Below are 57,671 nucleotides of genomic sequence, written 5' to 3' on the forward strand. Positions count from 1 at the left end.
TCGTTATAGCCGAAGGTAACCTGCTTGAATTCCAGACCGAGAGCTCCATCTGGCAGCTGCGTCTTCGTTCCATCTTCAATCTCACTGCGAAGGGAGAGGAGTTCGCGAGCGCGAAGCATGCCAGATTTGGCCTTTTGGAATTCCTGAATTTGATCTCCCAACTGCTCAATAGGCGTATTTAACATTTGCGTGTATTGGAAAATGAGAAACAGCGTCCCGAGCGATATTTGACCGATCAAATAGTAATGGACGCCCAATAACAGTACAACCGTCACAGCGATCGAAAAGAGTACGACCGTGCTGTTCCATGGAATAACCCGCAGCATCCAAGCTTTGCGGCCGGATAAGAACACCTTCCGCATCGCACCATGGAATCGATTCATGACATAGGGCACAGCCCCATTCGCTTGCACATCCTCGATACCCGCGATTCGTTCCTCAATCAAGCCGAATAAGGCGGCGCTTGCAGAACGTTCGTCCTTGGAGCTATTCACGCCCATGTTGCGAATAAATACCATAGAGCCGATGGAGAGAAGTGTAAATATAGTCATGACAGCTGCAATCGGCCAATTAACGGTGAACATGTAGCCTAGAATACCGATGAGCAGGATGAAGCTGCCGATGACCTGCGCAATGAACATGGCAAAGAAGTTGGACATGCCGGTTACATCGCCGTCTATTCGCTCGATCATCTCGCCAGGCGTCTTGCGGTTATGGAAATGCATATCCAATTCGAGGCAATGCCGCAAGAGATCACCGCGTAATGTATTGGTTGCGCGCCATGAGATATCATTGCCAACATAGCTTATCGCAACCGTAATAAACTGGGCGAAAACAGCAATGAGCAGATAAATGCCTGCAAGTGTGAGAAGGGTGGATATTGCACCTTGAGCTGCGGCTGTATCGATGAATTGCTGCACAAGCTGAGGATTAATGAGCTGACATGCAGTGGACACGAGCAGCATAATCAGCAGCAGCAGCAGCCGGCCCCTTACCGGATATAGATACCGAAGCAGCCAAGTCATTGATATGGATGTGTTCTGGGACATAAGATGACCTCCAATCTGTGAACGACATGAGGCTTCTACGTCATGCGAAGGAAGAAGCGTCGAATGAAATAATTCCTATCATACACTAAATAATGGAAGCTGCAAGATAAAAAATGAATTAAGAAGTTTATTCTCTGACTATTCCGTAGGGGCGTCCGGGATTCGCATCGAGTAGAAGGTTTCAAATATAGGAAGACTACAAAAATGAACATGATTTTACCAGAAAAGGTAATGCGAAACCGCTTATGATGTAAGCGTTTTACCACTACAATGTGGAGGCAATCATTACTGTAACGAGAAGGTCAAAGGGGGGTGAACATACACACGTGAGTGCTATGCGTGTATCAGCGCATAAATCCTAAATTGTTCTCCTGAAAGGTGGTAATCGTAATGAGATACATCTTGCTGAGACCGTTGTCCATCTGGCTTGTTGCCGTTCTCCTTTTCTCCACGCTGCTGCAGGCCGTGCCTAATTATGCGCAGGCTGAGGCGGATCTGCCCCCAATCGAACAACTGCTTCTTCCATCGGGTGAGGCAGACCCTGTCACCGTCGTCTCGCAGGATGCAACGCAGTCGCTTGTAATTAGCGATATTAATTCCCCTGGGGATTCATTAGTGAACAAAACCGATTACTTGGCCTTATATACGAGTGGAGCCGGTGTGACGAATACGGTGTACGGCAATGAAGTGTTCGTCAAAAAATATGATGTGGCCCTCGTGGTCAATCGTCACAGTGTTGTAGAAGCTGTATATGGCCCTGATGCTGATCCTCCGGTGTCATGGGATGACGACATAAGTATTGCAATTCCAGAGGAGGGCTATATCGTGCTCTCTGGTAGAACCACTTGGGACTCTTCGATTCATCAAAAACTACTATTCCATCATTATGGCGTTGGAGATCACATTCGATTAATGAGAGGCGGCAAGGAAGTGACGGCAGCTGATTTCCGCAATCAGAAGCCTGAGCCTGAACTGAAGCCTGAACTGCATCTCATTACCCCTTCGGATTCAACGGTAACGGTACCCATGATTGCGGTCAAAGGCTATGTTGCGAATTATCGAGAGAACCAGAATATCCAGGTTGTCATCGGTGGGAAGCAGGCGAGTATTACCGCGAACGGCAGCTTTCTGCAGCAAGTGTATCTGACATTAGGTGCTAACCTTATCACGGTGCGCTTGTTGCAAGGCGATACAGAGCTGGCAGTGTCCAACATCACCGCAACCTATGAACGCTCCGGGCAGGGCTCAGACTATATCGAGGTTGAGGCTGCTCCAATCGATGTCACAATCGAAATTCAAGGGCCTCGGCATAAAATTGATGCTGTAGACGAAGACATCGCCGCACACGGAAATGTAGTTGCCTTATTTACACGTGATTATGGCTCCTCGATTGTCGTTCCTCAATACAATGTTGCTGTTCAAGTAGACGAACATAATCGTGTGCTTCGTGTCGTCAATCCTTCTATTAATGGCAAGCCTCCTGTCTGGACGGGGCCAACTACTCTGGAAATCCCAGATGGCGGTTATGTATTAATGGCACAGGACGACAGCTATACGACGAACTTCATCAAACGGTATCTAGCGGTTCATTTCAAGGCGGGGGATCAGATTAAGCTTCGCAAAAACGGAGAGGTAGTCTCTGTTAAGGATGTGAGAAGCGGCAATGGAGCGATTGCAAGACTGACGCTGGATAATGAGCTGATGTATACCGTAACAGACAACCAGACGGTGGTTACTGGGCGGATTGTGAATATCGATCATCCTGAGTCGACGGCATTATTGATCCATGGGAAGCAGGAGACTTTCGCTGCGGATGGTACCTTCTCAGTTCCCGTTACGCTGAGCAGGGGTACGAACTATGTGGATATTGTGGTTATGAAAAACGGAAAGGAACAGGATAAGCGAAATATGGTCGTGTTCAGCAGACCGGGATTTGCACCTGAGAAGGACATCATTCTATGGGTCGATCAGGCAGCGAATGCTCGGAAGTTCCAATCCAGCGAGCAAGTGCTGGCCTTCCTGAAGAAGGCAAAGGACTTAGGCGTGACGACGGTCGTCTTCGATGTGAAAGGGGTAGAGGGGTTCGTATCCTATAAGAAGAACGATCTGACCGGAAGACCGTACGTGAGTGAGATAAAAGCGCCGGAGAAGGCAGGCTCGAATCCGAATCTCGACCTGCTGCAGGAATTTATTTCGCATGGCCATGCGCTTGGCTTAAAGGTGCACGCATCTCTGAATGTATTTGCGGAAGGTTCGATCGCCCATAACGAGTACGCAGTGCTCGATCAGCACTTGAATTGGGAGGAGCGTATCTACGTTCCAGAAAACAACGGGGAGATCAAGCGTCTTCGGGAAAGCGCGAAAAAGGGGCTCGTTGCATTCGTTAATCCTTCAGACGATGAGGTGAGAGCATATCAATTAAAAACGTTCGAAGAAGTGATCAAAAACTACGATGTCGATGGAGTCGTCCACGATCGGGGGAGATATGATAACGAAACGGCTGATTTCAGTGACGTCACTCGGATCAAATTCGAGCAGTTCCTGCAAGCAAGGGGCAAGCAGTTGCAGAACTGGCCGGCCGATATTTACCGATATGAGCAGAACGTCCGGGTATACGGGCCATTGATTCAAGACTGGTGGGAATTCCGTTCCGGGGCGATCAAGAGCTTCTTTGCCGAAGTGAAGGCACTCGTTGATTCCTATGAAGTCTCAACGGGACGGACGATCCAAGTGTCCTCCTATGTAGGTTCTTGGTATGAGACGTATTATTTGAACGGTGTCAATTGGGGGAGCCGTAATTTCCGCTATGACACACGCTTAGGGATGCCTGATCAATCTGTCTATACGCCGGAATATTATGATACGGGCTACATTGAATACTTAGACTTCTTAATGATCGGCGCCTATCAGACGACCAGCAAGGAAGTGAAGAAATACATCACGCTTGGCAATATCGTGACCAATGGAGAGATTCCGCTATATGCGGGGATATCCCTTGTCAATGTACAGACTCCGTCAGTGCAGCGGGAGGTATTTCAGGCTGGATTGGCTACCACGAATGGTCTAATGTTGTTCGATGCCTCCCAGATCAACTGGCCTATAGCTTCGGCGGCCCTCCGGGATGAGGAATATGTGAAGGATTATCAGCTTGGCATCAGCTTGCCAGGCAGCCCGGATTCATTCATGGAAGGGAGCTATTATAATGTGAACCGAGTCGAGGGCAATGTGAATGTGCTGACCGACGCGTTCGGTTATTCAACGGGCACGAATCAATTCGGGGTCGAGGTTGTTGTAGATGCCGGCGGTAAAGTGACGAATGTGGTCAATCGTAAACAAGCGATCCAATGGAACTGGGCTGTACCGGAGCAGAATAACAGTGTCATTCCGCAGGGGGGATTCGTCATTACAACCGTCGATCCTTCTGGGACGCGAACGCTGCGCCAGCTTGTGGCGAACGCGTATGACGTGGGTAACTCGATACGGGCAGCTGTGCTTAGCGGATGGCAAGACGATGAAGGGCGGCAGACTTCGAACCGCGAGATAGTGGTGGAGGGTCAGGTTGAGGTGCTGGGCACAGGGAAGGCTGAGGTGTTTTTGAATGGTAAGCCCGCGATTATTGACGCAAACGGCGGCTTCAAATCCAACATCCCGCTATCAGTTGGCCGGAACAGCGTAACGATTACTGTGTTTGTAGATAAATATAAGACGAACAGTCGAACGATTGACATCATCCGCACCGATTCAGGCGGCACGGATCCGAATCCAGGAGGTTCGAATCCATCTAGCGGTTCGGGAGCTGTCTCGCAGCAGCCTGCGACACCGAATAAACTAGAGCGGCTGTCCATTGCTTATCGACAAGATCGGGATGGACGTCAAGTGACCGCAGCGAAGGTAAATCTTGCTCCGATGCAGGAAGAGATCGAACAGTTCAAGAAACAAGCTTCTTCATTGTCTGACCCTATTCTGAAATATTCGATTGCGAATGTGCAGGAAGTGCTGGAAGTTAGCATTCCGGTATTAGGCGCGGTGCAAGCTGCGAAGGAGCTTCCACAATCCAGCATTGTCATCGAATCGCCGCAAGGTGTCCTGAAGCTGCCGCTTCACGCGATGAACTCCGCCCTGAAAGACAGCAGTAATCAGAAGTCTAGGGAGCTTCAGATTCGTATCGGGACGTTGTTGCAAGAACAGGATAGAGCACTCCAGCAACGATTATTGCAGGATGGTTCCAAGAAGATAGGGCCCGCGATCGAAATTGGATTAGTCGTGAAGGAAGGGGAAGAAGTGCAGGCGATTGCGTTCAAGGGGGAACGGGCGGAATATCGATTCAAGCTCCCAGCGATTGCAGTTGATCGAAATCGAATGACGGCAATTGATTATGATGGGAAATCACGAAGTTACGCGTTCGTCCCTGCCTTATTTGAATCTCGTGAAGGGGATTTGGAAGTGCTGCTCAAGCTATCGGGGACGGGGATATACGGCACTGCAGAAGTGCAGCCGCCAATGTTCGCGGACATACCGGGACACTGGGCTGAGCAAGATATCTTATTGCTGGCATCCAAGCTGATAGTGAAGGGAACGAGTGACACCCGCTTCTCTCCGGGAGGGAAGCTGACGCGTGCCCAATTTACAGCGATGGTTGTGCGAGCGCTCGGCATGAAGGAGAAGGCAGGTGTGATGCCATTCGTCGATGTCCAGTCCCAAGATTGGTATGCAGGTGCAATAGGAGCAGCGGTAGAGCAGGGACTGATTCAAGGTACGGACAGCAACCACTTCAGCCCGAATGCACTGCTCACGCGTGAGCAGATGAGTCTGCTCATACTACGAGCTGCTGAGATTGCTGGGGTAAAGGATACCGATGTGAATACGGAGGCAATTCTCCAATCCTTTAAGGATCAGAATGAGATTGCCGCATGGTCTAAGGATGCTGTAGCTGCGGTCGTGAGCAAAGGACTTATGGAAGGGCGCAATACAAACTCTTTTGTTCCGAATGGAACTGCTACGCGCGCTGAAGGCGTCGTAGTGCTGAAGAGAATGCTGCAGCAATCTGCATATATCAATCGTTAGTAATAGGGAATGAGTTAGGATCGATTCCTTCCCGAACCGTTTCATGATGTGGAATTGAAAAGGAGCCCTTCACCCTAGGTTGCAAATTAGCTGGTGTGGAGGGCTTTCAATGGAGGGAATTCGAACCTCCAACAGGCGGCCTTTATAATCAATCTCGATTCGCAAGGAGGGCGGAATCGTAGTAGAATAACAGTATGCACAACTACCACTTTTGGGAAAAGGAGCGATGGACGAATGGCTACGCAAGCAACGCGTATGAAACGATCAGAAGTCCCTCTGGAAGCGACATGGAGATTGGAGGATTTATTCGAATCCGAAGCAAAATGGCTTGAGGAATTGCAAGCGATTACAGCTGATTTGAGTTCAGTCACCCGCTTCACAGGCAAATTGCATGAGGGTGCTGGTACATTGCTGGCTTGTCTGGAAGCAATGGATGTCATTTGGAGCCGTGCGCAGTTATGCGGCAGTTATGCACATTTGCGGTTGACGGAAGACAGCACGAATCCAGTGAATCAGGGAAATAACAGCCGTGCGCAGGATATGATGGCTGAAGTGTCCGTTGCTCTATCCTTCTTCGAGTCTGAATTTAGTGACATGAGCGACGATGCATTGCCCGCATATTATGAAGAAGAGCCTAAGCTTCTGGAGTTCAAGCCCTATTTGGATCAGATTGCAAGCAAGAAGCCATATCGGCTGAGCAGCGAGACGGAATTGACGCTCGCAGCACTTGACAACGTCTTAGGAGCTCCGTACAAAATTTATAATCAGATCAAGCTTTCGGACATGGCGTTTGAACCCGTTACCGATCAGGAGGGTAAGACCTATCCCCTGTCTTTTGCTCTATTTGAGAATCGATATGTGGAGTCTCCGAATACATACTTGCGAAGAGAAGCGTTCCGATCATTTTCCGAAACGCTGCATGCATATCGCAACGGGGTTGCGGCTTCATATGCAACAGAAGTGAAGAAGCAGGTCGTGCTTGCGAAGCTTCGCGGATATGATCATGTAACCGATATGCTGCTGCATAAACAGCAAGTGACACAGCAGATGTATCACGCAATCTTAGATACAATTCAAGCCGAGTTGGCTCCACACATGCGGAAATGGGCAAAGCTCAAAAAGCGTGTTCTCGGTCTTGATGAACTCCGCTTTAGCGATCTGAAGGCTCCATTCGACCCTGAATACGATCCGGAGGTCTCGTTCGAGACAGCAGCGCAGCAGGTAGTAGAGGCGCTGCAGGTCATGGGGCCGGAGTACACAGCAATTATGCAGGATGCCATCCAAAATCGATGGATTGACTATGCGGATAATGTAGGCAAATCAACAGGGGCATTCTGCTCATCAATTTATGATTCCCATTCCTACATATTGATGACATGGACAGGAAGCATGCGGGGAGCATTCACTCTGGCTCATGAGTTGGGCCATGCGGGGCACTTCATGCTGGCACATAAGCATCAGCGGATATCCAACACACGTCCATCGCTATATTTTATCGAGGCTCCGTCCACCATGAACGAGATGTTGCTGGCAGACCACTTGTTCCGTCAGTCGTCGAATGATCCTCGGATGAGACGCTGGATTATTACGCAGCTGCTGAATACGTATTATCATAATTTTGTAACGCATTTGCTCGAAGGTGAGATGCAGCGCAGGGTATATGAGCTTGCTTCACAGGGAGAGCCGCTTACCGCTGATCTGCTGTCGCAGCTGAAGAGGCAAGTCCAGAGCGATTTCTGGGGCGATGCCGTTGTGATGGATCCAGGTTCGGAACTGACTTGGATGCGTCAGCCGCATTATTACATGTCCTTATATCCATATACGTATTCAGCAGGTTTAACAGCATCGACGGCAGCAGCCAAGCGCATCCGCGAGGAAGGACAGCCGGCAGTAGAACGTTGGCTGACGGCGCTGAAGGCTGGAGGCTCCTTGCCTCCATTGGAGCTGATGAAGCTGGCTGGTGTGGATATGTCCGATACGAATACGATCCGAGAAGCTGTATCATATGTAGGCGAGCTTGTTGATGAATTGATAAGCTTGTACGAGTAATCGAGTTTTTGTTGTGGTAGAGAGTAAGGAATGGTAACAGTGATCTTCGCATGAGGTGTATGCTGCCTAATTAGGGACTGGGCATGGAGCGAGGAGCATGCTGCGTATAGATGTAAACAACAAAGAACAGTAGCACGAGGTTCATCCCGGCTACTGTTCTTGTCATTTCAGCAATTAGTCAGCGTCAGCTGCATTTGGATGTGGTTGTGTGGAGCATCCGGATGAGCAGGAGCGATTCAATGCGCATGAAGCACAAGCTCCTTGCTTCGACTTGCGCACGTGGCGTACAACCATCCACAGTGCATACGCAAATATGATCATCACAATTCCAATTTCCGGCCACGACATGCGATTCACCACCTGTTCTATGAAAATCCGAGAAGTCTACCGACTCCCGTAATGATGAGTGCGACAACATAGGCGATAAGTAGGGCATAGCCGATGGAGAACCATGTCCAGCGCCATGATGCGGTTTCTTTCTTAATAATGCCCACTGTTGCAAGACAAGGAACATACAGCAGCACGAAGGCACAAAAGGCATACGCGGACAACGGGGTGAATGCCCCTGCGATTTGGGATTCAAGCATAGCCGTGTCTGGTGCGTGATAAATGATATTCATCGTGGACACAACGACTTCCTTGGCAAGAAACCCGGTAATTAAAGAAGCCCCCGCTTGCCATGTGGCGAAGCCGAGCGGAGCGAGCAATGGTGCAAGCACGCCGCCAATCATCGCCAGGAAGGAGTCGTCCATCTCAACTCCGAATCCGCCTGGTCCTGCATATGTCATGAGCCAGATGAGCACGGAGCCTCCAAGAATGAAGGTTCCCGCTTTGCGTACGAATCCTTTCCCTTTCTCCCATGTGCTGCGGAACAAAGTCTGCCATTGTGGCAGACGGTAAGGTGGCAGCTCAATAACGAAAATGCTCTGCTCCTCCTTCATCATCCGCTTGGTGAACAGCTTGGCCAGCAGCAGGGAGAGTACAATTCCCATCACATAGAGGGACAGCACGACAAGTGCTTGATGACTCTTAAAAAAGACACCGGCAAACAAGGCATAAACGGACAAGCGGGCAGAGCAGGACATCAGTGGAACGAGCAAAGTAGTGACAAGCCGTTCGCGCGGCTGCTCAATCGTACGAGCGGCCATGATCCCAGGCACGTTGCACCCGAAGCCGATGACAAATGGAATGAATGCCTTGCCGTTCAGGCCAACGGCTTCCATAAGACGATCCATGACGATGGTCACACGAGCCATGTATCCCGAATCCTCAATAAAGGAAATGAATAAGAACAGGATGAAGATTTGCGGGACGAATACGAGTACGCCGCCAACACCCGCAATAATCCCTTCTTCGATCAGCGCATGGGTAAATGGTGACACGCCAATCGCATTCAATATGGATGCTGCGCTGTCCGTTACGGGGCCGGAGAAGAAGGCATCCAATGCATCCGACGTTGGCGTTCCAATCCATTCGAATGTAGCCTTGAACATGAGGAACATAATGCCGAGAAAGATCGGAATGCCTAGCCAGCGATTTGTAACAATGGCATCGATGCGCTCCGTCAAGGTTACGGATTTCTCCTTTGTACTGTCAATCGCTTCTGCACAGACCTCACGAATAAAGGCAGTACGCACCGCACGAATATGCTGTGCCATGTGCAGCGCGATGCCCTGCTGTTGTAGCTGCTGTTCTGCTGCATTGCATATATGCAGGAGCTGATCGTTCATCTCCTGATTTAATCCGCTGTGAACCCATTCACGGACGGTATTGTTCTGTTCCAGATACTGCAGCGCAATCCATCTTGAAGGTACCCCATCTTTAGGTGGTAAGTACTCCGACATACGCTGAATAGCGAGTTCCGTAATTTCCCCATAGTCGAGTTGGAACGGATCTCCTTTTTCCCTCGCTGCAACTTGGGCGGGGTGATTGATATGCTGCAAAATATCATGAATTCCTTGCTTGCGTCTAGCATTGACGGGAAGTAAGGGGGCATGAAGTGCCTTGGACAGCTTCTGCGTATGAATGTGAATGCCGCGGCCCTGTGCCACGTCGTTCATATTCAGCGCAATGTGCACGGGAAGTCCATATTCCAGTAATTGTATGGTTAAATATAAGTTGCGTTCGAGCTGTGAAGCATCGACAACATTTAAGATCGTATCTGGCCGTTCGTGGAGCAGGTAACTTACAGCGACGCTTTCATCTCGCGACATCGGCTGCAGCGAGTAGATGCCGGGAAGGTCGATGAGCGTGCCTGAATTGCGATGCAGGTGGCCGACCTTCTTCTCTACCGTTACGCCAGTCCAGTTGCCTACATATTCGTAGGAGCGGGTGAGCGCATTGAATAAGGAAGTCTTACCTGTATTCGGATTGCCTACGAGTGCGGTGGTACAAGTACTCATGCGCCATTCACCCCGATAGAGCGAGCCTCGTTTTGGCGAATGCCGAACAATTGGCCGTTAGCTTCTAGGGTAAGCGGACCGCCGAACAAGCTGGTACGCTTCAGCTCTACATGGGTTCCTTCTGTAATGCCCAGATCACGCAGGCGATGGCAGACCGATGCATGGACTTTGGACAAATCACAAATACATGCACGCTGCCCAGGCTTCAATTCACATAAGGAGGTATTCTGTCCGAGCATCTCACAATTAGTTGGGCGCATGTTAATCCTTCTTTCTTCAACATATCAATATCACTATCAATCTATGATTAACTCGTTATGTTCTTATTTATAATGATAATCGGTATCAATTGGATTTACATTGAATGTAGCACAATGGAAGAAAAATTACATGTGATTTTTTTCATAGAAAAAGGATTAAATTGTAGATAATTTATCGAAATCTATGAAAACGACACGAAAATGAAGCTTTTTTGCTTTGCTTTATGAGTTTGTTTCCATTAGAATGGAGAGAAAACATTTGGCAAAGGAGATAGCGGAATGAAAACGAATCACTGCAAAATTGTCGACTGCACAATTCGCGATGGTGGTCTAGTAAACAATTGGGACTTCAGCGTCGAGTTCGTGCAAAGCTTATACGCATCATTGAATGATGCTGGCGTCGACTATATGGAAATCGGCTACAAAAATTCGCCTAAACTGCTCAAAGGCGCTGACGAAGCAGGCCCTTGGCGATTTTTGAATGACGATTTTTTACGTACTGTCATTCCGCAGAAGGGTACTACGAAGCTATCCGCACTTGTAGATATCGGCCGTGTGGATGAGAACGACATTCTACCGCGCAACGAGAGTATGTTGGACTTAATCCGGGTTGCTTGCTACATCAAGGATGTGGACAAGGCGCTGGATTTGGTACGCACGTTCCATGATCGCGGATATGAAACAACGATCAATATTATGGCACTGTCAAATGTGATGGAGAATGACCTTATCGAAGCATTTGCGATGATCAAAGAGAGTGTCGTTGATGTGGTATACGTCGTAGATTCCTACGGCAGCCTTGATCATAATGATATTCATTTCCTCGTGAATAAATTTAAAGAGCATTTGCCGAACAAGCGAATCGGTGTTCATACGCATAATAATATGCAGCTTGCTTTCTCGAATACGCTTGTTGCTGCAGAGCTTGGGGTTGAAATGCTGGATGCTTCCATATACGGGATGGGGCGTGGAGCGGGCAACTGTCCGACAGAAGCTCTATTGACTCATTTGAAGAACAGCAAATACCAGCTTCGATCCGTACTTGGCTTCCTTGAGAAATACATGATTCCGATGCGTGAAAAGTGGGAATGGGGCTACCTGATTCCATACTTGATTACAGGTACACTTGATGAACATCCGCGTTCCGCCATGGCGCTGCTTGCTTCTGATGATCGGGACAAATACTTGGACTTCTATGATCAAATGACGACACCTGAGGTATCTATTCATAAGAAAAATTCGTAAAGGAATGTGAAAGCTCCTTCACGATAAGAACATACAAAGACCGCTCCAGCTATGGCTGAGCGGTCTTTCTTATGTTGAAATGAATGAGGAACAGGCTACGATTGCATGCGAACGTACTTGCGTTCGCCTGTCTTCGGATTATAGTACACTTGATATTTTAAACCATCTCTCGGATCGATAAAGATCTCTTTCGTTGGCATAAAGTCGCCTGAGACACCGATGGCATCCAACGGATTATCGTATTGCTTATAGCGCTTATCGAAATACTTCTTGCCGATCACAATCAGGATGACAAGGCCGATCAGGGGCAGGCCGTACACCACAAGAGCGATTTGGAAGAAATGTGCGACCCCATCCATTAGGAATGCACCGCTCTCAACTTAACAACCGTTCCGTAAGCTACAATCTCACTCATGTTCTGGCCGACATCGCCACTATCGAAGCGCATCATGATGATTCCGTCTCCACCCATTGCGTGCGCATTCTCGATCATACGATCCATTGCTTGTCGGCGAGCATCCTCGATCATTTGTGTGTACTGCTTGACTTCACCGCCCACGAGACCTTTCAAAGATGCCATAATGTCCCCGCCGATACCTCGTGCTCGAACAACTACGCCAAATGCCGTTCCCAATACTTCGGATACCTCATAATTTGCAATGCGTTCGGTCGTTACTACGATCATGAATGCCAGCTCCTTTTGAACACTTATCTAGAGTTGAAGGGGATTATCAATCCCTTTTAGTATTATTCATACGGGGATTATCTTTATTCGTTTCATAAAGAAGTTCAATCCGTAAGAAGAAGGGCCGTCCATAGCTAAAGATTTACTAAAAAAGGCGTAAAATGGCGGATATTACGGTAGTTTTAATGGAATAACGCTTTAAAGTTAGTTATGATGGGTACATAGAGATTTGTGCCTTTCCATATCTAATGATCGATCATGAGGGGAGAAGGATATGAAGGTCAGTATATTTGATGTGGCTAAGAAATCAGGTTTATCTGTGGTGACGGTATCCCGTGTCCTAAATAACGCGAAGACAGTACGAGAGAAGAATCGGGTCAAGGTTCTTCAGGCGATGAAGGATCTGGATTACCACCCGAACGCAGCAGCTCGAAGCCTTGCGAAGGGGAAAACAGGTGTCATAGGGATGATTGTCACTACCTTGCAGGATTCATTTCTGGATAGTATCGTGCAATCGGTGTACTCACTGCTAAAGGATCATGGTTATTACTTAGCACTATCGGTTGCATCAGAGCCGATGGAACAAGGGGTGGGTACGGACTTAATCCAAGAGGATCGCGTGGATGGAATGCTGATTCTATCTGCGGTACATGAGGAACCTTACGTGGTAGAACTAAAAAAACGGAAAATCCCGTTCGTACTCATCGACAATCAGACAATCCAGCCTTCTGTGACCAACGTGAATGTGGATAATTATAAAGGTGGATATGATGCAACGAAGCATCTCATTGATTTGGGCCATCGATCGATCGCTCATATTCGTGGGCCACGGTTCTTCTTAAGTGCACTTGAACGTGAAAGGGGTTTCAGGGATGCAATGAGTGACGCAGGTCTCGAACCTTTTGCAATTGAGGATGGAAAGTTCTGCATTCAATCCGGCTATGATGCTGTACAGCGATGGCTGCATGCAGGTTGTTTGCCGACGGCGTTGTTCGCTGCCGATGATTTCACCGCGATTGGTGTCATCAATGCATTGTGGCAGGCTGGTTACAAGGTGCCGGATGATATGTCTGTAATCGGCTATGATGATCAAGTCATCGCTTCCCAACTGCGTCCGCTGCTGACAACGATGCGACAGCCTGCCCACGATATCGGTAGAGTGGCTGTTGATTTGCTCATGAAGCAGATTAATGGAACGAATAAGCGCAGTATCTGCGCTCGTTTAGAGTCGGAGATCGTGATTCGAGAATCGACGAGCGCACCGAAGTTATTGCAATCGTAGTATGATGAATAGGTAAGACAGATAGGCGTGCGGTTATGAACTGGTGACTGCATGCTTTTTTCATTACAATAGGAATAGATGTGAATGGATGATACCGAGCATAGAATGGAGCGAAAATTACCTTGAAGGATCGTACGATTAAACATCTGATTCTATGGATTCCTACGATTACAATTGGACTATGGGAATATATGCGCCACTCTTTCCTGCTCCCTTACGTTTCCATGGAGGTTGGGAACTGGCTCGCCCCTGCCATTGTTTTTATCGTGTCAGCCACGCTGTTGACTCGCTTATTCAAGCTGCTGGATGATACGCAAAAGAAGCTGCAGCGAGAGCAGCAGACGAAGGCGGCCTTGGAGGAGCGGAGCAAATTGGCGCAAGAGCTGCATGATGGAATTTCACAATCATTGTTCATGCTATCGGTAAAGATTGATCGGCTGGAGACAGCTTCGACTGAACAGCAGCCAGAGCAGCTGGACAAGCTCCGACAGACGGTTCGTCATGTATATGATGATGTGCGCCTGTCCATCGCTAATTTGCAAACTGTCCCTGAAGAGATGAATGTATGCTGGTCGGATCAACTCGTTACGATGATCGAGGATATTCGAAAGGATACGGATTGGACACTGGACGTGAAGTGGGAGCTGCCTGAAGATCAATTGTCATTGAAAGAGAAAATCGCGCTGTTGTCGGCTGTACGCGAGGCGCTGCTGAATGTGCGCAAGCATGCAGAGGCGAAACGGGTATGGATCATAGCGCAGCCTGTGGCTGAAGGATTTGTTTGCGATATTCGGGACGATGGGATCGGATTTGCAGGAGAGCCTTTTTCACAGAAGGGAAAGTATGGATTGAAGATGGTACGCGACCGCACGACCAATATGGGATGGAGCTTGTCTTTGGAACGAGATGGCGACGTGACGGTAGTGCGTATTGCAAGTTAATGAAGTTGGCGGAAGGAGAGGAAACTAGCGTGAATGCGGAACAGGGGATGGAGAAGCAGCATTGTTTTCGGGTGTTAATCGCCGACGATAATGCCCATGCGCGTGAGGGGATGCGGGATATTTTAGCGATTGATCCTGCATTCGTCGTTGTAGGTGAGGCTGTGAATGGAGAAGATGCACTTCGTATGACGGATCAAGTCATGCCGGATTTGATATTGATGGATATTTCCATGCCTATTATGGACGGATTGGAAGCTACCAAGCGGATCAAAGAGCAGTTCCCCTATGTGAAAATCGTAATGGTGACGGTGTCGGATGATATTACTCACTTGTTTGAGGCATTAAAAAAAGGGGCGCAGGGCTATTTGCTCAAAAATTTACAGCCTTCTGCATGGCATGAGTATTTACGTGCGATTGCCATTGATGAGGCGCCGATGTCGAAGGAACTGGCGTTTCGCTTATTGCAGGAGTTTTCCGTGAAGGGCGAGAGCAAGATTCCAACGTCAACTCCGTTGACGACTCGTGAGCGTGAAATTTTGGAGCGTGTAGCGAAGGGGGAATCGAACCGGGTCATTGCGGGACAGTTGTCCCTATCTGAGCATACCGTGAAGAATCATCTAAAAAACATTATGCAGAAGCTGCATTTGGAGAATCGTGTGCAGCTTACGCGATATGCATTGAAGCACGGCATTGTAGATAATTAGAACCCTATGATGATGGATCATTGATCGAAAATAATTATGATTCCGAAGGTGAAAAACGTATTGCGCAACAGAATGGGCTGTGCTATATTAATTCTTGTCACTTGATGTGACGTGCAATATATGTCGGGACGTAGCTCAGCTTGGTAGAGCACCTGGTTTGGGACCAGGGGGTCGCATGTTCAAATCGTGTCGTCCCGACCATCTTATTACACTCCTATCAGGTATTCTGGAACGAGTGTTTTTTCGTATATGCGGGTGTAGTTCAATGGTAGAACAGCGGCTTCCCAAGCCGCCGGCGTGGGTTCGATTCCCATCACCCGCTCCAAATGAAAAAAGTGCGCCGCAAGGCGCTTTTTTTATTTGGAGCGTAGAAAGGATGGGAAGAGAACCCCAGGGTTCGACCGTTCGTGAAGACATCGAGGGAAGTGAAAGAGTAGGACGAGCGTCAACATGAACAATAAACCACTGGAGCCGGAAGGCTCCATTTTTAAATCAGACATGTTGAGTACCGCGCTGCAATGCTTCTAAGAAATACGAATCAGCGCGAGCGTCCGGCATAACGAGAGCCACCACGAAAGTGTGGGAGAAGCAGCCGGAGTATTCCCATCACCCGCTCCATAACAAATGAAATGCGCCGAAAGGCGCTTTTTTTGTTATGGGGCGTAGAAAGGACGGGAAGCGAACCCCAGGGTTCGACCGTCCGTGAAGACATCGGGGAAATACAAGAGTAGGACGAGGGTCAACATGAACAATAAACCATTATTTTTACCCTGCGAATACGGAGGATTATCTGAACCAATTCGTAGACAAAGAAACGATTTCGAATTGGGCCAATCCAGCGATGTCTTTGGCTGTGAAGCAGCGATAGATCGATGTTCCCGCAGATAAGAGGATTAAATCTCGCGAGGCTGTCAAGCATAGAGAAGCTGCACGAATGGTGTCTCGGCTTTATTTGCAGCTTTGACCATACAGGCCGGATAAACAGCTTGCAGTGATCGCTTCCCGGTAGCTACTGGGGGAGGATCGCCAAGTTCATCCGTAAGCGGATGATTCCGCTCAACCTTGTTGAGTGTGCTCTGCAATGTTTTTAATAGTTTACGAAAGTGAGAAAAATAGGATATACTCGCCATACAATAGAATGGCTTTATGGGCGGTCGGCTAATCTCCCTGAAGGGAGGTGAAGCCTGTGAGTGTATATGAAGCACTATCCGTTATGTTTCAGTTCGGACTGTGGATATTGGCGTTGCTAACATTGATTGTAACGCTGCTAATATACTTGCACCAAAAGAAATAGACCGCCCTCAGCAAAAGGTATGCGGTCTATTTTAACGTAAACCTATAGCCACCGCCTTTGAAGCGGCTATTGTACAGAGTCGTGTTCCAGCACGACTCTTATTATTTATATGATATCATAGCGTTTTTTAAACGTCTATTTTAAGTTTAAAGGCGTTTATTCTTCAGCTTCTTCTTCGAATTGCAATATTAGGGATATATCTTTAATGTTCAAAGCATAAGCGATCTTTTCTAACATCTCCAGATTTACCTCTTGTCTTTTTGTACTACATAGCTTTGAAATTCTAGCTTGCGCAACACCTGATAGCTGAGCTAGTTCTGTCTGCGTGATTCCTTTTTCTTTCATAACTTCTTTAAGTTTGATTTTAATACGTAACATTGTCTAGATCCCCCTTGACAAATTATGACCATAAGCGTATATTTAATATGACTACAAGAGTATGTTTTGCTAAAGGCATATTGTTCGAATTCCCAAAAATAGAACTTTTTGCTAGCTTCTCATTGACAAAAAGGGGCGGATTATATATGCATGGCGCAATGACAGGTCAATTAACTTAATAGTCAAAATGAAACGAAACAGCAACCTTACTAGGTTTACAATCAATATAATTGGCTAAGTGACCTATCTATAGCAAAATTTAAGTGATGACACTCGTACTCAATCGTCAATAGATACCGTGAATCAACGATACCAAACAAGCACGTGAATTAGCAACCGTATAAGTAGTCTGAATGTAAGAATGGCCATTGCTGATGTTGTAGGCAAAATCTCTAAGAATAATGGAATTTCTGAACGAGATTTTCATAAGTAAACACCAATCGTAAATGCGGAAACTCGCAAGCTCTGATTCTAGCATGAACACCATGTATGGTGTCACACATTGCGCTGTAACGTTGGGAAACATCATGCCAAAGACAATATTGACTTATTAGGTTTCGAAGTTATTACGGTTACACACTAGCAAATGGTGCTCAGATTCATGATAGAGAAGGTGAGTGTGGCGTGGAACAGGCATGTTATCGAACTCGTACTCGATCTCGGATACGAAATCGTTTATCGGAATGGATATCTTATCGCGGAAGATTATCTAGTTATTATCGAGCACGGTATTATGTGGCTATACCATGTAAGCCAGAAGGACGACAGAGGATTTTACGTAAGCAATAAGGCTGGAATTTGGCTCGGGCAGTTAAAGGAAAAGAAGCAGCCGATGAGCCAGAACTCATAACGCGGGTCATTGACTTCATGCGAGATATGTCCTTTTACGACTTTTTGATTAAGCATCACGATTGGACAATGGACTATGATTTTCATTTCGTCGAAGCCGTGAGTTAATCTTATAAAAGAATTGTGACAAAAGGCACTTTATTTGCTCTGGAGTGAAAGGAGCATCATAAGAGCGCTTGAGGAATAAATTGTAATATGCTAATATAACAGGGGATCGTGCTGGAACACGATCCCCGTGACAACTACCGCTATAAGAGCGGGGGCGTTTAGGTAGGAAGTAACCTGCGGCTTGGAAAGAGGCGGACGGGTTACTTCTTTTTATGGAAGGACAGCATCAGGATAACAAATGTTCCGAATGACAGCATTAATGTCAATGCTTCATACATTGTCACGGCGCTCACCTCCTTGGAAGGAAATGATGGACCTTCTTTATGCGAGGATGGCGCCTCCTGCCCTTAAACCGTTTTCGTTGTCCTAGTGATTATACCATATTTTACTATATGAAAAGAGTCTGTTAGAGGCTCTTTTTCTTTTTTTACTAATTGTAATTGCTACCCAAAAGCGGCGATCTCGGCAAAAAAGAGGATCGCCGCAATTTCAACGCTCTATGTACGTATTTCTTGCATTTATACTTCTTTGAAATGAAGGACAAATCCGGGTCTTCCGGCATTCTCAACGTGGCATTTATAGACGACACCATCAATGGAAACAACGGCAGGTCGATCATATTCAATAAACTTGTAGTTGACTTTCTCTTGTACGCAATAACGCTCAATTTCATCTAAAAACTGCTGCTTGTTTTGTGGAAGTTGATCGAGCTCAACCGAAAAGCCTTTCTTCATTAGCTTCTTCCAAACATTCTTCATGATGCTTGTCCTCCTCTGCATAAATAGATGATTCCTTTCCTTATCCTCTATTCTACCATATTCATCCGTTCCATATGGATCGAAGAGAAAGAATATGCGACCGACCTCAGTGGACGGATGAAGCGGTCGCATCGGCTTATGGCGGGGGCTTGCAACTAGTCTATATGCGCTCGCGCCAGTAGTTCAGCAAGTCTTCGAGGGTATGATCGAGAGGAATTTCTGGCTTCCAGCCTGTATGTTCTGTAAATTTCGAATGATCGCCAAGCAGAATTTCGACGTCGGATGGACGCATGCGGCTCGGATCTGGCACAATGTCGATCGTAATATTGGATTTAGCCAGCAGCATATCGAGCATTTCTCGAATCGTGACGCAAGAGCCGGATGCAATATTATAGCAGTCTCCAGCTTCTGCACGCTCCAGCGCGAGCCAATAAGCACGGACAATATCGCGTACGTCGGTAAAATCGCGCTTCGCTTCCAAATTGCCCACATGGACAGTAGGTGGACGAACACCCTTTTCAATTTCGGCAATCTGCTTCGCGAAGTTGGACGTAACGAATTGTTCACCGCGGCGAGGCCCCGTATGGTTGAAGGTTCTCGTCCGGATGACATGGAGACCGTAGCTCTTATGATATTGATAGCCAAGGTAGTCTTGAGCTGCTTTGCTCACTGCATATGGACTTAACGGACGGAGGGGGTTTTCTTCACGTATCGGAGTTTCGTACGGCTCTACATGACCGTATTCCTCACTGGAGCAGGCAATTTGAATTTTACAATCCAGATCAATGCGTCTTACCGCTTCGAAGATATTCAATTGACCCGCAACGTTGTTGTAGATTGTATCTGCTGGCGAGTTCCAGGAAGTAGGGACGAAGCTCTGAGCAGCCAGATGAAAAATAAGATCCGGCTTCTCATTTGTAATGAGCGTTTCTACAGAGAATGCATCGCGGAGCTCACATTCTGCCAGATGAATATCGGGCAGAATGTGGCGAATGTGTTCTAGGCGGCTGCGATTGCGAATCGTGCCGATTACCTCTACATTTTTGTCCAGCAAAAATTCCGCCATATGACTTCCTACGAATCCGGAGATCCCGGTGACAAGTGCCTTCATGTAACTGATCTCACCTCTCAGGTTGATAACATACACCCATAGTTCGGCATTACCCTATACTATGTGGAGTAGGCTGAAATTGGTGACGGCATTCGTACCGATTTATTCTTGCTCCGAATCTGTAGGAAGGAACCTAGCTAGTTCAGCTGGAATATCATTGCGCGCACAGTACATTTCCCGGGTTTCCCCAAGTAAGCACTCTTGATCATGCAGCAGCAGAAGCAGAGCGAACTGATTGGCTTGGCGCTCGAACTTGCCAACATGGAACAACGTATGCTGTTCGGTAAAAAAATGCCCGATGCCTTTATGTAGTCTGTCATGGGCGAGCTCGTGAGCGCACACGAATCGCTGCCATTCGAACGGCAATTCCGAATTAATAACAATATAGCGTCGTCGGAGCTTATGGAAATAGAGGCCGCGCGTTGATTTCCCAAGATCAGCTGTTCTAACTTGAATGTTCAAATATTGCGCAAGCTGAAAAGGACAGTTCGTTTTATATTTTCGAATTAATGATCGTACAATCTTCTCTACATCCATGAGATGCACCTCGCGGATAGGTTAGTCATTGAGCTATGTTCAGCTCCGGGGCTTGCGCTTATTGCGCTTCTTCGCATCCCAGAACAAGGCCTCTAACACTTGAAGCACCCGTTCACGGTCTTCCTCCTCGATGGGAACGCCATCGAACATAATTTCTGAATCTTCCTCCAGCAACTGGCGAAAATCCTTCTTATCTCTCCATGTGGCCCACTCAGGAATAGAATCAGATGAAGTTAAGGCCAGCGGCATCGAATTATCGATACGGCCCAGCAAGTAATCGCTCGATGTATGCAGCAGATCGGCAAGTCTGCCGATGATATCGCTCGGCGGCGTCGTGCGTCCTGCTTCGTAGTTGGCTATATTGGCGCGTTTCATACCGAGCGCGTGGGCAACATCGTCTTGCGATAAGCCTTGCTTGAGCCGCAGCTCCTTAATACGGGAACCTACAAGTTCTTTGTTCGTTACGGACATGGCTACCACCCTTATTTTACATATGTTCATAAATTCAAGATTGACGTTCATTTTATGAGCATGGTATGCTTGCAGTGTATCACACAGGAACAGGTGTTCGCAATAATTATCAGTGAGTTGTTTAGAATGAACAGCATCATTCTATAATGTTGTTTTGCACAACACAAGGCCAAGTTTAGTAGAACAGTTCTTTTTTTTATTTTATGTTATTTTAAATAACTATATTTCATAATTGTATTACTATTAATAACTTTTATATGAGGAGCGATGAGGATGTTGGCAACGGTAAATCGGTCGGCTACGCGAAAAATGGTGGAGCAGTATTTATCTATGGCTCGTTTGTACAAAAGAACAGGCATCGTACGAAAAGAGATGAAAATGACGACTTCCTATGAACCGAGGTTCCACGGTGCAACGAATCAGGTAGGCAAGCCAGTAGAAGAGATTGCCCTGCACAATGTGGATAAGGAAGCATACATGAAAATGGTACACGACAATGTCATGAAGGCGGTCGCACATCTAGGCGACATGGAGCGCGAATTAATAGAGAACTGTTATCTCAATCCACATGTACAGAAGCCAGATTATCTGCTTTGCTTTGACTTGAATGTAAGTGAGCGTACATTTCGCAGAATTAAAGCACGGGCAATTACCGAGCTGGCATTTATGCTTGGAATCGAAGTATTCGAGGATTGATGTAAGACGAGTTTCATAATTCTTTGCTCTGCATGTTAATCAAGAATAACTGAGCAACTCAGAAATAGAATGTCGTGTCTTGCAAGGATAAGGACTAGGATGTATTGCATGATGAGATCGCAGTGACCTCCCGCTGGCCGGATGGTGGCACACTGGTGGACGGGACAAGGTGCTAAGATGATAGTGTGAGGTTGTGGGCATGGGGGCAGGACAACCTTGCAGGGAGGAAGGGAGAACCGTTTGCGGCGAAGCTGTATAACGGTTTTTTTGTACCGCAGGACAGGAGGTGAAGGCTTGCGAAGCAGCGAGATTCGGCAGGGGGTGATGAGTCGGGTGCGGGAACGTTACCCAGACATCCCGGTGTTGGAGTCAGAAGAACGAACGAATGAGTTAGCGCCCTGCTTGGTCGTGAAGCTCGTTCGAGGGGAACGGACTCGTGCAGGCGAAGGCCGCTATCAAGCGAGAACAGCCATCGAGGTCGAGTATTATCCCGATGCGCAGGCTGCTTCCGTTCATGATGTTGCGGATGCGCTGTATGATGCGTTGGAACTGATTGAAGCAGGCGGCAGTTTATGCAGGGGGACAGGCTGGAAGCATGAGATCGTGGAACGCAAGCTGCGGTTCCAAGTGCAGTATGAGTACATGCTGACACGTTTCCGAGAGGAATCGAGCAAGATGAATGCCATGAAGCAGGAGGGACGCATTCGAGATGTCTAATGCAAACAAGCAGGACAAGCGTAATGTGGAACATGCCGAGGTTGCGGGCGAATTCGCGTTTGCGAAGGAGCAGTGGCTGAAAGCAACATGCTGGAGTGCAGGCGAGCGAGACATGCTGCATGCGCTTCTGAGCAGCAACGAGCAGTACACGAAGGCGCAGATCGATGCGCTGCTACACCAATTTCAAATTCAGGAGGTAAAGTAATGGCTGGAGGAACATGGACGACGCAGAACAAGGTAAGACCAGGCGTATATGTACGCTTTCAAGGAGAGGCTGCTCCATCGGGAGCGGTTGGCGAGCGTGGGATTGTGGCACTGCCGCTGAAGCTGAGCTGGGGGCCAGCGAAAAAGGTGCTGGAATTGAACGCAGGGGAGCCGGTATTCGAGCAGCTAGGCTACGAGTTGACGGATGAGGCACTGCTGTTGGTGCGCGAGGCGTTCAAGCGCGCGAAGAAGGTGCTGTTGTATCGATTGAATGAAGGTGCGAAGGCGGCTGCAACTCACAAACAATTGAAGGTAAAAGCACGTTTTGGCGGTGTTCGCGGAAATGATATTCAGCTCGTCGTACAGACCAATGTGAATGACAATACCAAGGTAGATGTAATTACGAAGGTTGGCGGACGTACCGTGGACAACCAGACGGTGAATCTGGCTGAACAGCTGATTGCAAATGCGTGGGTTGAATTTGAAGGTACAGGGGCGATTGAAGCAAATGCTGGTCTGCCGCTTACTGGTGGAGATGACGGCAATGTGGTGAATGCGGATCATGTATCTTTCCACGAAGCAATTGCCGTTCATGATTTCCATACGGTTGCGCTTCCTTCCACTGATGCAGCGCTATGCTCCGTTTATGCGATGTTCGTGAAGCGTATGCGTGAAGAAGAAGGCAAGAAGATTCAGGCTGTTATGGCTCAATATCCAACTGCGAATAACGAAGGCATCATTAGCGTCAAAAATGGCGTGAAGCTGGCAGACGGCACAGTGTTGAATGCTGCTCAAGCAACAGTATGGGTAGCTGCGGCAACAGCATCGGCAGCGATGAATGAGTCGTTGACGTATTCTGCTTATGAAGATGCGGTCGATGCTGATATTCGTATGACGAATACGCAGGTGGAAGAAGCTCTGCGCAAAGGTGAATTCGTGTTCGTGCATCATCTTGGCCATGCTGTGGTAGAGCAGGATATCAATACATTGACGTCCTATACGCCGGACAAGGGGCAGCCGTTCTCCAAAAACCGCGTTATTCGCGTGTTGGACGGCATTGCTAACGACATGAAGCGTATTTTCGAAACAGCGTATGTCGGCAAAACGAACAACAATGAAGAAGGACGTCAATTGTTCCGTGCAGAGTGTATCGCGTATTTGGATCAGCTTGAGCGCTTGAATGCAATTCAGCCGTTCGATGCCCAGACGGATGTGCTTGTTGCAAAGGGCGAGGCTTCGGACAGTATCGTCATTCAATTGAATGTGCAGCCGGTCGATGCAGTAGAGAAAATTTACATGAAAGTGAAGGTGAAGTAAGATGGGTTTCTTACAAGCGAAGGATACGATTTCGGGACGTGAAGGTACAGCTTTTGCACAAATTAATGGTCAAAATGAAGAGATGTTCTATATTAAAACGCTGGAAGCGAAAATAGAAAAACAAAAAGCAGAAATTAAAACACTTGGCAGCCGTGCCACACAGCATAAAACCTCCGGCTGGTCGGGAACAGGCAGCATGACGATTTACTATATGACGCCATTATTCCGTAAGATGATGCTTGATTATATTAAGACTGGCAAGGATACGAACTTTACGATTAATGTGACAAACTCAGATCCTACTTCTTCAGTAGGCACGCAGACGATCATGTTGAAGAACGTGAACCTGAACAGTGTCGTTATGGCGAAGCTGGATACAGAGAGCGATGTTTTGGAAGAAGAATTGGAGTTTACATTTGACGACGTTGACATTTTAAGCAACTTTAATGCACCTAAAATGTAATTTTAAATAACATACCTACCATTCAAGATGAGGAGAGCGATTGAAGATGACTACATTAAGCTATTTCTTTGCCCAAAATGCGGAACCAAATACGGAGATGCCATTCATTGTGTCCCCGCGCTTCAAGGATGACAAGGGGGAGCCGGTTGCATGGACGCTGCGCAGTATGAGCGAAGTGGAAAACGAGCAGTGCCGCAAGTCGGCCACAAAACAGGTGAAGGGCAAGGGCGGAGTTGTTACGCCAGAAATCGACTTCAATGAATATACCGCGAAGCTGATTGTGGCAAGTGTTGTGTATCCAGACTTGAAAAATGCAGAGCTTCAGCAGTCTTACGGCGTTATGGGCGCGGAGGCGCTCCTGCGCAAGATGCTCCTGCCGGGTGAATATACGGGGCTGCTGCAGCAGGTGCAGACGCTGAACGGTTTCAATCAGGATATGAACGAGCTTGTCAATGACGTAAAAAACTAATTAACGAGGGCGATGGCGAAGCGAACTATGCCTATTACGCCCTCCATAAGCTTCGCATCCTGCCGCATGAGCTGCTTGCGCTCCCGGTTCGCGAACGTGCCGCCGTCTACGCGATGATCGACATCCGTGTAGAAGAGGAGCGCAAGGCACAGCGTAGTATGCGCAAGAAGCGGTAATGTAGGCTTTGAAACAACCGCGAACATTAGAGCAGCGATTTCACAGTCGGCATGGCAATGGCAGCTCCGCTGGGGCAGTTTAGGTGCAGATGGGGAATCGCTCTCTTCATCTTGCGGACAGGAGGAGGGAAGAGAAGTATGACTACGATGGCATTGCAGAGGCAGTTGCAGTTTCAAATGCCTCAGTTAACGATGGAGCCACTCGTGAGGGTATTTGAACAAGTCAAGTCGAAAGTCCAGAAAGACATGGAAGATGCTATGAACTTGGCCGGCAGCATGTGGCGGAAGACGACTGAGACGGTAGGGCTTGCCAGCAATGCATGGCGCAAATCAACAGATGCTATGAACCGATTCATAACGGGCATCTATTTGCGTACCATGAAAGCTGAAGCTTCGACGCTTAAGTTTCCATTTCAGTTCAACTGGAAAGGGATTCCGCTCCTGTCGAAAGTATTCGATTCTTTACGGAACAGATTAGTCGAAACCGTTAAAGGGATTGGCGAGAAGATAAAAACAAGTTATGGCACTCTCAGTTCAAAATTGTTCGAAGTCGGAAAGTCAATTGGAATGACGGCGATAAAGGGAGCTGCGGAATCGGAAGACATGCGAGCCAAGTACGGCGTTAAGTACGGGGGAGCTCAGAAAAGCGCCGAAGTGTTCGGAGCGTTGCGAGGACAAGCGCTGCGAAATGGAACGGATGTCTCCAAATCGCTGCAATCTGGCCTTGAACTATCCTCTATTTCCAAAAATACGGGTGACATCCTGAAAATGAATGAAATGGTGCAGCGCTTATCCGCCTTTCAAGAAAATGGGGGGAACCCGGCAGAAACTGCTGGACTGATGAAGGATGCCTATTTTGGCGATAGTGCAGGCTTGCTTAAACAGTTAAACATGCCAGTTGGTGCTCCAGAGCAAGAAAAACTAGAGTCGTTCTCGAAGACTGGGGATTTAAGTGGGTTTATGCAAGCCTTTGATTCTCTAATGACCAAGGCAAACATGAGCCAAGCATCGTTGGACATGCTCATGGACAGTCCGATACAGAAATGGGAAGCAGCAGTCAACCGTTTCAATGGCATGCTGGCAGCTGCTGGGGAATCCGCGCTGCAAATTTTTGCACCCGTTCTGGATTTGTTGAATCAAGCTTTTGAAGAAGGAAAATTTGATCCGTTCTTTGCGAGTATCCAGACGGGGATGATGATGCTGGCCGAAGCAGCGTCTGCCGCAGCGAATTTTCTCGTAGAAAATTGGAATCTCGTCCAAAATGCATTGATTGTACTCGGTGCGATTGCAGCATTAACTGCTGCGGCTTGGCTCTTTCAGTGGATTGTTGCGGCTTGGCCGCTATTTGCGATTGTTGGCGTTATCGTTCTTATATTGACTGCGCTCAATCAATTAGGGGTATCAACGGATACGATTGTTGGGAGTGTTATAGGGCTGTTCTCATCATTATTCACATTTATTCGCAACTCTGTAGCCACAATATGGAACTTGATGGTGTCATTTGCTGAGTTTTTTGTCAATCTCTTTATTGATCCTTTCTATGCCATTGAGAAGCTAATCTATGATATTGGAAAGACCATCGTCGACTTTATCGGAAGCACAGTCAACTCGTTAGCAGATGGAGTCAATTGGATTATTGGTAAAGTTAATGCTCTCACCGGCTCCGAATTCAAAATGGTCGGCAAATGGGGCTACGAGAAGATCATAGAGGGGATGAAGGAGCCGAAGAGCGACAAGGATGTCGTGAATTTAGATCCTTTGCGAATCAAGCCAGAGGATATGACGGCTGCTTTTGACAAGGGAAAAGAAACGTATGAGAAAAATAAAGACTTTACGAAGAACTTCATGCCTGATACATCCAAATTCAAGCCAGGAGGAAAAACGGATCCGTGGAGTGGAAATGGTGGAACTGTGCCCGGTACCGGTTCAGGGACAATGCCTCCAATGAACATCCCGAAAGTAGGCGAGGTAGGTAAAGTCGGAGCCATCGACAATAAAGTTGAAATTACAGACGAGAACATTGAGATGATGCGCGACTTGGCGGAAATGGACGCCATCCAGAACTTCGTATCTTTGACCCCGACAGTACAGGTGAATACCGGCGATATCCATCAAGGCTTCGATATGGACACATTAATCAATCGCATCGAGAAAAAGCTGGAGGAAGAATTTGTTTCAACGGCGGAAGGGGTGTACGGATGAGTGGATACCATATCTATTTGAGCTTCAACAACCAAGAGAAGGTCATTGAGCTGCCTGTAAATCCGTCTCAACTGGAAATCAGCGAAGCGGGGAACTTGCAGTCCTTCGATATTGTCGGTATCGGGGAAGTCGTGAGCATCCATACGCCGAAGCTGGCCGATATTCAATTCAGCAGCCTATTTCCGCTCCATTATGGGCCATATGTGCATATTCCGCCTGAGAAGCTGCTGCTGCCTAGTGATTATATCATTCAACTGCGTGAATGGATGGAGACGAAGCGTCCGATTCGTTTCGTCCTTACGACGCCGACCTTCCATATGAATCTAGCAATGGCCATTGATAAATTCACTTGGCGTGAAGTTGCCGGCAGTGTGGGGGATTTGGAGTACGACATTTCCTTGAAGCTGTATAAATTTTATGCAGCCAAAAAGGTGAAGCTGGATGGGAAGCTGACAAGTGCGACTAATGTGCCAAAAACGTCGCAGCCGCGTCCGGATGAGCGTAAAGGAACAAGCGAGTATATGACGCAGCCGGGGGATAAGCTGAGTTTGCTTGCACAAAAGTTTTTCAACGATACCAGAAAGGCAATCGACATTCAAAGACTGAACGGCATCTCAGCAGATGAGGCTCTGCATGAACTGGAACCGAATCGTATTCTGCGACTTCCTCGAAAGCAATGAGACACAGCGACGTAGGAGGTGAATATTTGAAATGAACAGGTTGGAAGTGTTGGTCGATAATCGCAATGGCAATGCGTGGGACATGTCACAGCTTATCTCGAGTATGACATGGTCGACCTCCCGTGTTGGCAAGCCTGCCAGCATATCGATTTCCTTTAGTAAGGGAGCCATATTTCAGGACAGCTTTACCATCAATAATGGTGATATTATCCGAGTGCAAGAAGATGGAGTGCCTGTGTTTTACGGCTATGTGTTCAGCATAGAGACGGATGAGAGCAATACTGTAAAGCTGACTGCTTATGATCAGATGCGCTATTTAATGGTGAACGACTGGTGCATGCTTAAAAACGTGACCGCTACTGAAATCATTCGATATATTGCCAAAAAATTCGATATCAAGCTTGGAGAGTTAGTAGATACGAAGTATAAGATCCCAACTTTTATGGAGGACAACAAGAAGCTCTTGGATATGATGTTCCGCGCGCTTGATTTCACCCTAAACTCTACCAAAATCATCTATGTGCTGTATGACGACTTCGGCAAACTTACGCTGCGGGAAGCGAAAAGTTGGATGCCGGATTACGGGATTGGCGAAGAGAGTCAGATGACGAGCATATCCTATAAGGCCAGCATAGATGATGGGACGTATAACTATATCAAAATGTATCGGGACAATCCGGAAAAAGGTGTACGTGAAACTTTTATATCAAAAGATAGTAACAATATGGCGAAATGGGGACATCTGCAGCTGTACAAAAAGATAGATGACAAGATGAATCAGGCTCAAATCCAACAGCTTGGAGATAACTTGCTGAAGCTCCATAACCATGAGAAAAAAACTTTAAAAGTGAACGCTGTAGGGGATGTGCGCATTCGAGCCGGAATGAACATCCCTATTTTTGCGCCTGAACAGAATGTGAATCTGCGAAACAAGCTCATTGAGGAGTGCTCCCAGGAGTGGAGCGGTTCAGGGCATACGATGTCATTAACGTTGAAGGAGATTTAGCAATGAGGATGATGCTGGACATTATTAAAAAAGCGGGTGTCGGAGCGGTAGAGGCATCTAGTCCGGTTGCACTGTTGTATGGTGTGGTGCTCAGTGTGTCACCCTTGGAGGTGCAGGTAGAACAGCGCTTCACCTTGCCGGAGTCCGCTCTCGTCATTACGGAACAGCTTACAGAGCACAAGGTGCGTGTCGGTGGGGAAGAGATTACGATTCGTGAGGGATTGTACGTAGGAGACAAACTGCTGTTAGTCCGTATGCAGGGAGGACAAAGCTATGTTGCCCTTGATAGGGTGGTGGGGGCATGATCCCGAAGTCAAGGTTCGAGTTGGAGAATGAAGATACACCTGCGATGGTGGAGTATACGGAACAGCCTACACGCACTTATCGGCTGGATGTGGAGGCAGGGCGCATTTTAGGAATGACAGATGGCTTGGAAGCGATGCGTCAAGCCGTGCTTAAGATATTGTTGACCGAACGATTTGAATATTTGATATATAGCCCAGATTATGGCTCTGAGCTTCGCGCGCAGATTGGTTACAGCTTGGGCTTCGTGAAGTCAGAATTGGAGCGCACGATATCCGAAGCACTGCTTCAGGATGATCGCATTTTGCGCGTAGGCGAGTTTGCCTTTGAACAAACGGGAGACGCTTTACAAGTTCATTTTAAGGTAGAGACGGTTCTAGGGCAGTTAGAAATGACGAAGGAGGTGAAGTTGGATGGCTGAATGGGAACAAGGTGCTTGGAACGTACCTCGATTGGAGGACATTATGGAGCGGATGCTGGAACGCGTTCCGAATGACGTGGACAAGCGGGAAGGCAGTATCATTTACGATGCGCTTGCCCCGATTGCTCTGGAATTGGTACAGGCTTATACGGACTTGCATTTTCAAAATGAGCTGTCGTATGCAGATACATCAAGCGGCGAATATTTGGAGCGGCGCACGGCTGAATATGGCGTAAAGCGCAAGCTGGCTACAACAGCTAAACGCAAGGGATTTTTTTATGATGCGGCAGGCAAGCCATTCGATGTGCCATTGCGGTCTCGCTTTTCAACGATAGAGCTTCATTATGTAGTCGTCGAACGTTTATCGGCAGGTGTGTTCGTACTCGAATGTGAAGAGAAGGGCGCCAAAGGTAATGAATACTACGGCTCCTTGATGCCGGTGGATTACGTGGATGGTCTTGCCAGAGCCGAATTAGCGGAGGTGATAGCGCCAGGCGCGGATTCGGAGTCGGATGAATCACTGCGCCGTCGTTTCTTCGAGGCCGTGAATGAACAGCCATTCGGGGGCAATGCAGCCGACTACAAGAAGAAGGTGACCTCTCTTTCAGGCGTTGGCGGCGTGAAAATATTCCCGGTATGGAAAGGCGGGGGCACGGTAAAGTGCACCATCATTTCGAGCAGCTTCGAATCTCCGTCTGCTGAGCTGGTGAAGGATGTGCAGACGGTCATTGACCCAGAGGTAAATCAAGGGAAGGGGATGGGCTTCGCGCCGATCGGCCATACCGTCACCATTAAGGGGGCAGTGTCCGTAAGCATTCATGTATCGACCACACTTACACTTGAAGCGGGAATATCCGTGTCACAGGTGAAGGCGGATGTTGAAAAAGTGATCGCCGATTACCTGCGGACGCTGCGTATGAGCTGGAAAGAGGAGGATCGAACCGTCGTGCGTGTAAGTCAGCTGGAAGCCCGTATCCTGAATGTAAAGGGTATCGCGGATATTACGGATACGAAGCTGAACGGCAAGGGAGCCAATGTGGAGTTGGATACGGAAGAGCTGCCGGTCATGGGGACGGTGACCTTGAATGGCTGAACCGTTACTCAAGCGTTTGCCTGACTTTTACCATGATGTGAAGGAAATGGTTCTGCTTATGGAGACGCAGGATGGGGAAAAAGAGAAGCTGCTGGCCGCCATGCAAAGGCTGTTTGACGATCAGTTCGTCATGACAGCAAGCGAGGATGCGATTGCTAGGCGGGAGCGGATGCTGAATATTCTCCCGGATCGGGATGCGGAATCGATCGATTTCCGGCGCAGACGGATTATTAACCGCTACACGACGAAGCCGCCGTTTACGATCCGGTATTTGCAGGAGAAGCTGGATTTTTTGCTCGGCAAGGACAAGGCTCGGGCTGTTATGGATGCGGATGCCTTCCTGCTGCGCATCGTTGCCAACATTACGAATGCCGCCGTATTCAAGGAGGTCGGGCACACGGTATACACGGTGAAGCCTGCCAACTTGGTTTATCAACAGGAGACGGCACTGCTATCCAATGTAGGAGTAAATGAGAACATATACCGCTCGGATTTGAAGCGGACGACAAGGCTTTCGACGACGTGGAAGCTGGGGCGTTCGCCATTTGCCGAGCGCGGGCTGGAGGTGCAGATCAAATGATCGAAGCAACGCTGCTGAAAGAACTGGCGAATCATGTCAACACACGAATTGCCAAGGTCGTGCTGAATAAAACGTATGAGATTACAGAGTTTACGGTGAAGCAAGTATCGAAGAGCGTTGTCAATCTGGAATATATGATTCCGCTGGGATCTGTGGACAGCGTATCGCTGATTGAGCTTCGGGCTGCTGACGGCACGGTACTGACGTCGAATGACGTCTACATCCCGCTCACGTCCGATACGATCATCAAGCAGCCGATTACAGTGAAGGAGGTGGCCTAATGCCATACGAGGCGAAGACAAACTGGAAGTACGACGACACCGTCACGGAAAAAGACCTGAACCGCATCGAGCAAGGCCTGAAGGACGCCCATGTGGCGGAGTATAAGGATATAACGTTAAAGCCGGGCGTGCAGATCGTGGATGTCCCTGAGGATACCCCCTTCCGCATGGGGGAGATTCGCGGGCGGACGTTGATAAATTTACTTGGGCATGCAGGCAGATGTGACGACATGGCTCCTTGGGGTATGTGGCAGGCATCACTCGACACGGACAGCAGCTTCAAAGGACTGCGTGTCGACGTACAGTCCGGTTACGACGACGGCGCGGCATTTATCGGGATTAAGAACGTACAGAATGGACGATCCTTCATTATTGTTGGAAATGCCGAGCATAACGTAAACGCACAAGGCGCAAGATTTGGAGCTACGTTTTACACGGGTGATAAGGTAGTTGATAACACAGTCGTGTCAAAAAAAACGTCTGAAACATCTGTCCGCCAGCCGATTCATCTAGTATTTACGATTCCTTCAGGAGTAAATAGTTTTACCGTAAACATGGGGGTAGTTGCGAATGAAGCCAAAGCACGAGGTTATTTTGATTCTGTTCGAGTTTACGAAATTCCTTCGTCAGAAGTGGTGAGGCTGACCAGCATGAAATCCGAAGATGTCGCAGAACTGTATCCATATACGGAGTCGATCACAAACGTCACGAATCCGTATGCTATCGCGACGAGCGGAAACTTATTACCGCCGTTTACGGAGTGGGGAGAATCTGCGCAACTTGCTTTGTCTGTTTCTAGTCCGTATGAGATTAGATTGAGTAAGACTTCTTCTAATGAATTTGCAACAAAAACTATCTCATTATCGCTACCTCCAAACACTGCGTTCACATTCAGTACAGAGGTTGAAGCGGACTTCTTAGCATCAGGCACATATGGAGCTTATTTAAATGTTTTCTCAGTAGATAGTACTGAAACAGTGACGAGCATTGAATTAAAGACAACAGCGTATAGGAATACTTCAGGGGCATTCTCTATTTTTAGCGATTTTACTGTCCCAAGTAATAGTAATAAAATCCGTATTCTTGTAGGTGTAGACGCACAATCTACAGGCAATTTTATATTTAAAAACCCAATGCTCATTCCTGGAGATAAGCCACAGCCATTTATGCCTGAATCATGTTCCATGTGGGCAGCCGAATGCCAGCTAGCCTCGAATCCAGCGGACGGTAGCAACGCGGACGTATTGTTCGCTGGTGAAGATGGATTGCCTTACGTATTGGAGAAGTGGAATAAGGTAGTGTTGGATGGATCGTTAAAGTGGGAACATGACAATGCAGCTACGTATAAGGGATTCAAAAGAATAAGAGTTCCTGTAGCAAGTGGAGTACCGTATAGTCAGTACGTAGTTAAATTTGATGGGAAAATCTTACCCAATATCAACGAAGGTGTGAACTGGGAAACTGCTGATCTATCTCAGCTGTATAAGAATGAGCATCTTTATCTGTCTATATCTAACGAAGACAGCGGATGGAGCGACAGCTACACGCCGACAGCCGACGAAATCAAGGCGTACTTCTTGGGCTGGAAGATGTACGATGGAGTTAATGGAAAAAATCCATATACGTCCGGGACTCGCGCATGGTGTTACCGAGAATCCGCTGATAGCTATACGGGTGGAACCAATACGCTGCCTACGACAACGGCGCCGAACTGGACGCCATATCGACTCCAATACATCAAGTCGAAGCCAACCATCGAACACGTACGCAATTACGAAACTGGCCTGACGCTCTCAAAAGCCTGGAACATGGTCGAAGTCGGCAGCGGTATTGTGATTCGGGAGTCAACGAAGCCTACGCATTATCTGGCAAATGGAAATTACTATATCAACAATACAGCAGTAAATGGAAGCCTACTAAAGAATAAGGTGTCTCATATACTAAGGGTTTACCGCAATGGATCGGCTGCTAATACCGCAAAGATTGAAAATGATGCTAATGCATATGGCAAGCAGCACATTAGATTTTTACCGTCAGACTTCGACACAACCGCAGTTTACCATGTCACATACACGATTCTAGACCCAACGCTTTCGGCTCCCATCGTCGGCAGCATAGCGACGAATCTGCGGGGCACGGTAACGGATATGGTATCGTGGGTAAGCGATGCAGAGCGAAGGTTGAGTGTTGTGGAGACGAAGAAGGCAGAGAATGACACAAAACTACATTTTATTAAACCAACACTCTTAAATGACTGGAAGCTGTTCGGGGAATCAGGCAGACCAGAGGCAGGTTATTGTAAGGATCGAGATGGATTTGTATATCTTAAAGGGGTTATCACGGGAGGCACAGTTGGGGTAACTGGTAAACCTGCTTTCTTCTTGCCAGTAGGATACCGACCAAAGAGACTGCTTTCAAAAATTGCAATAACCACTTTGTCGTCCAATGCAGCAGTAGATATTGCAGCAGATGGAGGAGTGTATATTATCACAGGAGACAATTATTTTATCGCGTTAGATACAATTTCTCCATTCCTAGCAGAACAATAAGGAGGCCTTTCATTGAAAGAAGCAATCATAACCGACCTTGACGGTCGATACATCGAACCAACGCTCATTGCGGACTCCGTGACGGGCGTTTTTGAAAGGATGGAACCTATCCGACAAGATGCTGTGGATGCAGTTGGTTTGGCAGTAGCGTCGTCGGTGCAGGATGACCACGATCAATCAAAAGAACCAAAAACGAAACTAGTCGGATACACGGTAGCCATTCCCTTACCTGACGGACTCTACGAACCGACCTTTAACGTACAGGGCTATCGCAAAGCGAAAGCAGACTACGATCTCGCTTACGTCGAATATCTCGGGGCTCTTGCGAAGCATGATCCGTCAAGCGGAAAGCCTGCACCGCAGCGTCCAGCGCCAGTAGACGCATCTTCCTATTGGAGCAACGGCCTGACGGAGGAAGAAATCGAAGCCTTGCAACCGAAGCCGGTTCCTACTGAGTTGGATCAGTTGCGCATCGAAAATGCAAAGCTATTGCTTCATGTAGCCGAATTGGAAGCGAAGAGTGATAAGCACACAGAAGCTACGAATGAGCTGCAATCTCATAACGCAGCGCTTACGCAGGATCATGCAACACTACTATTACAATTAGCCGAAAAAGGAGTGATCTAAGATGGATTGGTATACAACGGTGAAACGTTATTATGATATGGGGACATATAAGAAAGATTCCAATGATCCGTTATACGTGGGCAAGTTTTGTGAGTTCGGCAAAATTACGCCTGAACAGTTCAAAGAAATTACGGGTGAGACTTATTCCACGTAATATCCACTGCGTAACCTATTCCTCACACTCAAATGAAAAGGGCCAACAATTTTGTCGGCCCTTTCACATTCTTCTTGAAGTCCTATTCTCATCGTAAAGGATAACTAGATAACTATTTGCATAGTTATTAATCTCCATCGGATAACCTCAGAGGTTTAAGGATGACAAATGATCCTTTGAATTCAGGTTACCTAATTCATTTCCCTTAGTTACCTTATTAACTCTACAACGTCTGCAGCACAAAGTGCAGAACGAACAGCAGTGAAATCCCATAGAACAACGGCTTCACTTCGCGTCCCTTGCCAACGGCAAGGTGGAACAACGCATAGCTGATGAATCCGACTGCAATCCCGTCGACGATGCTGTGCATGAGCGGGATGAACGCGATAATGAAGAACGCGGGAAGTCCCTTGTGCATTGCATCGAATTCGATCTTCTTCACGCTTGGCATCATCAAGCCGCCGATAAAGATCAATATCGGAGCTACGGCCTGATCAGGAACCAACGTCAGTACCGGTAATGCAACCAATGTACATGCAAACAGGATTCCTGTCACGATAGATGTGAGTCCTGTTCGACCACCAGCAGAAATGCCAGCAGCTGTCTCAACCGTTGCGACATTCGGGCTTGTGCCGAACAATCCACATGTAATTACGGAAATCGCATTGGCCTGCAAGGATCGACTGAATCGTTCCGGATTCCCGCTCATTTGCAGGTGTGCATTTACAAGCCCCACATTTTCGAACACAATAACGAGCGTCAGCGAGAACGTTGCTACAGCAAGCGTAACGGCTGACACGCCTTGAAACGTGAACTGACCGAATACATCACCATATGCAGTCCATGAAAAAGCTCCGCCTGGTGCCGCGCCGGTATTAGGTTCTGCGCCAACTAGATAAGCCAAAGCTGTTCCTGCAATAATGGCGATAAGCAAGTTGCCGGGAACATTGCGCATGAACAGAATGCATGTAAGCGCCAATGTCGCGAGCGTAACAAGTACTCCCGGATCAGCAAATGACTGCAGTGCAATCATCGTGGATTGATCGGGGACGATTACGCCGCCCTTCTGCAGACCGATCAGGACGAGCATAAGCCCGATACCTACAGAAATGGCTTCCTGCAATGATTCTGGAATTGCTGCCCGCAGCTGCCCCGCGAGTGACGTGAAGCTTATTACCGTAAAGCAAACGCCGGCCAATATAACGACTCCCAGCGCTTGCTGCCATGTCATGCCCATGCCGTGAACGAGCGTGTAGGTAAACATCGCATTGATGCCCATACCGGGCACAAGAATTATGGGGGATTTGCCCCATATCCCCATTAACAAGCAGCCAACAGACGAAGCAAGCACAGTTGCGATAATGCCAGCTTCTTGCGGTATGCCTGCATCTGCGAGTATCGAAGAATTGACAATTACAATATAGACGATAGCGAAGAAGGACACGACGCCGGCCAGCAGTTCCTGCCGCCACTGAATTCGTGCAGTTGCAGAAGCGTCATGTAAGGACGGTGCTTCTGTCTTCGATTGTATATGTTTCTTTTGGCGGACCAATTGAATACCTGCTTTCCATCGTAGCCCCTCACCCAACCCTTTGCATAAATAGAGGAAATTCAACCCCTAATAAAATCATGCCCGGAATTGAATCCGAGCATGAGTAGCTGTTATTATATCACATGAACTCTTTAAATAATCAAGTGATGTCGCCAATCCTGTATTTTGTACCCTGATCCACCTTGCATGAACCTGCGAAATTACATATAATAAATAACTAATTGATTGTTCATAACAAAGGTCAAACACATGCTTAGATGGAGACAAGTACACAGTACCACTTGCCAGGGAGGCGGCGCCGTAGATTGAGAGCGCTGCTGAAGAAGGGGCTGTCGAAATTCACTCCGGAGCAGGTACCTTGAACAAGCACTTCACACACAGTGAGGCTGCTGCAGTAGAGGTTCCCGGATTTGCGGCACGTTATCGCTGCAACAAGTGAGATACGGCTTGGTTCGCAGCCTCCTAGCAGGAGAGCGTTCCAATCGGATCTAATTAGGGTGGTACCACGGTCTTCTCGTCCCTTGTGACGAGAGGGCCTTTTTTTTATTTCGAGTGGAAATGAAGGGGGCTTACACAATGAAGGAGCGTTTACAGGCACTGCGCGCCGAAGCGCTGGAGAAGCTGCAGCAAGTAAAGGATGCAGGTCATCTAAATGATCTGCGTGTTAAATTCCTCGGTAAAAAAGGTGAGCTGACAGAGGTGCTGCGCGGCATGGGCGGCTTGTCGGCAGAGGAGCGTCCGCTCATTGGTCAAGTGGCGAATGAAGTACGCGGAGCCATTGAGACATTCATCGAGGAGAAGCAGGCGGCATTTCTCCGTGAAGAGACGGAGCGTCGTCTTCAGGAAGAGACAATTGACGTAACACTTCCAGGCCGTCCAATGACGGTAGGTGCGGTTCACCCGCTGAACAAGGTGATTGAACAAATCGAAGATATTTTCATTGGCATGGGATATACGGTAGCGGAAGGTCCAGAAGTAGAGCAGGACTACTATAACTTCGAAGCACTGAACCTGCCTAAGGATCACCCTGCGCGCGATATGCAGGATTCGTTTTACATTACAGAAGATATTCTGATGCGTACGCAAACATCGCCAGTTCAAGTACGTACCATGGAAGCGATGAAAGGGAAAGGTCCTGTTAAGGTAATCTGCCCAGGTCGCGTATATCGCCGCGATGATGATGACGCAACACATTCCTTCATGTTCCATCAGATTGAAGGACTTGTTATCGACAAGAACATCCGCATGAGTGACTTGAAGGGAACCCTTCTTCAATTCGCACAAGAAATGTTCGGTTCCAAAACACAAATTCGCTTGCGCCCAAGCTTCTTCCCATTCACAGAGCCAAGCGTTGAGGTTGACCTGACTTGCATGAAGTGCGGCGGCAGCGGCTGCCGTATCTGCAAGCAAACAGGCTGGATTGAGATTCTTGGTGCGGGTATGGTTCATCCGCGCGTACTTGAAATGGGCGGCTATGATCCGAAGGAGTACTCTGGATTCGCATTCGGTATGGGTGTAGAGCGTATTGCCATGTTGAAATATGGCGTAGACGATATTCGCCATTTCTATACGAACGATATGAAATTCGTGCAGCAGTTCGCACGGATGTAATGAAAATAAAAGTTCAAAAAGTTCGGTTTTCAGCACCAAGAAGGTTGCGGGAACTTGAAGCGTATGCTTCCGATGCGAGTTTTGCTTCGCAAAACTTGTAAGGAGTAGCGGAGTGTAGGCGAGACTACATGAGCAACTAAAATGTTTCCAAAGGAAACATACTTCGAAAGCATTTGCTGTTCAAGGCTGAATGCAAGTTTCGATGTCGAGTTACCTTCTAATGCTGCTTCGTGATCAAAAGCGGACTTTTTGAACCACCTTTAAAAGAAGAAAGGAAGAGAGCGAGAAATGAACGTATCCTACCAATGGCTATCGCAATATATCGACTTGACCGGCGTATCCGCTGAAGAAATCGCGGAACGCATGACGCGTGCCGGTATCGAGATCGACTCGGTGGAGAACCGCAATCAAGGACTTGACCACATCGTAGTGGGCTATGTCGTATCGAAGGAGAAGCATCCGGATGCGGATAAGCTGAATGTCTGCCAAGTAGACGTAGGCGCAGAAGAGAAGCTTCAAATCGTGTGCGGCGCGAAAAACGTGGATGCAGGACAAAAGGTTCCTGTTGCAACAATCGGAGCGGTTATGCCAGGTGGCATGAAGATCAAGCGTGCGAAGCTGCGCGGCGTAGAATCGCAAGGCATGATCTGCTCAGCGAAGGAACTTGGCATGAATGACAAGCTGCTTCCGAAGGAAATGCAGGAAGGCATTCTTGTACTGCCAGCAGAGACAGAACTCGGAACTCCGATTGCAGACGTGCTCGGCCTGAACGATCATGTACTGGAGCTGGATCTTACACCGAACCGCTCTGACTGTCTGAGCATGTTAGGCGTTGCGCATGAAGTGAGTGCATTGCTGGAGCGTCCTGCACACTTGCCTGAGCAGGAAGTGAAGGAAAGTGCGGAAGCTGCTTCAGGCAAAGTGAAGATTAGCATTAGCGCGGCAGAAGGCTGCACGCACTATGCAGCACGTTATATCGCGGGTGTAACGATTAAGCCATCTCCATTGTGGCTGCAAAATCGCTTGCTTGCAGCAGGCGTTCGCCCAATTAACAACATCGTGGACGTAACGAACTTCGTCATGTTGGAATACGGCCAGCCGCTGCACGCGTTTGACGCGGATAAGCTGAATGGCGGCGGAACGATCGACGTTCGCTTTGCGAATGAAGGCGAAGAACTGGTTACGCTTGACGGCCAAGAACGCAAGCTGGAGCCGCATATGCTGCTCATTACAGACGGCGTGAAGCCAGTTGCACTTGCAGGGGTTATGGGCGGAGAAAATTCGGAAGTATCTTCGGATACGGTGAACATTCTTCTTGAATCCGCGCACTTTGCAGGCAGCGTCGTACGCAAGACATCCCGTCAATTGGGACTGCGTTCGGAAGCATCACTTCGCTTCGAGAAGGAAGTGAACCCAGAATCGGTTATCCCAGCATTGAACCGTGCGGCTGAATTGATTCGCACGCTTGCGGACGGTGAAGTATATGCAGGTATCGTGGAACAAAAAACTGCATCTGTGGAACGCAAAGTTATCGAACTGACTTTAAATAGAACGAACCGTCTGCTCGGTACGTCGTTGACAGCTGAAGAAGTTTGCAAGATTATGAGCCGTCTTGGTTTCGAGCTTGTTGAGAAATCCGAAGGAATCTTCGACATCACCGTGCCTACTCGTCGTGGCGACATTACGCGCGATGTAGACTTGATCGAGGAAGTTGCACGTATTTTCGGATATGACAACATCCCGGTAACTGCTATTGAAGGAGCAACAACACCAGGCCATTTGACGAAGGGGCAGCGCATTCGCCGTACGATTCGCCGCGTCCTGACAGACAACGGTGTGAATGAGGTTGTGACATATTCCTTTACGAATCCGGCCGACACTTCGGTATTCCCTTCCTTCATGGAAGGTGCAGTACCTGTACGTCTGGCTATGCCCATGAGTGAAGAGCGCAGCGTGCTCCGTACGAACCTGGTTCCTGGTCTTATTGATGTAGCGGTGTACAATCGCAACCGCAAGCATGAAGATGTAAGCATCTTCGAACTGGGTACACTCCATCTGACGAAGGAAGAGCAGCTTTCAGCACAACCTGAAGAGGTTCTTGTTGCTTCCCTATTGATGACTGGCAAGCGCAGTGCTGCACAATGGAATGTGAAGGCAGAACCGGTTGATTTCTATGATTTGAAAGGGGTGCTCGACAGCCTCGTAGCGCACTTCGGCTTGGATGGACGTGTACGCTATGCAGCAGATCGTCCGCAAGGCTTGCACCCGGGACGTTCCGCTTCGCTTTATTTGACAGGCGAGAACGGAGAGCAGTACATCGGCTTCATCGGTCAATTGCACCCTGAGGTACAGCATGCGAAGGATGTAGCTGACACGTATGTTGCTGAGTTCTTGGTGCAGCCGTTGATCGATGCAGCAGACTTCGATATTGAGTATCGCAGCCTTCCGCGCTACCCAGCTGTAGACCGCGATATTGCGGTTGTATTGGATCGCGGTACAGAAGTAGGGCAAGTGGTTGCTCTTGCTAAAGAAACGGCAGGCGAACTTCTTGAATCGGTAAATGTATTCGACGTATACACAGGAGATCATGTTGCGGCAGATAAGAAGAGCGTCGCGATCTCGCTCGTATACCGTCATCCAGAGCATACATTCACGGATGAAGAAATTACAGAGCTGCATGGCAAGGTTGTGACGGCAATCGAAACGAGCTTCAACGCAGAGCTGCGGAAGTAAGGTTGCTCCAGAGCAGACACTCTTATTACGGAGACTGCTTCTATAATAGAAGTTCATTGTAAGTTGGGACGGATATTTCCGCTCCCAACTTTTTTTATGGGTTGGAACGAAGTGAACATCCTTTTATATGGAAATAAATGTGATAGATAGAATTCTTGCAAGACCTATATTTGCAATTGCTTTACTACTACCTCTATAATAGGGAAACCCTGTAATAGAAGGGTATATCAGATCTTTTTCCCCTAAATATTCTATGAAATGAAACTTGACTTTCCTCTATGCGTAGGAGGAGAAGGGCACTAATATATCGAATTACTAATAGAGTTTGCGTATGACATGCAAACATGGATTAATTTGTTGCTACATGTAGGCTGCAAGCCCTAGCATGCGGCACGTTAAGGTAAGGAGGACCAAAGAATGACTAGTCCGGATAACAAGCATCGTGTAGCGGTTGAAATATACGGAACACAATATAAATTGGTAGGATCAACAAGCAAGGATTATATGCGCAACGTAGCTGCAATGGTCGATGAGCATATGCGGAGTATTGCAACTGCGAACTCGCGGCTGGATACAACGCGAATTGCGGTGTTGTCGGCTGTACATATTGCTGAGCAAGTGCAGAAGGTGAAGGATGAGCAGTTGCAATTAAGCTCATCATTGAAGGAAATAGAAGCGACGAATCACAACTTGTCGAGGCAGCTTACTCAGGTACAGACGGAGTCGGAGCAGTCACTAGAGAAGCTGCGCAATGAGTCTGCACAGAAGCTGGAGCAGCTTCAGAAGGAACTCAGCAACGAGAAGTCGAAGGCCGAGAAGCAAGCGGCTGATCTTCGTGCTGAGACGGCTAAGTTGAAGGAAGCGAATCAGCAATTGGCCGATAAGCATAAGGCATCGGAAGAGCGTGTGCATAAGCTGACTGAGCAGGTGAAGGAGACAGAGCGACGGATTCAATCGTTGACAGCTCGTGAGAATGAACAGAAGAAGAAGCTGCAGCAAGTAGAAGAACGACTGAAGGCAGTTTTGGAAGAAAAGCAGAAGGCAGAGCAGCTTCATGCCCGCACCCTTAAGCAGAAGCTGGAGGAAACAGAGCGTCTGTGGAGCACGAAGCTGAATGAGCAGAATCAAACCTGGGAGGCGCAGCTTCAAGAATCCGAGCAGAGCTGGCAGAAGCGTCTAACGGAATCCGAGCAAAGCTTGCAGGAGCAGTTGACGGAATCCGAGCAAGGGTGGCAGACGAAGTATTCGGAGAACGAACAATTGTGGCAGAGCAAGCTAAGTGATACAGAGCAAGGCTGGCAGAAGCAGTTCGATGAAGCAGAGCAGAGCTGGTCCAGCAAGCTCGCGAACAAGGAACAGAGCTGGGAAGAAGAGCGGGCTCTCCAGGAGCTGGAATGGACAGAGAAGCTGGACGCCAAGGAACAGCAGTGGCGAGAGCAACTCGACGCTGAGAAACAGAAGGCTGAGCAGTTATCTGCAGAATGGGAAGAACAACTTGCTGAACAGACGGCTGCATGGGAAGGGCAATTGACAGCTCAGGCTATAGAATGGGAAGCGCGCTTGTCGAAGAGAGAAGCAGAGCTCGTTCAAGATCGAGAGAAGCAGTTGACGCTGCTCAAGCAGCAGCATGAGGCGAATACCAAGCAGTTGCAGCAGAAGCATGAGCAGGCTGCCGAGCAGATGAAGTCTGCCCAGGACAATCAGCGCAAGCAGGCTGAAGAACGTCATGCTGCCAAAGTCAAAGAGCTGTCCGACCAGCATGCGAAGGAGATCGAGCAAGTTAAGGCGGAACACCGTTCGAATTTGGCGAAGTCGCAAGCGGAGCAGAAGCAGGCGCTGAATGAAGCACAGGCACTGCATCAGAAGGCATTGAATGATGTGAAAGCGAAGTGTGAGAGCGACATAGCTCAACTGCTAGCTGATCAGAAACAAGCGATGGACAATATGCAGGTGCTTCATCAAGAGGCCTTAAATGAAGCGAAGACGAAGTATGAAGAAGAACTCGCTCAACTGGTTGCGAATCAAGAGTTTGCGCTAGGTGAAGCGCAAGCGCAGAACCAGAAGGCATTGGACGAAGCTAAGACCAAATATGAGAGCGACATTGCCCAATTGCGTACAGAGCTGGCAGATGCCAAGTCTCGACATGATCAAGAGCTGGATCAACTGATCATCGAGCATCTGGAGCAGTTGGAGCAAGCAGAAGCAGATAAGCAATCTTCGATGGCTGCACTTGAGGATAAATGGAAGCAGGAGTTAGCCCAAGCTGAATCTGAACGGAGCAAGGCTGTTCAACAGGTTGAGGGTGTCTACCAAGAGCAACTCCAGCAATCTGAGCAAGAGCGTGAACTTGCACTGAAGCAAGCGACGGAGCTGTATGAGGAGCAACTGCTAGAACTGCTTACTCAGCATGAGCAACAGCAGCAAGAATTGATTGCTCGGTATGAGCGGCAGCTGGATGAGCTGCGTGCACAATCCGAGCAGCAGCAGCTAGAGCAGGGATCTCTGCATGAGGAGAAGTTGCAGGCAGAACGCGCTCTGTATGAAGAACAGTTGCAAGCGGAGCGTGCTCAGCGTGAAGAGCAGTTGAAAACAGAACGTGCTAAGCATGAAGAGCGGCTGGAAGCTGAACGTGCTCAGTATGAAGAGCAATTGGAAGTAGAACGTGCACAGTATGAGGAGCTGTTAGAAGCAGAACGTGCTGAGCATGGGCAGCAGTTGGAGGCAGAACGTGCTCAACATGTAGAGCAGCTGCAAGATGAGCTTGCCCAGTATGAAGAGCAATTGCGAGAAGAACGTGTTCAGCGCGAGAAGCAACTGCAAGAAGAACGCGCTCAGTATGAGAAGCGGCATGAAGAGCAGCAAGTCCAGCATGAACGGAAATTGCAGGAATTGCGCACCCAATATGAGGGGGATGTGGATGCTTGGACTGCACTGCAGGAGGAAGCATCGGCTGTACATGCCAAGGAACTGACGGATCTTGAGCAGTCTCTGCGTGCAGAAGCTGAGCAGAACGTGCAGAAGAAGGATGCGCGCATCCATCAGCTCGAAGGACATCTGGGACGCGCAGAGGAGCTTGATCGAGCGCGTCAGGTGGAGATGGAGCGGCTCATACGCGTGCGAGATCATGTGCAGGCTGAGGCTGCTGAGCTGCAGCAGCAGCTTGAAGCGATCGAACAGAGCAAGGAAGAAGAGCTCGAAGCGCTTCGTGCTCAATTCGAGCGGCAGCTGAATGAGCGACTTGACCAAGAACGAGCGGCCTGGATGCGTGAAGCCGAACAAGCACGAAACGCACTGCAAGAACAATGGGAAGCAGAACGCCATGCTTGGAAAGAACAGGGTGAACAAGAGCAGGATGCCTTGTACGATCAGCTCGCGGAATATGAAGATAAATGCCGTCAGCTTGAATCTGAGAAGGAAGAGCTGCAAGCAGCTTTCACAAGCATCCAACACGCGCAGCATGAAGCTGCTGCCACTATTGCAGAAGCGAGACAGCAGGCGGAGGAAGTTCAGTCCCGTTATTACCAGTTGGAGGAAGAACAGCAGCTATACATCACGGAGCTTGAACAATATGAAGAAGCCAAGTCTCTCTTGAAGCAGCGTGAGCAAGAATGGGCACAGCAAGAGCAGCAGTGGACAGAGACAGCGGCTACGTGGAGTGAAGAGCGTGAGCAGCTGCAGCAACAGCTCGAGAGATTGAAGGCTGAAGTTGAGGAAGCGAAGAAGCATACAGAAGAGCAGGTTCGGTCTCATGCTGAGATGGAGGTTATTCAGGAGCAATTCGAGGTTCTCTCCCATCAATTCCGCTTATCCCAACTGGAGCGGGAGAAAGAACGCAGACAAGCGGATGAGACACAAGGGGCTTATTCGAAGCTTACTGATGAATATACCAAGCTTAATGATGAGCTCACGAAGCTCAAGGATGAGTACGCGAAGCTCCAAAGCGAATTCAACGAATGGTTGGAAATGATCGAGTAGATATACATGAGGAGCGAACAAAGGAATAGCAAATAAATGATGCAAGATATAGGGAAATTTATTAATAACGTATGGATGGAAATCGCGGCGGTATTCGCGTCATGGAACGGTTTGGATTATGCCATAGTGGGAGCAGCAATCGCATGTATTGTTCTGGGAGCAGTGCGGGGATTCAAGTCTATCGCGCTCTCCCTCTTTGGCTATATTGTCGCCTTTATCGTCGCGGCTCGGTTTTATGCAGATTTTGTACCATGGGTAAGGAAGAGAATATTTACAACAACAGTTAGCAGCGGATCAGGGGCGAAAGCCAGCGGCGGTACGCCCTTAGCGGGAACATTTATGGATACCGTACACGCTGTGGTGGCCTTTTTGCTTCTGTTCACTTTTGTATTGGCAGGCCTCTGGCTAATCCGGTTCGCCTTGAAGAAATTCACGGATGTACCGCCGGTACGAACCGTAGATCGGGTAATAGGGGCAGTTCTCGGATTGGTGCAATTTGTCTTTTTGTGGTGTATGATTTACGTACTACTGCGGGCATGGCCGGCAGGTGTATTTCGCGACTGGGTTGATGCTTCGATATGGGTAAATCGAACGGGGAAGTGGATGCCAGATGTTATGGTTGAAGCTGTAAAATGGGCTCAGTGGCTGTAATGGAATCACTGGTAAATGCGTGGTATGCATGAATCGTCATATACATGAATGAACAGACCGCCGTCCTCCCAAGCAATAGGCAGGGATCAACGGCGGCCGCTCATTTTTCGACAATAAATTTGGCTGTCATTTCATTGTGTCCCGGACCGCACAGAATTGTGCATGACATGTCATATGTACCGGGTTGTTCTGGAGTGATAACTTGCTTCGGATGAGTTGGATCAAGGGACAAATTCAATGCCTTAATAGCAACTCCGTGATTGCCGACGGCATCTAATACGATGCGTATGGGTTCACCGGATTTGACGCGGTATTCAGACTGATCGAATTTGAAATTCGTGGCTTTAATGATAAGCTCTTTGTCTGTTTTTACATCGTCATCTTGCTTTTGTCCAGATTGTCCCCCGCATCCGGATACTATGACCGCTGCGAGCAATAGGCATGAGATGAGCGACCTTAGGCTACCCCGAGTCAACATTCGTATTTCCTCCTCTCCTCGTCCATATAGTGTAACGGAAATTTTATCCTTTTTCCATTGCTTATATGGAGCGAAGAGAAGGAAGCTATACAAGGGGCTCACTCATGGGAATGAGCACAGCAGCCCTGGATGATGATCACGCCGTTATCTGGACTCGTGGCCAGCTTCGAACGGCGTTGCGACCGGAATGAACAAGTCGATCAATCCAATGACAAGCGCTGCAAGAATAGCGCCGAGTACAGTGACGGATACACCGCCAACAAAGAACTGGGCGATGTAGATGACAACCGCACTGGCGATGAAGCCGACGATCCCGCGTCCGAACGGCGTAACTCGTTTTCCAAATATGCCTTCGACAATCCAGCCGAATAAGGCTATGACTAAGGCGAGGATTAAGGCACTCCAGAAACCGCCTACGGTGAACATCGGCACAATCCAGCCCGTAACCATCAATACGATGGCTGCCACAATGAATCGAACCACATGACCGAGAAAACTCATGGACTTTTCCTCCTTACTCGTTTGAAGGGTATAGGTTTGTGCAACAATTATTGTAACCTTATCCGCGATATTCATGAGTGGCATGTTCAGACATTGGATAGCCATTATTTCGGTATACCGCTATAATGAACAGCGAGAGGAGTCGTGACTTGTTTTGGACTCGAAAATTTTAAAAACAATGGATTACCATAAAATACTGCAATCGCTCGCGCGACATGCGGCTACCCCGTTAGGGGAACATGCTTCCTTGTCTCTGCTGCCAAGCACGGATCTGGAGGAAGTGAAACGACGCCTGCAAGCGACGGATGAGGCGATGACGATAGAGCGGTTGAAGGGGGGAGCTCCATTCTCCGGTGTTACCGATATACGTCCTGCCGTGAAGCGCGCACGTATTAATGCAATGCTGAGTGCCAATGAATTGTGGGATATTTCAGCGCTTATCTTTGCTGGCCGTCGCGTAAGACGTCATATTGAGAGTGTACATGAAGATAATCCTGTACCGCTTCTGATGGCGCTGGCGGATTCGCTAAGCTGGCAGAAGGAATTGGAAGAAGAGATTAGACGCTGCATCGATGAGCAGGGCGAGGTGCTGGATCAGGCAAGTGCTGAACTGGCAACGGCACGCCGTGAACTGCGCATCGGGGAGACACGCATCCGAGAGAAGCTGGAGTCCATGATTCGTTCATCCAGCGCGTCCAAGATGCTGCAGGAGCAGCTGATCACAATTCGCAATGATCGATACGTAATCCCGGTGAAGGCAGAGTACCGCGGCCATTACGGCGGGATTGTTCATGATCAATCCAGTTCAGGGGCAACGCTCTTCATTGAGCCTGAGGCGATTGTGACACTTAATAATAAGCTGCGGGAAATTAAGCTCAAGGAAGAGCGTGAGATTGAGCGTATTTTGTCACGCTTGACCGAGCACGTTGGCTTGCAAGTTGATCTGCTGTTAAGTGATACGGATTGCATTGAACAGTTGGACTTCATCTTCGCGAAGGCTCGTCTAGCGCATGAGATGAAGGCAACGCTGCCGCGCATGAATGATCGCGGGTATATGAAGCTCATTAAGGGCCGCCATCCGCTTATTGATCGGGAACAAGTGGTGCCGATCGATGTGGAGCTTGGCAATGATTATACGACTATTATCGTTACCGGTCCGAACACAGGCGGTAAGACGGTATCCTTGAAAACGATGGGACTGCTAAGTCTCATGTCCATGTCTGGTTTGTTCATACCGGCTCAGGATGGCAGCCAACTATGTGTATACGATGCCATTTATGCTGATATCGGCGATGAGCAGAGCATTGAACAGAGTTTGAGTACGTTCTCCAGCCATCTGACGAACATTATTCGCATATTGGGAGAAATGACTCCGAAGAGCCTCGTGCTGTTAGATGAGCTTGGGGCAGGAACGGATCCTGCAGAAGGATCTGCACTCGCGATCGCGATTCTGGAGCATATTCATCGTCTTGGCTGCAGACTCGTTGCGACGACGCACTATAGCGAACTGAAGGCATATGCATATGAACGCAAGGGCGTCATTAATGCAAGCATGGAATTTGACGTGCAGACATTGCGCCCAACGTATAGACTTCTTGTTGGTGTTCCTGGCCGAAGCAACGCATTTGCGATTGCAGAACGTCTTGGACTTCCGACTTCCATCATTGAGCACGCTCGTGGCGAAGTAACAGAAGAAGACATGCGTATCGAGACGATGATCGCATCGCTCGAGGAGAACCGTCTTCGCGCAGAAGCAGAGCGTGTGGAAGCAGAGAAGATTCGCAAGGAAACAGAGCTCCTTCGTGCTTCGATTGTTGAAGAAGAAGCGAAGCTTCAGGCGGAGCGGGACAAGCGAATTGAGCGTGCTTCTGAGGAAGCGCGTGAAATTGTTCGGAAGGCGCGTTATGAAGCAGATGATATCATTACAGAACTGAAGCTGCTCGCTCAGGAAGGCGTGAGTGTGAAGGAGCATTTGTTGACCGAGGCTCGCAAGAAGCTCGATGAAGCTGCTCCGGCTAGCAAACTAGCCTCCAAGTCGAAGACTGTGAAGAAGCAAGCACGCAAGATTGAAGCTGGGGATGACGTTATGGTATACAGCTTGAATCAGAAGGGCAGCGTGGTTGAGATGGCGGGCAACGAAGCTGTTGTTCAGCTGGGTATTATGAAGATGAAGGTTCGAATGGATGATTTGGAGCTTGTCACTTCATCCGCTTCGAAGCAGAGCAGTAAGTCCGTGAAGACAGGCACAAATGTGAAGCGGACACGAGCGGACAATGTACGTTCCGAGCTTGACTTGCGTGGAGCGAATTTAGAAGAGGCAATTATTGAGGTCGATCGCTTCCTTGATGAAGCTCTGCTCGCGAACTTGGGTCAGGTATATATCATTCACGGCAAAGGGACTGGGATTCTGAGAACGGGAATTCAGGAGTTCTTGCGAAGACACAGACATGTGAAGACGTTCCGTCTCGGCAACTACGGTGAAGGCGGTACAGGGATTACGGTTGCTGAACTTTCGTAACAGCGAACGAACCGGGGAGGATGAATGTGGAACGATTTATTGAGCAATGGCTTAGTAACCCATACGTATCCATGTGTGCTTACTTTTCTGTAACCGTACTGGCGCTTGTCGTGTTCTTGTCCATCTTTGAATTAGTGACAAGATACAGATGCTGGGAGGAGATCCGCAAAGGCAATATTAGTGTCGCGATGGCTACCTCTGGCAAAATCTTCGGAATTTGCAACATATTCCGCTTCGGGATCGAAGCACGGGATACGTTGTATGCGTCATTGACATGGGCAGCACTAGGGTATGTACTGCTATTAATGGCATATTTTTTGTTTGGATTTCTGATGCCGTATTTCAAATTGGACGATGAAATTCAGAAGGATAACCGTGCAGTTGGTTTGCTGTCTATGGTTATCTCCGTATCCATGTCCTACATTATCGGAGCTAGCATTAAGTAGTTTTACGTAGGAACAGCAGGTTCGTTACTATGGCAGCGGAGGTCTTGCATGAAGTATTTATGGGGAACACTGTTTGCATTGGCAGCGATATTTATTATTATTGGAATCGTGTATTGGGCGAATCTGTAATGGATGCTCTATAATAGAGATACCCGCACGAACAAGTGCAGATCATTATGAATTGACATCTAGATAGGGGAGAATGTGCTCTGTAATCGACTTGCAGAGCCTTCTGATAAGAAAGGCAGGTTGAACGGACATGAGTCAGATTTGTCCTTGGTGTGATACGGAAATTGTGTGGGATGAGGTGCTAGGTCCAGAAGAAGAGTGTCCGCATTGCCACAATGAGCTGAATGCTTATCGAACATTGAATGTGGATATTGAGCACGATCCTGATAAGCAGCATGATGATCATGATCATGAGGAAGAATCCGAGGAGAAGGGCTGGTCCAACTTCGGCTGGACAGAAGATGCTGCCTTGTTCGGCGATGAGAGTTCATTGCAGTACCAAGAAGGCGTGGATAAGGTGCTTCATGGGCAATCCGAAGTGCCAGAATGTCCTCAGTGCAGAGAATATATGTTACTAGCTGGCACAGAAACGATTGGTTCCAATCACTTCGAGCCACATGTATCGGAAGCCTTGAAGGCGCCGGTAGTAACAGCGCCATTCCGCTTGGATGTATATGTATGCACTTCTTGCTTCCAAGTATCCAAAGTACTGGCTGAGCCGCACCGCGAGCCGCTTATGGAAGTCGTCCGCCGTGCGCAGTCTGAATAAATTATCATAAGACGGCTGCTTTAGGGCAACTTATAAGCTGTAACGAAGAGGGCTATATGCCCGATTAAGCAGGGAGGGGTTCCCTTCGTGACAGCGCGTCTTGACGCTCAATCGCTATTGCTGTTGATCGTTTTTGGTCTCTTTTCGTTGGCGAATGCTCTTTCGGGAGCATTCGTCAATGTTTTTCTATGGAAGGCTGCATCAGATTACAGCTTGATTGGCTGGTTTGCCTTCAGTCAGCAACTATCCAGCGGGTTGACCTTCTACTGTGCAGGCAAGTGGGTGAAGGAAGGCAACAAGATGAATTGCCTGCGGCTCGGCATTGGATTGGCGGGGGCATTTTATGCAGTAGTACTCTGGCTTGGTAAAGGTGCGGTCGATTACATATGGCTGCTCGGATTTATATTGGGTGCTGCGTTCGGTGCCTTTTGGCTCGCCTTTAATGTGGTGTATTTCGAAGTGACTGATCCGGACAATCGTGATTTATTTAATGGCTGGGTTGGGCTTATCGGTTCATGCTGCGGGATGGCCGCGCCGTGGGCATCCGGATATTTGATCACCAAGCTTGGCGATGGAACGGGCTACCGCATCATCTTTACCGTATCATTTTGCGTGTTTATTGGGGCAATCGTATTCAGCTTTTGGCTGCGCAAGCGTCCCCCTGAGGGTCACTATAATTGGACATTGCCATTTACCGCATGGAAGAAGGCTGGCAGTCCTTGGCGGCATGCCTTGCCAGCGCTTGCTGCACAAGGCGCCAAGGATGGGGTCTTTACCTTCCTGATCGGACTTGTGGTCTACATTGCAACGACCAATGAGATGAAGCTGGGCAATTACACCCTAATCACATCTGCTGTAGCATTAGGCAGCTTCTATGTGATAGGCAGGATTATGCGTCCTTCCTTCCGGGCACCGGGCTTGTTCATCGGGACGATTGCAATGGCGCTTGCAGTCATTCCTCTATTTTTCGGTGTTGCATATGGAAGCCTGCTTCTATTCGGGATTATCACCTCGCTATTCTCGCCACTGTTTGTGATCCCGATGACAACCGCTACTTTCGACATTATGGGGGTAGATGAGCGTTCAGCAGCCCAACGCGTGGAGCTGACGGTTCTGCGTGAATTTGGTTTGTTGATCGGGCGAATGGCAGGGGTTGCAGCGTATTTGCTAGTTGTGCAATGGAGAACGACAGAGCCGGTTGTCGTTGCTTTCTTGGCTGTTTTGGGGGCTCTTCCTATTATCAGTGCAGTAAGCATCCGGACATTAGTATCGAATCAGCGAATAGGAAAATAAGAAAGGCCCTGCTGCTCGCATGAGTCATCAGGGCCTTTTATATTCCTGTCTTTTTCACGAATAGAACGTATAGGTTTAACTAAAACGTCCGGGTTCACCGTTATCTCCTCGTGTAGCTGAACAGTTCAGCATCCGGATGGAAGCCGAATTCAATCAAATCTCCAACAATTTGAGACGCAATGGTGCTGTATACAGTGCCATTTCCGCCAAAGGCCTCAATGAAGAAGCATCCTGGACGGTGAGGAGCCTCGCCAAAATAGGGATATCCATCCCGCGTGACACCGAATGCGCCCGTCCAAGCATTTTCAGCTATGAGCGGAGCCAACTGTGGGAATAGGGCCTCCACTTCCTTGATAAGCTGTGCGGTTTTGCTTGGGAGCAGCTTATTCCGCTCTTCAGTACTTATATCTCCTTCATCAAATCCGCCCGCCAGGATCCGATTATCTGCCGAAGTACGCAAATATAAATAAGGACGCCTTGTCTCCCAAATGAGGAAGCGTTCATGCCATACATCAAGCAGATCAGGGATAGTTTGCGTTTTAATCGCGAAGGAGCTAGTAATTCTTGTGTTTGGATTCGACTTCATTTCATTCGTTTCATACCCGAGTGCGAATACGGCATGCTTGGCTGTTGCTACAAATCCGCCATCCGTTTGTATCTGAACGAAACCACCCTCGTGCCTCACTTGGGTGCCCTTGGTATGCTCGAATACTCGCAGTTTATATTTGTTTTTCGCAGTATGTAATAGTGCATGTGTGAAACGGTAAGGATTCACCTCAGCATCACCATGAGTGACAATTGCGGCCGGCTTATCGAATCCAAATCGATGACGAATTTGTTGACTGTTCCACCATTCTGTATGGAAGCCATAGCGATGCAAAATATCGTATTCGACTCGCAGACTTCTTACGTCTTCTTCGCTGCTTGCATAATAGAGGCTGCTGCGAGGGAACATCTCAGAATCCTCATCGAGCTCGGAAGCGATCGTAAGCAGACGTTCAGCTGCCTGCTTGCACAGTGTATAGAAACGAAGTCCCCTTCTCTCACCAAATAAACCGATGCATGAGGTCAATGAACGATCATTCATGTATTGAAGCAATCCTGTACTGGAGCTTGTACTGCCGCCCCCGACATGCCTCTTCTCCAGCACAACGACATCGAATCCGCGCTTGCACAGCTCATAGGCGCAAAGTGCGCCACTAATGCCTGATCCGACTACTAGCACGTCGCAGCGAATGGATTCAGATAATGGGGGATGCACATGCCTAGATGGCAGCGTACTTTTCCATGGAAGCGACCCAAATTGTAGATCCACGCGACATCTCCTTTCGTCCAGATTTCCGGTTACATATTTCCCTAATGTTGGGTTCATAATACATAGAGAACGACAACTTCCAGACAGGATGAAAGGAGTATGCTCAGATGCAATATGCTCAGCATAACCAACAGTCACATCAAGGCAATATGAAGCCGTTATCGGCGAAGGAATTGGAGTACATCGTGGATTCGATCTCCAATGAGGATTTGCTTATTAAGCAGTGTGCGGCAACCGCAGCAATGGCGACAACTCCAGGTGTTCAGCAAGCGCTGACGCACATGATCGGTGTTCATCAGCAGCACATGAATGTATTGCTACATACTCTGCAGCAGCACACACATATGGCACCAACTAGTCCACAACAATCTCAATAATCGAAGTAATGAAGGAGGAACGACAACATGAATGGTTCACAACAAAATCAATTCATGCAAGAGGAAGACTTGTTGTACACGATCTTGGCTGATTTGAAGCGAACTTCTCGCGAGTATACAACAGGTGTAACAGAAGCGGCTTGTCCGGTAGTTCGGCAGATGTTTACGGACTTGACTCACAGTACGTTAACGATGCAAGGACAGCTGTTCACGCTCATGGAGAAGAACAATATGTATTCCGTCGCATCACCAGCATTGCGCCAGGAGTTGGACAAGCAACTGAAGGACAATCAACAGCTTCAAATGAAATCCAACCAGTTCGTGCAGCAGAAGCTGGGCCAAGCGGGATATGGTCACTATCAGCAGCATGCGCATCAACAACAAGAGCATCATCAAGGCAACTACAATCAGTACATGTAATACAGGGAAAGGCTGCTGAGTACTTCAGCGGCCTTTTTACTTGCGGCTGTAGTACGGAGATGACCTACCAACCAGCAAAGCTGCAATTTCGCATGGTCGTGGACCTTCAATTCCATTACGGCAACAGGTATCATAGCAGTAGGAAATGCACTAGGAAATCATGAAATGCGCAGTAAAGCCTGTTGATATTGGCGTGCACATATGAAAAGGTGTATCATATGTAGCATATTTACACTAAAGTCGGCTTGCCCACTGCAGGTCGAGGGAGGATCGAATATGAAGGATTTGAGCGATTTTAATATTAGCATACTTAAATTGTTAAAAGAGGACGCGCGTCGTTCCCCGGCGCTCATCGCCACGATGCTTGGTGTTGACGAAGAGAAAGTTCGCACTGCGATTGCCGAGATGGAAGAAGAGCACGTCATTGTTAAATATGCAACGGTAGTGAATTGGAGCAAGGTTGATGATGAGACTGTAACCGCCCTTATTGAAGTGCAAATAACTCCAGAGCGTGGTCGTGGCTTCGAGGGTATTGCAGAGCGAATATACTTATTCCCACAAGTGAAGTCCGTATACTTGATGTCTGGCGCCTATGATTTGCTAGTTGAGGTAGAAGGAAAGAACTTGCGTGAAGTAGCTTCCTTCGTATCCGACAAGCTGTCTCCGATTGAATCGGTATTGTCGACGAAGACACACTTCATCCTGAAGAAGTATAAGCAGGACGGCATTATTTATGAAGAGCGCGAGGATGATCATCGTCTCGTAATTACCCCGTGAAAGGTGAAGTGCTATGATTAAGGAAGAAGAGAAGCAAGCTGGCGTACGCTCCATGAGCGACTATATTAATCCATTGGTACGTGACATTGCGCCATCCGGTATTCGTAAGTTCTTCGACTTGGCTAACGCCAGCAAGGACATCATCACACTCGGTGTCGGGGAACCGGATTTCTGCACGCCTTGGCATGTTCGTGAAGCGTGTGTATATTCGTTAGAGCGTGGTCGTACGAAGTACACTTCCAATGCAGGGATGCTGGAACTGCGCGAAGCGATTGCAGAATATTTGAACAATTCATTCCAAGTAAAATATGAACCGTCAGATGAAGTGCTTGTTACCGTTGGCGGATCGGAAGCCATTGATCTGGCACTGCGGACGCTGGTTGCCCCAGGCGATGAAATCCTTATCCCGGAACCGTGTTATATCTCATATTCGCCGATCGTGTCGATTGGTGGTGGGGTAGCGGTAGGAATTGAGACGGATGCTGCTAATCAGTTCAAGCTGACTGCGGAGGCGTTGAAGGCTAAGCTTACACCGAAATCCAAGGTACTGATATTATGCTATCCGAGTAATCCAACAGGCGGTATTATGACCTATGAGGATTGGCTCCCGATCGCGAAGATTGTTGAAGAACACGATTTGATCGTCATTTCAGACGAGATTTATGCTGAGTTAACATATGATCAGAAGCATGTCAGCTTCGCATCCATTCCAGGCATGAAGGACAGAACGGTGCTTGTCAGCGGATTCTCCAAGGCATTTGCCATGACTGGCTGGCGGATGGGGTATGCATGCGGTCATCCGGAGATCATTGCCGCGATGATGAAGATTCATCAATATACGGTCATGTGTGCACCGATAATGGGACAGATTGCCGCCCTTGAAGCATTGCGCAATGGGATGAGCGAGAAGGATCATATGATGGAGTCGTACAATCAGCGCAGACGTCTTGTTGTGAACGGATTCCGCGAAATTGGTCTGGAATGCCATGAGCCGCAAGGGGCTTTTTATGCATTCCCATCCATTAAGTCAACTGGACTTACTTCAGAGCAATTTGCCCATCGGTTGTTGTTCGAAGCTAAGGTTGCGGCTGTTCCGGGTGATGTGTTCGGCCTAGGAGGAGAAGGTCATATTCGCTGCTCTTATGCGACATCCGTTGCGCAATTGAATGAAGCTCTTGATCGAATGGGTCGTTTCCTCGACAAGATGAAGCAAGAAATGTGATAATTATTCATAATCAACGAAAATGAACTAGTTTTCTTTCTTTCCCTCTGGTATAATATAACATGTCTCGCAGAACTGTCCCATGTTATGGAACATCTGGAGAAACCTAGGATATTCTAGAATCGCCATGAAGGGAGGAAAGGTCGATTGTTTTGTTCGAACTATACCTTGACGTCGTATCCGCATAGTTCAGTGAGAGAAGATAGATCTCATGTAAGATGGTCGGGCAGAACAAGAAACATTTCGTCCAAGCTATTGGCGCTTGAGTATGAAATCCTTGTCCTTCGCAAGCAAATGGAGCAGATGTTCCAAGAGGAGCAGTCCTTTACTGCAGAGACAGTAATCGAGATTAGCAGCATGTTGGACTTGAAGATTAATGAATATATGAAATCACAATCGATGAAATAGATGGTGCGTGAGGAAGACTCCTATGAGGAGTCTTCTTTTTTTGCCTATGTTGTTTATGATATAGTGAAGGTTGGGATTTATTAAACGGACAATACATTTATATGGGGCAACGTGGAGAGGGGACAGGCTATCATGCGCAATTGGAGATGGATCGGTGTTCTAGCGGTATTGCTTGTGCTTGTAAGTGGTTGTGGAGGGCCTAAAGCCGATGCTACAGTATTCATCATGACATCATCGTCATTACCTCCCGAAATGACAAGTGCACTGCAAGATGATCTGAATAAGACGTTTGAAAATAAATTCACAGTCCAAGTCGTCGCTTCACCGTTGTACAGCATCGAGAAGTTGTTTGTGGAATATGCGGCTGGAGAGAATAGTGTAATGGTCATTCCAGAGGAGGACGCGAAGAGAATGGCTCCTCAGGGTGGACACGTAGCTCTCGATAAGTATTTTGATGCCAAAAAATATAACGAAGGCGTGTACGACGGTGCTGTATATGAAGGCAAGGAAGAGCATAAAGGAACTTTCTTATTCTCGTTGTCTGCAGAGAAGCTGCCTGTCTTGAAGAAACATGGCATTCAGGAAAAGGGGCTGTCTGTTACGATTCCTTCGCGCACACCTGATGAAGCCAGATCCGTTGAGATACTCAAGGCTCTTGCTGAAGAGAAGTAATGTGGCTTGATTCAGACAGATCGTACAGATCGATAAGCAATCATTGGACATCACGGTAAGACATCATAAGTGAAAGGGGGGAGCGCTCGTGATCATTGGTGTAACAGGAAGCACCGGGAGCGGGAAAACATCATTTGCAATGCATTATGCTGCAACGTTCGGGCGTGAAGGGTTCTACATGACGACCCGTCTTACGCCGCTTCCGGATGAATTGCCTGCGCCACCCCATTTCACATGGCAGACGATTCATACGGAATGTGCTTTGCCAGAAGTTCTGCATCGAATCAATGAGCAATCCAATATGTACCGGGCCGACCGGCGTGTACTTGTCATTGATAGCGTTACCTCGTATTTGCATGACGCACACGAACGAATTATGGAGGAAATGGACAATAAGCAGGATCTTGCTGAATACGCTGGGCGCTTGACAGCTGCGCGGATGGAGTTGCAAGAGGCATTGTTCATCTTTCAAGGCAAGCTGTTCATTATTACGAACGAGCCGCCAGGCTACACACCTTTCACGAATCCGCTTGAAGTTGAGTATATTGTGCAGCACGCCGCTCTGAATCGCGAGCTTGTAAAGCGGAGTACACAATGGTTCCGGATGACTTCAGGGATTCCAGAGGACATTAGCGCGAAGCGGAAACGAAAGTAAACTAGAAATGTGCACGTGGAGAGGACATTAAGCCCAGGATAGAACGGTAATGAGGGGGCATAGCAAATGAAGTTATATACGCGTACAGGTGATGAAGGAACGACATCGTTGATAGGTGGTCGGGTACCGAAGGATCATTTGCGGGTAGCAGCTTATGGGGAGCT

At 48.1% G+C, this 57,671-nt stretch carries 58 protein-coding genes, 2 tRNA genes and 1 other annotated feature (2 of these 61 running past the window's edge); of the genes, 43 read left to right on the forward strand and 17 right to left on the reverse strand.

Features of this window, described 5'->3' with window-relative positions; translation table 11 throughout:
- Window positions 1-1,049: the 5' portion of an ABC transporter ATP-binding protein gene (locus BP95_RS0107770; RefSeq protein WP_028531826.1), read on the reverse strand. The gene continues 697 nt to the left of window position 1, outside the view; the window shows 1,049 of its 1,746 coding nt (coding positions 1-1,049); the start codon lies at window positions 1,047-1,049; its stop codon lies off the left edge, out of view.
- Window positions 1,050-1,439: 390 nt separating this feature from the next.
- Between BP95_RS0107770 and BP95_RS0107775 the strand changes: the two genes are divergently transcribed.
- Both BP95_RS0107775 and pepF read left to right on the forward strand, forming a co-directional pair.
- Window positions 1,440-6,113: an S-layer homology domain-containing protein gene (locus tag BP95_RS0107775; RefSeq protein WP_028531827.1), complete on the forward strand. Its 4,674-nt coding sequence runs from the start codon at window positions 1,440-1,442 to the stop codon at window positions 6,111-6,113.
- A gap of 234 nt (window positions 6,114-6,347) precedes the next feature.
- Window positions 6,348-8,162, forward strand: a complete 1,815-nt coding sequence (pepF, locus tag BP95_RS0107780; RefSeq protein WP_028531828.1) for an oligoendopeptidase F — start codon at window positions 6,348-6,350, stop codon at window positions 8,160-8,162.
- 174 nt (window positions 8,163-8,336) lie between these two features.
- Here the strand turns inward: pepF and BP95_RS32275 are convergent, their stop codons facing one another.
- The 3 genes from BP95_RS32275 to BP95_RS0107795 are packed head-to-tail and all read right to left on the reverse strand — an operon-like array spanning window position 8,337 to window position 10,824.
- Entirely contained in the window at window positions 8,337-8,510 is a 174-nt protein-coding gene (locus BP95_RS32275; protein WP_021254529.1) for a FeoB-associated Cys-rich membrane protein, read from the reverse strand.
- A 17-nt stretch (window positions 8,511-8,527) separates the two neighbouring features.
- Window positions 8,528-10,564 (reverse strand): ferrous iron transport protein B, encoded by a 2,037-nt coding sequence (gene feoB, locus BP95_RS0107790; RefSeq protein WP_028531829.1) that lies wholly within the window; start codon window positions 10,562-10,564, stop codon window positions 8,528-8,530.
- On the reverse strand, window positions 10,561-10,824 hold the full coding sequence (locus BP95_RS0107795) for a FeoA family protein (protein WP_021254531.1): 264 nt from the start codon (window positions 10,822-10,824) through the stop codon (window positions 10,561-10,563). Before BP95_RS0107795 ends, feoB begins: the two co-directional genes overlap by 4 nt.
- Before the next feature lie 279 nt (window positions 10,825-11,103).
- Here BP95_RS0107795 and BP95_RS0107800 point away from each other — a divergent pair, with 279 nt between their 5' ends.
- A complete protein-coding gene (locus BP95_RS0107800) occupies window positions 11,104-12,069 on the forward strand; it encodes an aldolase catalytic domain-containing protein (protein WP_021254532.1) in 966 nt (321 codons plus the stop codon).
- 95 nt (window positions 12,070-12,164) lie between these two features.
- Here the strand turns inward: BP95_RS0107800 and BP95_RS0107805 are convergent, their stop codons facing one another.
- A complete protein-coding gene (locus BP95_RS0107805) occupies window positions 12,165-12,428 on the reverse strand; it encodes a hypothetical protein (protein ID WP_021254533.1) in 264 nt (87 codons plus the stop codon).
- On the reverse strand, window positions 12,428-12,754 hold the full coding sequence (locus BP95_RS0107810) for a YbjQ family protein (protein ID WP_021254534.1): 327 nt from the start codon (window positions 12,752-12,754) through the stop codon (window positions 12,428-12,430). Before BP95_RS0107810 ends, BP95_RS0107805 begins: the two co-directional genes overlap by 1 nt.
- A gap of 274 nt (window positions 12,755-13,028) precedes the next feature.
- Between BP95_RS0107810 and BP95_RS0107815 the strand changes: the two genes are divergently transcribed.
- The 6 genes from BP95_RS0107815 to BP95_RS32285 all read left to right on the forward strand — a co-directional run bounded on the left by BP95_RS0107815 (window position 13,029) and on the right by BP95_RS32285 (window position 16,975).
- Entirely contained in the window at window positions 13,029-14,036 is a 1,008-nt protein-coding gene (locus tag BP95_RS0107815) for a LacI family DNA-binding transcriptional regulator (protein WP_028531831.1), read from the forward strand.
- Between the two features lie 122 nt (window positions 14,037-14,158).
- A complete protein-coding gene (locus tag BP95_RS0107820; protein WP_028531832.1) occupies window positions 14,159-14,977 on the forward strand; it encodes a sensor histidine kinase in 819 nt (272 codons plus the stop codon).
- Window positions 14,978-15,024: 47 nt separating this feature from the next.
- Complete coding sequence (locus BP95_RS0107825; protein ID WP_028531833.1) at window positions 15,025-15,681, forward strand: response regulator; 657 nt, start codon at window positions 15,025-15,027, stop codon at window positions 15,679-15,681.
- Window positions 15,682-15,805: 124 nt separating this feature from the next.
- Window positions 15,806-15,882: transfer RNA gene (locus BP95_RS0107830), tRNA-Pro, on the forward strand.
- 50 nt (window positions 15,883-15,932) lie between these two features.
- Window positions 15,933-16,006 (forward strand) — tRNA-Gly (locus BP95_RS0107835).
- Window positions 16,007-16,867: 861 nt separating this feature from the next.
- Window positions 16,868-16,975, forward strand: coding sequence for a putative holin-like toxin (locus BP95_RS32285; RefSeq protein WP_036666840.1), 108 nt, complete (start codon window positions 16,868-16,870; stop codon window positions 16,973-16,975).
- 156 nt (window positions 16,976-17,131) lie between these two features.
- Here the strand turns inward: BP95_RS32285 and BP95_RS0107850 are convergent, their stop codons facing one another.
- On the reverse strand, window positions 17,132-17,353 hold the full coding sequence (locus BP95_RS0107850; RefSeq protein ID WP_021262039.1) for a helix-turn-helix domain-containing protein: 222 nt from the start codon (window positions 17,351-17,353) through the stop codon (window positions 17,132-17,134).
- A 601-nt stretch (window positions 17,354-17,954) separates the two neighbouring features.
- On the opposite strand from BP95_RS0107850, the gene BP95_RS0107855 reads away from it, so the two are divergent.
- A complete protein-coding gene (locus tag BP95_RS0107855) occupies window positions 17,955-18,203 on the forward strand; it encodes a hypothetical protein (RefSeq protein ID WP_028531835.1) in 249 nt (82 codons plus the stop codon).
- A 307-nt stretch (window positions 18,204-18,510) separates the two neighbouring features.
- Here the strand turns inward: BP95_RS0107855 and BP95_RS34485 are convergent, their stop codons facing one another.
- From BP95_RS34485 to BP95_RS0107880, 5 genes are all read right to left on the reverse strand, one after another.
- The gene (locus tag BP95_RS34485; RefSeq protein WP_227774339.1) at window positions 18,511-18,588 is read right to left on the reverse strand and encodes a putative holin-like toxin; all 78 of its coding nucleotides are present in this window, start codon (window positions 18,586-18,588) and stop codon (window positions 18,511-18,513) included.
- A 240-nt stretch (window positions 18,589-18,828) separates the two neighbouring features.
- The gene (locus BP95_RS0107865; protein ID WP_081819830.1) at window positions 18,829-19,068 is read right to left on the reverse strand and encodes a DUF4318 domain-containing protein; all 240 of its coding nucleotides are present in this window, start codon (window positions 19,066-19,068) and stop codon (window positions 18,829-18,831) included.
- 160 nt (window positions 19,069-19,228) lie between these two features.
- Window positions 19,229-20,179: a GDP-mannose 4,6-dehydratase gene (locus tag BP95_RS0107870; RefSeq protein ID WP_028531837.1), complete on the reverse strand. Its 951-nt coding sequence runs from the start codon at window positions 20,177-20,179 to the stop codon at window positions 19,229-19,231.
- A gap of 102 nt (window positions 20,180-20,281) precedes the next feature.
- On the reverse strand, window positions 20,282-20,716 hold the full coding sequence (locus tag BP95_RS0107875; protein ID WP_021254540.1) for an ImmA/IrrE family metallo-endopeptidase: 435 nt from the start codon (window positions 20,714-20,716) through the stop codon (window positions 20,282-20,284).
- A 39-nt stretch (window positions 20,717-20,755) separates the two neighbouring features.
- Window positions 20,756-21,187 carry a helix-turn-helix domain-containing protein gene (locus tag BP95_RS0107880; RefSeq protein WP_021254541.1) on the reverse strand — a complete coding sequence of 144 codons (432 nt, stop codon included), beginning with the start codon at window positions 21,185-21,187 and terminating at the stop codon, window positions 20,756-20,758.
- 273 nt (window positions 21,188-21,460) lie between these two features.
- On the opposite strand from BP95_RS0107880, the gene BP95_RS0107885 reads away from it, so the two are divergent.
- The 6 genes from BP95_RS0107885 to BP95_RS0107910 all read left to right on the forward strand — a co-directional run bounded on the left by BP95_RS0107885 (window position 21,461) and on the right by BP95_RS0107910 (window position 25,053).
- The gene (locus BP95_RS0107885) at window positions 21,461-21,883 is read left to right on the forward strand and encodes an ArpU family phage packaging/lysis transcriptional regulator (RefSeq protein ID WP_028531838.1); all 423 of its coding nucleotides are present in this window, start codon (window positions 21,461-21,463) and stop codon (window positions 21,881-21,883) included.
- A 294-nt stretch (window positions 21,884-22,177) separates the two neighbouring features.
- On the forward strand, window positions 22,178-22,600 hold the full coding sequence (locus BP95_RS0107890; protein WP_028531839.1) for a phage tail terminator family protein: 423 nt from the start codon (window positions 22,178-22,180) through the stop codon (window positions 22,598-22,600).
- Window positions 22,593-22,805 carry a hypothetical protein gene (locus BP95_RS0107895; protein WP_036666842.1) on the forward strand — a complete coding sequence of 71 codons (213 nt, stop codon included), beginning with the start codon at window positions 22,593-22,595 and terminating at the stop codon, window positions 22,803-22,805. Before BP95_RS0107890 ends, BP95_RS0107895 begins: the two co-directional genes overlap by 8 nt.
- Complete coding sequence (locus BP95_RS0107900) at window positions 22,805-24,121, forward strand: phage tail sheath family protein (protein WP_028531841.1); 1,317 nt, start codon at window positions 22,805-22,807, stop codon at window positions 24,119-24,121. Before BP95_RS0107895 ends, BP95_RS0107900 begins: the two co-directional genes overlap by 1 nt.
- 1 nt (window position 24,122) lies before the next feature.
- Window positions 24,123-24,584, forward strand: coding sequence for a phage tail tube protein (locus tag BP95_RS0107905; RefSeq protein ID WP_028531842.1), 462 nt, complete (start codon window positions 24,123-24,125; stop codon window positions 24,582-24,584).
- Window positions 24,585-24,630: 46 nt separating this feature from the next.
- Window positions 24,631-25,053: a phage tail assembly chaperone gene (locus BP95_RS0107910; RefSeq protein ID WP_021262028.1), complete on the forward strand. Its 423-nt coding sequence runs from the start codon at window positions 24,631-24,633 to the stop codon at window positions 25,051-25,053.
- On the opposite strand, the gene BP95_RS0107915 is transcribed toward BP95_RS0107910, so the two are convergent.
- Entirely contained in the window at window positions 25,050-25,256 is a 207-nt protein-coding gene (locus BP95_RS0107915; protein WP_028531843.1) for a hypothetical protein, read from the reverse strand. The genes BP95_RS0107910 and BP95_RS0107915 overlap by 4 nt on opposite strands.
- 111 nt (window positions 25,257-25,367) lie before the next feature.
- Between BP95_RS0107915 and BP95_RS0107920 the strand changes: the two genes are divergently transcribed.
- From BP95_RS0107920 to BP95_RS32290, 11 genes are read left to right on the forward strand one after another with little or no spacing between them, the layout of a single operon-like run.
- Window positions 25,368-27,431 carry a phage tail family protein gene (locus BP95_RS0107920; protein ID WP_155987211.1) on the forward strand — a complete coding sequence of 688 codons (2,064 nt, stop codon included), beginning with the start codon at window positions 25,368-25,370 and terminating at the stop codon, window positions 27,429-27,431.
- Window positions 27,428-28,111, forward strand: a complete 684-nt coding sequence (locus BP95_RS0107925) for a LysM peptidoglycan-binding domain-containing protein (RefSeq protein ID WP_028531845.1) — start codon at window positions 27,428-27,430, stop codon at window positions 28,109-28,111. The genes BP95_RS0107920 and BP95_RS0107925 overlap by 4 nt, the downstream gene beginning before the upstream one ends.
- Before the next feature lie 31 nt (window positions 28,112-28,142).
- The gene (locus tag BP95_RS0107930; RefSeq protein WP_028531846.1) at window positions 28,143-29,117 is read left to right on the forward strand and encodes an XkdQ/YqbQ family protein; all 975 of its coding nucleotides are present in this window, start codon (window positions 28,143-28,145) and stop codon (window positions 29,115-29,117) included.
- 2 nt (window positions 29,118-29,119) lie between these two features.
- The gene (locus BP95_RS0107935) at window positions 29,120-29,422 is read left to right on the forward strand and encodes a DUF2577 domain-containing protein (protein WP_175460694.1); all 303 of its coding nucleotides are present in this window, start codon (window positions 29,120-29,122) and stop codon (window positions 29,420-29,422) included.
- The gene (locus BP95_RS0107940; RefSeq protein WP_028531848.1) at window positions 29,419-29,841 is read left to right on the forward strand and encodes a DUF2634 domain-containing protein; all 423 of its coding nucleotides are present in this window, start codon (window positions 29,419-29,421) and stop codon (window positions 29,839-29,841) included. The genes BP95_RS0107935 and BP95_RS0107940 overlap by 4 nt, the downstream gene beginning before the upstream one ends.
- Window positions 29,834-30,934, forward strand: coding sequence for a baseplate J/gp47 family protein (locus BP95_RS0107945; protein ID WP_051614024.1), 1,101 nt, complete (start codon window positions 29,834-29,836; stop codon window positions 30,932-30,934). The genes BP95_RS0107940 and BP95_RS0107945 overlap by 8 nt, the downstream gene beginning before the upstream one ends.
- A complete protein-coding gene (locus BP95_RS0107950) occupies window positions 30,927-31,514 on the forward strand; it encodes a putative phage tail protein (protein WP_028531850.1) in 588 nt (195 codons plus the stop codon). Before BP95_RS0107945 ends, BP95_RS0107950 begins: the two co-directional genes overlap by 8 nt.
- Window positions 31,511-31,795, forward strand: a complete 285-nt coding sequence (locus BP95_RS0107955; protein WP_028531851.1) for a hypothetical protein — start codon at window positions 31,511-31,513, stop codon at window positions 31,793-31,795. Before BP95_RS0107950 ends, BP95_RS0107955 begins: the two co-directional genes overlap by 4 nt.
- Complete coding sequence (locus tag BP95_RS0107960; protein WP_028531852.1) at window positions 31,795-34,344, forward strand: hypothetical protein; 2,550 nt, start codon at window positions 31,795-31,797, stop codon at window positions 34,342-34,344. Before BP95_RS0107955 ends, BP95_RS0107960 begins: the two co-directional genes overlap by 1 nt.
- 12 nt (window positions 34,345-34,356) lie before the next feature.
- Entirely contained in the window at window positions 34,357-34,971 is a 615-nt protein-coding gene (locus tag BP95_RS0107965) for a hypothetical protein (protein WP_028531853.1), read from the forward strand.
- Between the two features lies 1 nt (window position 34,972).
- Window positions 34,973-35,125 (forward strand): XkdX family protein, encoded by a 153-nt coding sequence (locus BP95_RS32290; protein WP_081819831.1) that lies wholly within the window; start codon window positions 34,973-34,975, stop codon window positions 35,123-35,125.
- 223 nt (window positions 35,126-35,348) lie between these two features.
- On the opposite strand, the gene BP95_RS0107975 is transcribed toward BP95_RS32290, so the two are convergent.
- Window positions 35,349-36,677, reverse strand: a complete 1,329-nt coding sequence (locus BP95_RS0107975) for an NCS2 family permease (RefSeq protein ID WP_028531854.1) — start codon at window positions 36,675-36,677, stop codon at window positions 35,349-35,351.
- 245 nt (window positions 36,678-36,922) lie between these two features.
- Window positions 36,923-37,202 (forward strand) — a binding site (T-box leader).
- A 51-nt stretch (window positions 37,203-37,253) separates the two neighbouring features.
- Here BP95_RS0107975 and pheS point away from each other — a divergent pair.
- The 4 genes from pheS to BP95_RS0107995 all read left to right on the forward strand — a co-directional run bounded on the left by pheS (window position 37,254) and on the right by BP95_RS0107995 (window position 45,647).
- Entirely contained in the window at window positions 37,254-38,288 is a 1,035-nt protein-coding gene (gene pheS, locus BP95_RS0107980; RefSeq protein WP_021254561.1) for a phenylalanine--tRNA ligase subunit alpha, read from the forward strand.
- A gap of 288 nt (window positions 38,289-38,576) precedes the next feature.
- A complete protein-coding gene (gene pheT, locus BP95_RS0107985) occupies window positions 38,577-41,021 on the forward strand; it encodes a phenylalanine--tRNA ligase subunit beta (protein ID WP_021254562.1) in 2,445 nt (814 codons plus the stop codon).
- 417 nt (window positions 41,022-41,438) lie between these two features.
- Complete coding sequence (locus BP95_RS0107990; protein WP_021254563.1) at window positions 41,439-44,996, forward strand: cell division protein ZapA; 3,558 nt, start codon at window positions 41,439-41,441, stop codon at window positions 44,994-44,996.
- A gap of 36 nt (window positions 44,997-45,032) precedes the next feature.
- The gene (locus BP95_RS0107995; protein ID WP_021254564.1) at window positions 45,033-45,647 is read left to right on the forward strand and encodes a CvpA family protein; all 615 of its coding nucleotides are present in this window, start codon (window positions 45,033-45,035) and stop codon (window positions 45,645-45,647) included.
- Between the two features lie 100 nt (window positions 45,648-45,747).
- On the opposite strand, the gene BP95_RS0108000 is transcribed toward BP95_RS0107995, so the two are convergent.
- The gene (locus BP95_RS0108000; protein WP_021254565.1) at window positions 45,748-46,125 is read right to left on the reverse strand and encodes a cupredoxin domain-containing protein; all 378 of its coding nucleotides are present in this window, start codon (window positions 46,123-46,125) and stop codon (window positions 45,748-45,750) included.
- Window positions 46,126-46,269: 144 nt separating this feature from the next.
- The gene (locus tag BP95_RS0108005; protein ID WP_021254566.1) at window positions 46,270-46,626 is read right to left on the reverse strand and encodes a phage holin family protein; all 357 of its coding nucleotides are present in this window, start codon (window positions 46,624-46,626) and stop codon (window positions 46,270-46,272) included.
- Window positions 46,627-46,780: 154 nt separating this feature from the next.
- Between BP95_RS0108005 and BP95_RS0108010 the strand changes: the two genes are divergently transcribed.
- The 4 genes from BP95_RS0108010 (at window position 46,781) to BP95_RS0108030 (ending at window position 51,661) form a co-directional block, all read left to right on the forward strand.
- Window positions 46,781-49,144, forward strand: coding sequence for an endonuclease MutS2 (locus BP95_RS0108010; protein ID WP_021254567.1), 2,364 nt, complete (start codon window positions 46,781-46,783; stop codon window positions 49,142-49,144).
- A 26-nt stretch (window positions 49,145-49,170) separates the two neighbouring features.
- Window positions 49,171-49,590: a DUF350 domain-containing protein gene (locus BP95_RS0108015; RefSeq protein ID WP_021254568.1), complete on the forward strand. Its 420-nt coding sequence runs from the start codon at window positions 49,171-49,173 to the stop codon at window positions 49,588-49,590.
- Window positions 49,591-49,849: 259 nt separating this feature from the next.
- Window positions 49,850-50,368, forward strand: coding sequence for a hypothetical protein (locus BP95_RS0108025; RefSeq protein ID WP_021254569.1), 519 nt, complete (start codon window positions 49,850-49,852; stop codon window positions 50,366-50,368).
- Between the two features lie 87 nt (window positions 50,369-50,455).
- On the forward strand, window positions 50,456-51,661 hold the full coding sequence (locus BP95_RS0108030) for an MFS transporter (RefSeq protein ID WP_028531855.1): 1,206 nt from the start codon (window positions 50,456-50,458) through the stop codon (window positions 51,659-51,661).
- Window positions 51,662-51,761: 100 nt separating this feature from the next.
- Here BP95_RS0108030 and BP95_RS0108035 read toward each other — a convergent pair whose 3' ends face one another.
- Entirely contained in the window at window positions 51,762-52,976 is a 1,215-nt protein-coding gene (locus BP95_RS0108035) for an NAD(P)/FAD-dependent oxidoreductase (protein ID WP_028531856.1), read from the reverse strand.
- Between the two features lie 107 nt (window positions 52,977-53,083).
- Here BP95_RS0108035 and BP95_RS0108040 point away from each other — a divergent pair, with 107 nt between their 5' ends.
- From BP95_RS0108040 to BP95_RS0108075, 8 genes are all read left to right on the forward strand, one after another.
- Window positions 53,084-53,353, forward strand: a complete 270-nt coding sequence (locus tag BP95_RS0108040; RefSeq protein WP_021254572.1) for a hypothetical protein — start codon at window positions 53,084-53,086, stop codon at window positions 53,351-53,353.
- Between the two features lie 27 nt (window positions 53,354-53,380).
- On the forward strand, window positions 53,381-53,773 hold the full coding sequence (locus tag BP95_RS0108045; RefSeq protein WP_021254573.1) for a spore coat protein: 393 nt from the start codon (window positions 53,381-53,383) through the stop codon (window positions 53,771-53,773).
- Between the two features lie 276 nt (window positions 53,774-54,049).
- Window positions 54,050-54,550 carry an Lrp/AsnC family transcriptional regulator gene (locus tag BP95_RS0108050; protein WP_021254574.1) on the forward strand — a complete coding sequence of 167 codons (501 nt, stop codon included), beginning with the start codon at window positions 54,050-54,052 and terminating at the stop codon, window positions 54,548-54,550.
- Window positions 54,551-54,563: 13 nt separating this feature from the next.
- A complete protein-coding gene (locus BP95_RS0108055) occupies window positions 54,564-55,772 on the forward strand; it encodes an aminotransferase class I/II-fold pyridoxal phosphate-dependent enzyme (protein WP_021254575.1) in 1,209 nt (402 codons plus the stop codon).
- 147 nt (window positions 55,773-55,919) lie between these two features.
- Window positions 55,920-56,180 (forward strand): aspartyl-phosphate phosphatase Spo0E family protein, encoded by a 261-nt coding sequence (locus BP95_RS0108060; protein ID WP_021254576.1) that lies wholly within the window; start codon window positions 55,920-55,922, stop codon window positions 56,178-56,180.
- Between the two features lie 132 nt (window positions 56,181-56,312).
- The gene (locus BP95_RS0108065) at window positions 56,313-56,852 is read left to right on the forward strand and encodes a hypothetical protein (RefSeq protein ID WP_021254577.1); all 540 of its coding nucleotides are present in this window, start codon (window positions 56,313-56,315) and stop codon (window positions 56,850-56,852) included.
- Window positions 56,853-56,940: 88 nt separating this feature from the next.
- A complete protein-coding gene (locus BP95_RS0108070; protein ID WP_021254578.1) occupies window positions 56,941-57,507 on the forward strand; it encodes a P-loop NTPase family protein in 567 nt (188 codons plus the stop codon).
- A gap of 66 nt (window positions 57,508-57,573) precedes the next feature.
- A protein-coding gene (locus tag BP95_RS0108075; protein WP_028531858.1) for a cob(I)yrinic acid a,c-diamide adenosyltransferase crosses the window boundary here: on the forward strand, window positions 57,574-57,671 show its start. Its footprint extends 487 nt past the window's final position; only the first 98 of its 585 coding nucleotides appear in the window; its start codon is at window positions 57,574-57,576; its stop codon lies beyond the right edge, outside the window.

The organism is Paenibacillus sp. UNC217MF (assembly GCF_000686865.1).
Lineage (GTDB): Bacteria > Bacillota > Bacilli > Paenibacillales > Paenibacillaceae > Paenibacillus_B > Paenibacillus_B suaedae.

Coding starts and splice junctions, on each gene's coding strand:
- BP95_RS0107775 (WP_028531827.1), top strand. CDS start 1,440: ATGAGATACATCTTGCTGAGACCGTTGTCCATCTGGCTTGTTGCCGTT.
- pepF (WP_028531828.1), top strand. CDS start 6,348: ATGGCTACGCAAGCAACGCGTATGAAACGATCAGAAGTCCCTCTGGAA.
- BP95_RS32275 (WP_021254529.1), bottom strand. CDS start 8,510: ATGTCGTGGCCGGAAATTGGAATTGTGATGATCATATTTGCGTATGCA.
- feoB (WP_028531829.1), bottom strand. CDS start 10,564: ATGAGTACTTGTACCACCGCACTCGTAGGCAATCCGAATACAGGTAAG.
- BP95_RS0107795 (WP_021254531.1), bottom strand. CDS start 10,824: ATGCGCCCAACTAATTGTGAGATGCTCGGACAGAATACCTCCTTATGT.
- BP95_RS0107800 (WP_021254532.1), top strand. CDS start 11,104: ATGAAAACGAATCACTGCAAAATTGTCGACTGCACAATTCGCGATGGT.
- BP95_RS0107805 (WP_021254533.1), bottom strand. CDS start 12,428: ATGGATGGGGTCGCACATTTCTTCCAAATCGCTCTTGTGGTGTACGGC.
- BP95_RS0107810 (WP_021254534.1), bottom strand. CDS start 12,754: ATGATCGTAGTAACGACCGAACGCATTGCAAATTATGAGGTATCCGAA.
- BP95_RS0107815 (WP_028531831.1), top strand. CDS start 13,029: ATGAAGGTCAGTATATTTGATGTGGCTAAGAAATCAGGTTTATCTGTG.
- BP95_RS0107825 (WP_028531833.1), top strand. CDS start 15,025: ATGGAGAAGCAGCATTGTTTTCGGGTGTTAATCGCCGACGATAATGCC.
- BP95_RS0107850 (WP_021262039.1), bottom strand. CDS start 17,353: ATGTTACGTATTAAAATCAAACTTAAAGAAGTTATGAAAGAAAAAGGA.
- BP95_RS0107855 (WP_028531835.1), top strand. CDS start 17,955: ATGATAGAGAAGGTGAGTGTGGCGTGGAACAGGCATGTTATCGAACTC.
- BP95_RS34485 (WP_227774339.1), bottom strand. CDS start 18,588: ATGTATGAAGCATTGACATTAATGCTGTCATTCGGAACATTTGTTATC.
- BP95_RS0107865 (WP_081819830.1), bottom strand. CDS start 19,068: ATGAAGAATGTTTGGAAGAAGCTAATGAAGAAAGGCTTTTCGGTTGAG.
- BP95_RS0107870 (WP_028531837.1), bottom strand. CDS start 20,179: ATGAAGGCACTTGTCACCGGGATCTCCGGATTCGTAGGAAGTCATATG.
- BP95_RS0107875 (WP_021254540.1), bottom strand. CDS start 20,716: ATGGATGTAGAGAAGATTGTACGATCATTAATTCGAAAATATAAAACG.
- BP95_RS0107880 (WP_021254541.1), bottom strand. CDS start 21,187: ATGTCCGTAACGAACAAAGAACTTGTAGGTTCCCGTATTAAGGAGCTG.
- BP95_RS0107885 (WP_028531838.1), top strand. CDS start 21,461: ATGTTGGCAACGGTAAATCGGTCGGCTACGCGAAAAATGGTGGAGCAG.
- BP95_RS0107895 (WP_036666842.1), top strand. CDS start 22,593: ATGTCTAATGCAAACAAGCAGGACAAGCGTAATGTGGAACATGCCGAG.
- BP95_RS0107900 (WP_028531841.1), top strand. CDS start 22,805: ATGGCTGGAGGAACATGGACGACGCAGAACAAGGTAAGACCAGGCGTA.
- BP95_RS0107905 (WP_028531842.1), top strand. CDS start 24,123: ATGGGTTTCTTACAAGCGAAGGATACGATTTCGGGACGTGAAGGTACA.
- BP95_RS0107910 (WP_021262028.1), top strand. CDS start 24,631: ATGACTACATTAAGCTATTTCTTTGCCCAAAATGCGGAACCAAATACG.
- BP95_RS0107915 (WP_028531843.1), bottom strand. CDS start 25,256: ATGTTCGCGGTTGTTTCAAAGCCTACATTACCGCTTCTTGCGCATACT.
- BP95_RS0107920 (WP_155987211.1), top strand. CDS start 25,368: ATGACTACGATGGCATTGCAGAGGCAGTTGCAGTTTCAAATGCCTCAG.
- BP95_RS0107925 (WP_028531845.1), top strand. CDS start 27,428: ATGAGTGGATACCATATCTATTTGAGCTTCAACAACCAAGAGAAGGTC.
- BP95_RS0107930 (WP_028531846.1), top strand. CDS start 28,143: ATGAACAGGTTGGAAGTGTTGGTCGATAATCGCAATGGCAATGCGTGG.
- BP95_RS0107935 (WP_175460694.1), top strand. CDS start 29,120: ATGAGGATGATGCTGGACATTATTAAAAAAGCGGGTGTCGGAGCGGTA.
- BP95_RS0107940 (WP_028531848.1), top strand. CDS start 29,419: ATGATCCCGAAGTCAAGGTTCGAGTTGGAGAATGAAGATACACCTGCG.
- BP95_RS0107945 (WP_051614024.1), top strand. CDS start 29,834: ATGGCTGAATGGGAACAAGGTGCTTGGAACGTACCTCGATTGGAGGAC.
- BP95_RS0107950 (WP_028531850.1), top strand. CDS start 30,927: ATGGCTGAACCGTTACTCAAGCGTTTGCCTGACTTTTACCATGATGTG.
- BP95_RS0107955 (WP_028531851.1), top strand. CDS start 31,511: ATGATCGAAGCAACGCTGCTGAAAGAACTGGCGAATCATGTCAACACA.
- BP95_RS0107960 (WP_028531852.1), top strand. CDS start 31,795: ATGCCATACGAGGCGAAGACAAACTGGAAGTACGACGACACCGTCACG.
- BP95_RS32290 (WP_081819831.1), top strand. CDS start 34,973: ATGGATTGGTATACAACGGTGAAACGTTATTATGATATGGGGACATAT.
- pheS (WP_021254561.1), top strand. CDS start 37,254: ATGAAGGAGCGTTTACAGGCACTGCGCGCCGAAGCGCTGGAGAAGCTG.
- pheT (WP_021254562.1), top strand. CDS start 38,577: ATGAACGTATCCTACCAATGGCTATCGCAATATATCGACTTGACCGGC.
- BP95_RS0107990 (WP_021254563.1), top strand. CDS start 41,439: ATGACTAGTCCGGATAACAAGCATCGTGTAGCGGTTGAAATATACGGA.
- BP95_RS0107995 (WP_021254564.1), top strand. CDS start 45,033: ATGATGCAAGATATAGGGAAATTTATTAATAACGTATGGATGGAAATC.
- BP95_RS0108000 (WP_021254565.1), bottom strand. CDS start 46,125: ATGTTGACTCGGGGTAGCCTAAGGTCGCTCATCTCATGCCTATTGCTC.
- BP95_RS0108005 (WP_021254566.1), bottom strand. CDS start 46,626: ATGAGTTTTCTCGGTCATGTGGTTCGATTCATTGTGGCAGCCATCGTA.
- BP95_RS0108025 (WP_021254569.1), top strand. CDS start 49,850: ATGAGTCAGATTTGTCCTTGGTGTGATACGGAAATTGTGTGGGATGAG.
- BP95_RS0108040 (WP_021254572.1), top strand. CDS start 53,084: ATGCAATATGCTCAGCATAACCAACAGTCACATCAAGGCAATATGAAG.
- BP95_RS0108045 (WP_021254573.1), top strand. CDS start 53,381: ATGAATGGTTCACAACAAAATCAATTCATGCAAGAGGAAGACTTGTTG.
- BP95_RS0108050 (WP_021254574.1), top strand. CDS start 54,050: ATGAAGGATTTGAGCGATTTTAATATTAGCATACTTAAATTGTTAAAA.
- BP95_RS0108055 (WP_021254575.1), top strand. CDS start 54,564: ATGATTAAGGAAGAAGAGAAGCAAGCTGGCGTACGCTCCATGAGCGAC.
- BP95_RS0108065 (WP_021254577.1), top strand. CDS start 56,313: ATGCGCAATTGGAGATGGATCGGTGTTCTAGCGGTATTGCTTGTGCTT.